A 57,671-nucleotide genomic window follows, 5' to 3' on the forward strand; every position below is an offset into this window, starting at 1 on the left:
CCTTTGATGTGTGCTAGTATTTTTTCTATACTTCAAGTACAATAAAAACAATACATTTATACATGCAAGCGAGGAAAAACATGAATGAAAAATTAATTGAAAAGATGTTGATAAAAAGTTTTCGGCAATATCAATGTAAACCTATTTCAAAAGAGGATCAGGAAACTTTAATTCAAAGTGTCCAAACAACCATTGGTTCGGAACCTGATATCGATGTATATGAAGCAATTGAGGATATTGTTTATGAATATATTACGGGAAAATAAAAAACAGGAGATTTCCAAATGGAAATCTCCTATTTTTTACTTAATGATTTACCTGCTATACGTTCAAAAAAACCTGGAAATAACGCAAAAAATTTTGGTCCAACACTCATCCATTTTGGCAAATTCACTTCACGCTTTTTCGTTTGCATCGCTTTTACAATTTGCTCTGCTACGTATGTTGGCTTTAACATGTAACGTCCCATATTTTTTACATATGTACCTGATTGATCAGCAATATCAAAAAAGTTTGTGTCAATTGGCCCTGGATTAATCGCTGTTACATGAATATTTGTATTTGAGAGCTCCATGCGTAAGCTATTCGTAAATCCTAATACTGCATGTTTGCTTGCTGCATACGCACTAGATTTTGGCGTTGCAATTTTCCCTGCTAACGAAGCAATATTAATGATTTGTCCACTATTTCTCTCTAACATATGAGGTAATACCGCTTTCGTACAAGCTACTAATCCAAATACATTGACCTGAAACATATCTTTCACTTCAGTCATGGACGCTTCTTCAAACGTTTTGAAAATACCAAAACCAGCATTGTTTACCAATATATCAATCTGCCCTGCATCCTTTAATATTCTTGCAAAAACAGTATCAATCTCTACTTCTTCACTTACATCTAATACGTAATAATAGCAAGGCGTATTGTAAGTCGCTTTAATCTTTCCAGCTAATACTCGTAGTTTTTCTTCTGTCCGCGCTATTAATACAGGAATCGCGCCCTCTGCTGCAACTTGCATCGCAACTTGTTCTCCAATTCCACTAGAAGCTCCTGTAATGACGATTACTTTTTCTTGTAAACGTCCCGTCATCGCTGTCACCTACTTTGCATAATAAATCAATTGTGGCGACGATTCATCAATCATCACTTGTTGATTATATGCTAAAAAGTCCAATTGTCCAACTGTTTCCGAAATCGTAAGTGGCAATTGCTCTTTATATAATACAGGGAATAATTTCACACATACTTCGAAGGCTGTCATCGGTTTTTCTTTTAATAATTCTAACACTTTGAAAGCACGTGTTTCTTGTTTTTGCAACCTTCCCTCTATCAGCTCTTTCACATTCACAATGTCTTCTCCATGACCTGATAAAATGCGTGAAATCTTCATGTTACTTAAACGTTTTAATGTTTGATTATATTGTAGTAAAGGTCGCGCTCGCTCTGTCTGTCCTTCATATGGCGGTTCTAGTATCGGATTGGAGGAAATATGACTGATTAAAGCATCCCCACCAATTAATAGTCCATCACGCTCCCTGTATAACGAAATATGAGTCGAAGCATGCCCTGGTGTTTCAATAACTGTAAACTCAGGTAACGCTTCAATACTGTCTCCCTCTCGTACAGTATGTGTTAACGATCTATTACAAGAATATTTAAGTGTTTTCGTCGTAAGTAATGCTTCATCCTTCAAAAATGCTTCTGGAACTCCGAACTGTAATGCGGCTTCTTTAAAAAATTGTTGATAACGTTTCAAAAATTGAGAATCCTGCGTAATCCACGGCTCATTCCAAGGATGGCCTACAATATTTGTCTTCTCAGAAAATGTATTTAAAAGCCCACAATGATCAGCATGATGATGTGTAATCACTACTGTTTCAATGTCTTCTATCCTATATCCTAAAGTCCTTAATTGTTTTTCTAATGCTGCCCTGGCCTCTTTTGTATTTGTCCCTGTATCAATTAATGTTAATGATTCTCCCTTTACTAAAAACACATTAACTGTCTCAACTGCAAATGGAACAGGAATCTCCATTCGATGAATTGTTACCATGTTTATGCCCCCCGTCTCTCTCCGGTTCAAAAATGAATCCCTCTTCAGTTTACAACTTCTTTAAAAATTTGTCATTATTTTCAGATAAAAAGAAGGTGTTTTCTATAATAAAACGAATGTATGTAAATTTATAAGTTTTTCTTACAAAAATTAAGGAGGCTTCATCATGTCTATTCAAAATATTTCCTTTCTAGGTGCCGGATCTATAGCTGAAGCAATCATCGCCGGTTTATTAGATGCGAAGGTTGTAACGGGTAAACAAATTACAGTAAGTAACCGCTCAAATGAAACAAGATTACAGGAATTACATACAAAATACGGTGTCAAAGGAACACATAACAAAGAAGAACTACTTGCTCATGCAGATATTATTTTCCTTGCAATGAAGCCAAAAGACGTCGCAGAAGCACTTCAACCTATAAAAAAATATATAACGAATAATCAACTCGTTATTTCATTATTAGCAGGTGTTTCTACAAGTTCTATTACAAGCCTGCTTCAAAAAAATGTTCCGATTATCCGAGCAATGCCAAATACATCAGCCGCTATTTTAAAATCAGCCACAGCTATTTCTCCATCCTTGCATGCAACAGAGCAGCACATTTACATTGCTAAATCTTTATTTGAAACAATTGGCCTTGTTTCAGTGGTGGAAGAAGAACATATGCATGCTGTTACTGCACTATCTGGGAGTGGCCCTGCGTACGTGTATTACGTAGTTGAAGCAATGGAAGAAGCCGCAAAACAGATCGGCTTAGAAGAGTCTGTGGCTAAATCACTTATTTTGCAAACAATGATTGGTGCCGCTGAAATGCTTAAGGCTAATACTAAGCACCCTTCTATCTTACGAAAAGAAATCACCTCTCCTGGTGGAACGACAGAAGCTGGGATCGAGGTTCTTCAAAGTTTTAATTTTCAACAAGCACTCGTCGCATGTATTACACAAGCTACAAAACGATCACATGAACTTGGAAAAACATTAGAACAATTAACAAACGAAAAATAATAAACGGAGCTCAGAAAATAGATCTGAGCTCCGTTCTTTTATCACGATTGTCTTCTCTTATTTGCTACTCTTTCCAAAAATCTCTTCTTGAAGGCGACGCCCTGTTGGTGTTGCTGCTAGTCCACCTTCAGCTGTCTCACGAAGTGCAACTGGCATTGTTTGCCCAATTCTAAACATCGCTTCAATAACTTCATCGCATGGAATTGTACTTGTTACACCAGCTAGTGATAAATCCGCTGCAATCATAGCATTTGAAGCACCTGCTGCATTACGTTTTACACAAGGTACTTCTACAAGTCCAGCAACTGGATCACATACTAACCCTAGCATATTTTTTAAAGCAATCGCCATCGCTGTAGCTGCTTGCTCTTGTGTTCCTCCAGCCATTTCAACAGCTGCCGCTGCTGCCATTCCACTTGCTGAACCAACCTCAGCTTGACAACCTCCAGCTGCACCTGAAATGCAAGCATTATTGGCAACAACCATCCCAAATGCTCCTGCTGTAAATAAAAATTCAATCATTTCTTCACGTGTTGGCTGTAATTTTTCTTTGAGCGCAAATAGTACGCCTGGTACAGTCCCAGCTGATCCAGCTGTTGGTGTTGCACAAATGATTCCCATTGCTGCATTTACTTCGTTTGTTGCAACCGCTTTGCTCACTGCATCCAACATCGTATGCCCAGATAAACCTTTTCCGCTCTTCATATACTCTTGTACTTTCACCGCATCTCCGCCAGTTAAACCAGTCGGTGATTTCACACCTTTAATACCACGCTCTACCGCTTGTTCCATCACGACTAAGTTTTTCTCCATGCCTGCAAGTACTTCTTCACGAGAGATACTTCTTGTCTTCATTTCACATTGAATCATTATTTCTGCAATTTTTACATTCTGTTCTTTAGCTTGCGCCACTAGTTCCGCTGCGTTCCGAAACATGGTGTGTCCCCCCTGCAATTAATCCATAATAGTTACTTGACAAATATTAGATTGTCCTTTAATTTCTTCGATAACTTCATCTGCCAACAATTCATCTGTTTCAATGACCATAAGCGCTCTTCTTCCTTTTTCCTTACGTGAAACACTCATCGTACTAATATTAATTTCATGTTTGGCAAGTATAGAAGCTACAGATGCAATCGCTCCAAAGCGATCATTATTTACAATAAGAAGTGCCGGACTTGTTCCTGATAGTTGTAAATCAAACCCATTTAATTCCACCACTTCAATCTTTCCACCACCAATTGAACAAGCGACCACTTCAATCTCCTCTTCTCCTTTATACAAACGAATTCTCGCTGTATTCGGATGTGGTGCATTCGCTTCTTCTTCAATAAAGTCCACTTCAATCCCACGCTCTTTTGCAATTTCTAGCGCACTTGGGATACGTGTATCATCTGTTTCAAATCCTAGTATACCACCAATCAATGCTACATCTGTTCCATGACCACGATATGTTTTTGCAAACGAGCCATATAACGAAATCGTAACTCTTTTTGGTTCATGACGGAAAAGTTGACGAGCAACTTGCCCCATTCTTGCTGCACCTGCTGTATGTGAACTGGACGGCCCAATCATAACTGGACCGATAATATCAAATACTGAGCGATATTTCATCATGATTCCCCCTAAATCTTTTATAAAAAATTGCTTACTACTATTCTATTAAGCTGCCGATTCTGTTGCCTTTCCTCCCGTACCACGAATTTGCTCCGCTGTACGAATTGGATAGTTTTTGAATAGAAGTGAGCCAATATATCCTGCAATAATACCAGACACCATAATACATAAGAAACATAGCGTTACTTTCATCGGATCATTAAAACCATACATAACCATAAGTCCGGCAATCGCACCAGCAATAAATCCTGGTAGCAATCCAAATTTTAACACAGAAGCCCCTACAAGCATAGCATAAACAGGTGATACCCCCATTGCTAACGCAACAAGAGTTGCACCAGCTACTCTGCCTAGACTACCTGCTGATTCTCCAACTTCTTTTAAAAACGGTATTCCAATTAAATCCCCACCAACATATAGCTGAAATGCTTCAACTAAGAAACTTGCAACTGCAGCATTTGCTAGAGCTCCCATTGCCTTTATACCATTCGGTGCTTTGAAACTAAAGAGTGAAAAAAGACTGAGTACAAATAATAATAATACGGTTCCCTTAATAATCTCTAGGATGCCCTCTCTCTTTTAGTCAATTTCGTTTCGTTACGAAAAATGGCTAAAATGCACGCTGTAACTCACGACGAATTGTAATTTGCCTTCATTATAGCTTGTTTTTTATGAAACGCTTACTTTTGTTGAATTTTAAAATTTCTGAATTGATTATTTTTTACTTCTCTTGTATTAACAATAAGACAAACTACCTATATAACAGTTTTTCAAAATGACCGATGTTTTGTGTTTTTCTCATATCCATCTGAAAATCTTAAAATCCCTGTATTAGTTCATATAGATATCAAATGATAACAGTTCCAACTATCTTGTAGAGAAAAAAATTTTATAAAAAATAAAACAATGGCAAACTTATGTTGCCATTGTTTGTAAAATGTTATCGTTCTACTGGAAAACATTTCAAATCCATAGCTATTTCTGTATTTGCAAACAACAACTGAGCTTCTTGTAACAATTCCTTATATGTATCTGCTTGATAACGCGAACTAATGTGAGTCAATATTAACCGTTTCACATTCGCTTGCAATGCAATACTTGCTGCCTGTTCTGTTGTTGAGTGAAAATAATCATGTGCCTGGATTTCATCTGCTGCTGCAAATGTTGCCTCATGTACAAGTATATCTGCATCTTGCGCAAGGATTCTACTTGCTTCACAATAACGTGTATCTCCTAAAATCGTAATGATTCTTCCTTTTTGAGGTGGACCAATAAAGTCTTTTCCGTGTAAAACCCTTCCATCCTCTAATTCAACTACTTCACCGTCTTTTAAACGTTTAAAGATTGGCCCTGGTTTTACGCCAGCTTCTAGCAGCTTCTCAACAAGGAGATGCCCTTGTATGTCTTTCTCAACGATTCGGTATCCAAAACATTCAACTCCATGTGACAACCTCTTCGTTTCTACATGAAATTGCTTGTCTTCAAAAACAATACCCTCCTCAGTAATTTCTACAATTTTAAGTGGATATTTAACATGTGTTGTACTCACCGATAATGCGACTTCAATGAATTGCTTAATCCCTTTTGGTCCGTATACTGTTAATGGAGTTGTTCCTCCTTGAAAGGAACGACTTCCTAATAAACCAGGTAACCCAAAAATATGATCTCCATGCAAATGTGTAATAAATATTTTTTCAATGCGACGTGGACGCACTGATGTATGTAAAATTTGATGTTGTGTTGCTTCACCACAGTCAAATAACCACGTTTCACCTCGTTCTTCTAACAACTGCAAAGCGATTGCCGAAACATTTCTTCCTTTTGAAGGGACGCCTGCACCAGTTCCTAAAAATACAAATTCCACTTTCTTTCCTCCAGCTCTTTATAGAATCTATCTTTCATCTTACGGAATGTTATTTCAAATGGCAAATGAATTTCTATGAACTATTCATCTAGACAACTATATTAAACGAACGTTAACGATCAAAAAATAGCAATCGTTCGTGTTTTATAGTAAAATAATTGTATTACAAATAAAGGGAGCGTTTAACTATGAAAGAAGTATTTCGTTTACAAACTGATTTTTCATCTTCATTTGATCGCTGGGTAAGTTCTTTCGTGTCTGATCACCCAGCACCACTAGAATGGACGACTTTAAAAGAGTTAATTCATGAATACACCACATCGCATACAAATCGAACGTTACCGGAATACATTTCTTCATCTATCACATATTATGCACAACGTATTTCAACAACAAACAATTCAGAGATTGTGATTTATGAAAATCCTTCCATCTCATAATCTATAAAGTGAAACTTTAATCAGTGTGGCTTCATCCCCCACTGATTATTAGCCCTCACCAACCGGGCTTTTACGGACAGTTGATCCCAATCTAGCTTTTTTGCTTTCACTGAAATTTGAGATGGGGGTCTTACTGCCTGCAAATAACGGGATAAAAATAAAAAAGCATCGAAAATCGATGCTTTTTTTGTTTTTATAAAATATACAAAATATCATCCCCTTTTTACTATGAATAATAAATGGCCAACTGGTCATTTTAAAAACATAGTATTGTAAAGGAGAGATATCATTGAAAAAATTAAAGATGTTTTCAATCATTTTTTTGGCAATTATTTCATTGCTTGGATGTGCAGGAAAGCAAAAGGAGAAAGCATTGGATAATCGCGAAAACAATGGCGTACGAAATGTTACATACGAAGGAAACAACACTAACCTTCAAAGAGTAAAAAATAATACGAACGGTGTCACGAACAATGAAACACGACTGCACATAGCAAATAAAGCGGCAGATCGAATCATTGAACTAGAAGAAATAGACAAGGCAAATGTAATCGTCACAAATAGAAATGCCTATGTTGCAGTTGTTTTACGTGAAAATGTAAAAGGACAAATCACAAAGCAATTAGAAAAGAAAGTTGCAGATCAAGTTAGAGCTACCGACCCAGATATTCGTCATGTATTTGTATCTTCAAATCCTGATTTTGTAGATCGAATGAGAGACTATGCGGACAAAATTAACCAAGGTAAACCAGTAACAGGGTTATTTGAAGAATTTACCGAAACCGTTCGAAGAGTATTTCCTAATTCTCGGTAACAAATCAAACAGCCTTAATCGAGAAAGTAGTAAGTCGAATGCTTTTGGAATCTGGAGTAACGACTGCAGGTTGGAAAACTTCATTAGATTTAGAAGCGAGTTAAATATAAAAAGTGTCATGAGTACTAAATTGCCATGACACTTTTTTTACATAAATTTATTTTCCAATTTCTGCCGAAAAGATTTCTCCTGCTTTCGAAATAACTGACTCCCTCTTTGTAAAACAGGAGTTCCATATTTATCATTAATCTGGTCAATTACAGCTAATAGTGGCTCTTCTTTCGCATCTTCTTCAAATGAAAATAAATCCAGTTGTTTAATTGATTCTGTTTTCCATTCTAATTCCGTAGCTGTGACACCAAGCAATCGAATCGGATCGCCATCCCAATGTTGCTTCCATAAACGTGAAGCAGCTTGAAAAATATCACGTTCTTCCCAAATTGCATTTTTTAATTGTTTACTCCGCGTTACTGTACGCCGATCATAGTATTTCATCATAATTTGAATGTTATAGCTGACAAGAGTCCGTTTTTGTAGCCTTTTGCTAACTGATTTCGATAAGTGCTCTAACATATCAAGCAATTCCTTCTCTTCATCCATATCCTTCGAAAATGTTGTTGAATTTCCGATACTTTTATGTTGTCCCATTTGATTTGGATCGACTTCTCTATCATCCATACCTTTTGCCCGTTTTTGTAAATCAACGCCGTGCTTTCCTATTTTCGCATGAATCACATGCGCTTCTCCCTTTGCCAACTGTTCAATTGTATGTATATGGATTTCTTTTAGCCTTTCTGCTGTTTTCTCACCAATTCCATGCATTGCTTCAACAGGACGTGGCCAAAGTAATTCCTGAATATCTCGTCTCCGAAACACAGTAATACCAAGCGGCTTTTTCATATCTGACGCAGTCTTCGCTAGAAAAAGATTTGGAGCTATTCCAATGCTGCATGGCAACTGTAATTCTGTTAATAATGTTTGTTGAATCATCTTAGCAATCTCAAGAGGTGAACCTAATCCATAACAATCTGTTATATCTAAGTAACCTTCATCTATAGAAACTGGCTGAATCTTTTCAGTAAAGCGTGAAAGAATTTGAAACATCTCAAACGACGCCTCGCGATATAATTTAAAATTCGGGTGCTTCACAACTAACTCTGGACATAACCGCTTCGCTTCCCAAAGGAGCATTGTTGTACGTACTCCGTATTCCCTTGCTTCATAACTACATGTTACAATAACTCCTTTTCGTTCTTTTTCATTCCCTGCAACCGCTAATGGTTTTCCTTTTAATGATGGATCATGGGCAATTTCAACTGACGCGAAAAAACAATTCATATCAACGTGCAAAATAACACGACCATTTTTCGGATACATTTCTCTCATACTTCTCACCCCTCAAAGAGAACGTTCGTTCCTAGTTTTCATTATATCAAATTCAACGAAAACAGTGGAGCCTTTCAATGACAAAAATCACGTTCTTTCCTATCATATTTTTGATATACTTACATTAAATATGGATATTTTTGTAAAATAGGTGATCGTTATGAACAATCATAATAAGCTCAATTACATATTTCTCGTTATTATTTTAGTCATTGCAATTAGCTACTTGTTACTTCCCATTTTCAATATTAATACCTTCGCGTTTCTCCCTCGTGTAGTGCACATCGCAACAACGTATATACTCCCCTGGATTTTTTTATATTGGCTCATTCGCCTTGTAAAAGCAATTGAATCCAAATAAAAAAACGTGTGAACCTATTATGGTCTACACGTTCTTTTTTGCTAACAATTATTTCGCTACCTCTTCAATAATTGCCACAACTAATTCAGCTGTTTTTGCTAATTCTTCAACAGGAATTTTCTCGTTTGTTGTATGAATCTCTTCATAACCAACTGCTAAGTTTACTGTTGGGATACCATGCCCTGCAATTACGTTTGCGTCACTTCCGCCACCACTTTGGTGAAGAGAAGGTGTACGACCAATCTTTTCAGCAGCACGTTTTGCAACTTCTACAACATGATCGCCATCAGCAAATTTAAATCCTGGGTACATAACTTTTACTTCAACATCTGCTTGACCGCCCATTTCTTTTGCAGTTGTTTCAAATGCTTCTTTCATTTTTGCAACTTGCTCTTGCATTTTTTCATCTACTAAAGAGCGAGCTTCTGCGAAAATTTGCACATGGTCACAAACGATGTTTGTTTGTGTGCCACCTTCGAAACGACCGATATTTGCAGTTGTTTCAGAATCAATACGACCAAGTGGCATTTTTGCAATTGCTTTTGCTGCGATTGTAATTGCAGATACACCTTTTTCAGGTGCTACACCAGCATGAGCTGTTTTCCCGCGAATAATCGCATTTACTTTTGCTTGCGTTGGCGCTGCAACTACGATTTCGCCCACTTTTCCATCGCTATCTAATGCATAGCCATATTTTGCTGTAATACGTTCACGATCTAATGCTTTCGCACCAACAAGACCTGATTCTTCACCAACTGTAATAATAAACTCGATTTTTCCATGAGGAATATTTTCTTCTTTTAAAACGCGGATTGCTTCAAACATGGATGCTAATCCAGCTTTATCGTCTGACCCTAAAATTGTAGTACCATCTGATACAATATAACCATCTTTAATAGAAGGCTTAATTCCTTTACCAGGAACTACTGTATCCATATGAGAAGTGAAGTAAATTGTATCTACTCCTTCTTTCGTCGCTGGCAAAGTACAAATTAAGTTACCTGCACCATGCCCAGTTACACCCATCGTGTCATCTTCAAATACTTCAATACCTAAAGCAGTAAATTTCTCTGTTAACACTTTGCAAATTTCTGCTTCATATTTTGTTTCAGAATCTACTTGCACAAGTTCCATAAATTCATTTACTAAACGTTCTTGATTAATCATGAGAATGCGCCTCCTGCATTGCATTAAGTATGTAACATCGTTAATTATAACAGAATTTCGCAAAAGTTTCGAAAGACAAGCTAAAAAACAGATGGTTCACACATCTAGATAACCACCTGCTTTCTTCTACTCATTTAAAAGGACCCACCGCATATGATCTTCCCAAATCCCATTTACCATTAACATCTTCCGGGACACCCCTTCATATTGAAAGCCAATCTTCGTTACAACTTGAATAGATGCTAAGTTACGGGGCATAATCGGGGCTTCTATACGATGTAATTGGAATTCTTGAAAAGCCACTTCAATTGCTTTTCTAAGCGCTTCTGTCGTATAACCTTTATTTAATTCATCTTTATCTAGTTTATAACTAAGAACACAGGACTGATAAATTCCACGCACAATTAAATTGAAAGAAATACAACCGATAATATTCGTATCATCACCTTTTTTAAAAATCCATAATCGAATAATTTTCCCTTCTACAAATTCTTTCCCATCTTTTTGCAACCGTTTTCTTTGATAATCCAATGTAAAAAAATCATCTGGTCGATATTCTTCCCACGCCTTTAAAAACTCACGATTTTTGTCGTAATATTGAAGAACTTGCTCTGCATACGACTCATCGATTTCTCTTAATTGCAAACGTTCTGTTTCATATACTTTCATTATCGTATCTCCATTCTTCAGCTTGCAAAACTTTTTTAAAAGGCACCGAAAAAACTGTGTCCTATGCTTTTTATATTCTCTGTTTATTTCAAGTTTTCCTGTTATATTTTAGATACACTTCTCGAATTTTGTCTTCTCTATACCCTTGTCCATGTTTCCATTTCTCGATACAATAAAGTGAAACTTTAATTATTGGGGGGATCTCGATTCCCCCAATAATTATTAACCCTCACCAATCGGGCTTTTACGGACAGTTCATCTCCCACCTAACTTCTTTGCTTTTGCTGAATTTTAAAGTGGGAGTGTTACTGTCCGCAAATAGCGGGGGAAAGTTGGAATGATTGTAAGGAGGTTTAACATGAATAAGAAAGCACAAAAAGTTATGATATACGTTATGCTAATTTCAATGCTTGTAACAACATTACTCGCTGGAGCAAGTATGTTTTGGTAAGGAGGACGATATATAATGTCGTCCTTTTTTAGCACAAATAGGCTGTTTATTCTCCTGGATAGAAAATAAACAGCCTGTTCAATCACAATCATTTTAATGAATGATTTATATTTTATTTTATTATTAGTACAAGCGCTACAATACTAAATGAAAAAGCCATCACAAGGGCCATAACAAAGCTCGTATAATGTTTTTGCTGAAACGCTCCTATAACAAAAGTTACATTTAAAAGTGCCATGAATACAATTGACACCAGAAAAGAACATACATTAAAAGTTGCCAATATGAAAGTCACAATGAATAGAAAGCCAATAAAAAACTGCATATAAGAAAGCCTTGGATTCAAATACATACGAGCAACTCCTTTTCCAATAATCTTCGTATATCCTCATTAATACATGGATATGTACACATGTCAAGACAAGTTCGTGGAAAGAAAAAGCCAACTTGTTCGGTTGACCTTTTCGTAAACCAGAGCTCCTTTTTCTTTTGCAAGCTGCTGAAATGTTCTTTTCGATTTTACAATCCATACCTTTGTTCCAATTGGAATGCGATCAAATAAATATTCCACATCATTTTTTTTCATTCTAATGCATCCTTGTGAAATATATTTTCCAATTGAGCTTGGCTGATTTGTACCGTGAATACCATATTTACTCCCGTCAGTATCTCGTGCATTAAACCCCATCCACCTAGAGCCAAGTGGATTTTTTGGTGAACCACCAGGGATATCCTTCGCAATATAATAAGGATTTTTTGCCTTCATTACAATATCAAAACTTCCCTCTGGCGTTAACTCGTTTGTTTTTCCCGTCGCTACAGGAAAGACCTTTTGTATTTTACCATCATCAATATAAGCAAGCTTGTTCGTCTGCTTATTTACAATAATAAATGGATCTCCAGCACGCGGATTATCTCCAAGAGGCCATATCGGTGAAAGAGAAAAACATAATAGTAAGGACAGAAAATACGACATGATTCATTCCTTCCCTATATATATAAATCCATTTTGATTTTTCGACATATTAGCTGCGGCTATGAAAACAAAAACTAATCTCCACTTATTTCCTCTTTTATTTTCACACGGCATGGGTTGAAAAAAGGCACTGACCGCTTCTATGCATGGCCGGATGCTCTTGCCTACCTAAAAAGAATGGTTTGGTGTTGGTTTTTAATTTGGATTTATATAAGTTCTTTCACATTATCCTTCCCTTTAAACCTACTTTTAATAAGTAAATATTGCTCCATTTCATAAACAAGTTGAACAAGCTTCGCACGCATTTCAAATTCTTCGCGTGTCTTAGGAAGTGGCATTTCTCTAAAAATCTCTCGCATTTCTTGTAATTGTCTAAGTGAAATAAGACCCGTACTTTCAGGACGAATAGAATTCCCAACGTTTTCAATTACGTCCGCAATCATATCTGATTGCTCATATGACCACGATAAGGAAGCTGCAAGCGGCATAATCCGCTCTAAAATTTCAAATTGTTGCATGCGCATATCAAAATATCGATAATAATAATCATCTTCTCGCATAAATTGATTTTCAAGTTTTTTAAAAGATAGATCTTTCGCTTGTTTCAATATTTCTTCTGTTTCAATTAATTCTTTTCCAGACCATGTACTATCCCGATTTCGTAAATACACAGCCATCTCAAATAAAATCGTTTTAAAATTCCATTCTATTTTTTCTTGATACCCTTTTAATTTCTTTTCCGCACTTGGCATATACATATTTACCAATAAAGCCACGCTAATTCCAACTGTTAAAACTGCAATTTCATTTCCAATCGCTAACCATGTAATATGTTTCAATGAATATAAATGCATAACAATAACGGAACTTGTAACGATGCCTTCTTGAATTTTAAACATAACAGCTGTTGGGATAAAAGTAAGAAGTAACAAACTAATAGAAAGCGGTGTATAACCAATTGTTTCAAAAATACAAAACGAGAATACCATTGATAATAAACAGGCTAAAAATCGGTGCAAAGAGACTTGAAGTGATTTTCGTTTCGTATTTTGCACACACAAAATAACCAAAATGCCCGCAGAACTATAAAATTCCAAGCCGAATAGCTGCGCAATAAAAACTGCCGCACCTGTTCCAACTGCTGTTTTCACTGTACGATATCCAATTCTAAACATATCATTGCTCCTATATGTATAAACGTAGTTACGATAAGTATAAAAAAAGGATGACAAGCTGTCATCCTTTTCTCCTTATTATTCACGTAACTTTTACATATTACAATATTTTTTGTAAAAATTCTTGTGCGCGTTTACTTTTTGGTTCTGTAAAAAACTGCTCCGGGCTTGTATCTTCAACAAGCTTTCCGCTATCTAAAAAGAGCACACGATCAGCTACTTCTTTTGCAAATCCCATCTCATGTGTCACAATTGCCATCGTCATTCCTGTAGTCACTAAAGATTTCATTACTTCTAATACTTCTTTTACCATTTCAGGATCTAGTGCCGATGTTGGTTCATCAAAAAGCATAACTTCCGGTTCCATTGCCAATGCTCTAGCAATGGCTACACGCTGCTTTTGTCCACCTGAAAGACGGTTTGGATATGCATCCTTTTTATCGAGCAATCCTACCTTTTCAAGAAGTTCCTTCGCCTTTTTCTCTGCTTCTGGTTTTGCCACACCTTTTACATTTACTGGTGCGTACGTAATATTTTCTAATACTGTCATATGAGGGAATAAGTGAAAATGTTGAAACACCATTCCCACATTTTCACGAACACTCATAATATTTGTTTTTGGATTGGTCACTTCTTCATTCCCAATCCAAATGTGACCATTTGTAGGTGTTTCTAGTACGTTCATACAACGTAAAAATGTTGATTTTCCTGACCCAGACGGTCCAACAATCGCAACAATTTCGCCCTTTTCGATTGTTGTCGTAATTCCTTTTAGTACTTCATTTTGTCCAAATGATTTATGAAGGTTTTCAATTTTAATCACTTTTCTTCATTCTCCCTTCAATTGCTTTCCCGACTAATGTAAGAATAATTACTAGAATATAGTAAACAAGTCCGACAAATAGTAACGGTTCAAGATATTTAAACGTTTCACCGCCTACAATATATGCACGGCGCATTAAATCAGTCGCACCAATTACTGTCACTACTGCCGACTCTTTCGTAAGTGTTGCAAATTCGTTCACAAGCGCTGGTAATATATTTTTTAATGCTTGTGGTAAAATAATATTTTTCATCATTTTTCCATATGGAACACCGAGTGCCATCGCTGCTTCTGTCTGTCCTTTATCAACAGCCTGAATTCCTGCACGAATTACCTCTGACATATATGCACCCGAATTTAAACTAAATGCAAGTACTGCTGCTAAAAATGCTGGTATATCATATCCAATCATTTGCGGAACACCGAAATAAATAATCATTAATTGCAAGACAAGTGGTGTACCACGAAATATCGATGTATATAAATCAGCAGCGATATTTAACACTCTTACTCTAGCAATTTTACAAAGTGCTAATAGCGTTCCAAGTATAAAACCAACTAAAGCAGATACTGCTACAATTTTCAGTGTAACTTCTAGTCCCTTTAATATATATGGTATCGACGGAGTAATTGCCGAAAAATCTAAGTTCATCTTTTGTCATTCCTCTCACAGAAAAGAGAAAGGCAGCTTATTTTTTGCTGCCAAACCATTTCTTCACTAATTTGTCCATTTCACCATTTTCTTGCATCTTCTTAATCACTTTATTAAATTCCGCTGTTTTGTCACTATTTTTCGGAAGGGCAATTGCTGCTCCTACTTCTTCTGGAGCTTCCTGAATTTCAATTCCTTGTAAATCTTTCATTTTATCTAAATAATTTTTAGCAACTGTATCTTCTAAAATAGCAGCATCAAAACGTCCAGCCTGAATTTCTTGTACGATTTCTGGTATACGGTCACGCCCCTCCGCCTGGAAGTTTACTTGTTTTTTGAAGTCGTCTGCTTTTTCTTCTTGAATAGAACCTGTTTGTACTCCTACTTTTTTATCTTTTAAATCTTGTAATGATTTAATACCAGAATCCTTTTTCGAAACGATCATGTTTTTAGCAACAAAATAAATATCTGTAAAATCCGCATTTTCCTTACGTTTTGGATTTGGTGTCATTCCCGCCATAACGAAATCAACTTTTCCCGAGCTAAGCGATGCTAACAATCCTCCAAAATCCATATCTTTCACTTTCACTTCATAACCAAGTTCTTTCCCAATATACTTTGCAATATCAACATCAAAACCGATAATTTCATCACTTTTTGAAGCTTCCACATATTCATAAGGTTTATAGTCTGCTGAAGTACCCATAACGAGTACTTTCTTATCTTTCTTCGTATTCGATTCCTTTGTTTCTCCCTTACTACAAGCACTAAACATACTTATTATTAAAATAAGTGCAAATGAAATTGATAATAACTTCTTCATGTTTCTTCCCCCTAATAATGTATATTTAAAAGTTTTATAGAATTTTTATTTGATGTTTGTATTGTAGCAGTGATTTTATTTTTATGCAACAATTAAAATAAAAATAAATTACAAATTCTATTAAAACGGTTTTTCTAGGTTAATCAATGTATAAATTATTGTATAAACTATGCATTTCATGTATATTTCCTCTCATTACAAATGATTATAAACAAATGTTATTAATTATACCTCCTAATAAAGTGAAACTTTAATCAGAGGGGGATTTTCTTCAACTTCTATTGATTATTAGTCTTCACCAATTAGGATTTTACTGCCCACAAATAGCCTAATAAATGGAACAAAATAAAAAAGCGGTACATACACTTATAAGTGTATGTACCGCCTTTTTATTTTCTATTAAACCTCTTTACAATTCTCTTCAAAGTACGATTGTAATTTTGCAATGACTTGCATTGGCTCATGGCCTTCGATTTCATGGCGTTCAACCATCGTTACAATCTTTCCATCTTTTAATAATGCGAAAGACGGAGAAGATGGTGGATATCCTTCAAAATATTCACGTGCACGTGCTGTTGCCTCTTTGTCCTGCCCCGCAAATACTGTTACAAGGTGATCTGGACGTTTATCATAATGTACGGAATGCGCAGCAGCAGGGCGAGCAATACCACCTGCACAACCGCATACTGAGTTTACCATTACAAGTGTCGTACCTTTTTGCTTAAATGCCTCATCAACTGCGGATGGTGTTGTTAATTCTGTATATCCAGCGGAAACAATTTCTTCACGCGCTTGACGGACAACATCATTCATAAAAAAGTTAAAGTTAATCAATGTTTTCCCTCCTCTAGATCTATCTCTCTGTATCTTACCAGTTACCGTTTTAGAAATACAAGTAAACTTACTTGTATTCTTCTTACATGTATAGAAAAAACGTCCTAGAACAAGTGTCCTAAGACGTTTTTTCTTAATGTCCGCGATGCTTTTGTTTTGCTTTTTGCACTTTGATAAGGCGTTTTTTCTGCTTTTCTGCTTCACGCTGTTCCTTAGATTGCACTCGCTTTTCTTGCTTATGCAATTCATAAGATAAACTAATTGCCTCTTGTGCCTTCGTAAAGCTTTTTGTATGCATTTCTTTTGCAGCTTCTCTTATGATACGCTTTATACTTTTCGAACGCTTTTTCTCTTCCACTTTAACACCACATTTGGAAAAGTGATTAAAATACGTTAGCATCGTATTATTTACAAATACAAGTATCTCTTCGTCTGATGGATCAGCACCAAAAATATACCTCGCTGCATACAAAATCCCTTTATGTGTGTCCTCAATCATTCCTACAAAAAACTGACCATCATGATATACTGTCAATTTCATCGACAGCCCCTCCTTAGAAAAAAAATTAGAAATACTGGACATCCCGGAGGGGAAGGTTACTGACATACTAGTATGCGCCTGGACTACCAACCAGAACTGTGTTTTTGTATTTCTATAGCTATTATATATTATTTCTACTTTCTTTTTCTATCTTCTCATATGTTTCAATCATTTTTTTATGTGATCCTACAATATACGCAGGCAATTCTGTAACGGGAAAGAATTTAAGCTGAACCGCTTCCTCTTTATTGACAGCTAGCAAACCTTCATATTCATTTGTATAATAAGCAGTCGTTACGGATTGAAATTCATCACCATTCGCTAATTTTATAAAGTAATTAGCTCCAGAGAACACATTAATGAGTCTTAAATTTTTCACATAAATTTCTGCTTCTTCATATACTTCACGGCAAGCTGTCTCTTCTGGGGATTCTCCAAGCTCCATTAAACCACCAAGCAATCCCCATTTTCCATACGGTTCTGTTCGTTGTTGCAATAAAACATGTCCATCTTCATTCAATACGAGAACAACAGCACCAACTAAAATTAAAGGGCGATGACCAACTACTTTTCGTAACTCCTCTACATATCCCATCGAAACAAACCCTTCTTTTTTTATTTCGTTGTCCACACTATTGTATCATATGTAAGAAATGGTAAAATGCTTATATTTTTCATTTTTTTAATAAAATATTAATTTGTTTATTTTCATCTATAGTTGCTAATTGTACCAATTCAACTGATATTTTTTTTGATAATTCTTCCTGCGCCCATGTTTCCGTTTTTCCTAATAAAGCAAGGACATCCTTCTGTATATTTCCATTCTTCACAAGAATAAATGAAATAGGTGATTTTCTACCTGCTACTTTCATATCAAGCCGTGAAACAGTTTCATGTTCTGGATATTGAAACACCGAGACGGTACCACTTGCTTCCCATAATGCTAATCTTATCGTTTTAATATCACTGACATTTTGTAAGCGTAGTTCAGAGAATAAATACTCTACTGTAATTCTTGCTTTTTTCAAATTACTAAAATCAATTGACCCATTATGTATAAGTATAATAGGCGATGGTTCTAAAAAACGTCTCCATCGATCCCATTTCAACGTTAAAACCGAACTTACAATATGAAGAACAATGAGCACACATGTTGTAATCATTGATCCCAGTAAACCGACTCTTTCATCAGATAGTGCGTTAGAGAGATTTCCTTCCAACAATAGCACTAATACGACATCTAAAAAACGAAGCTGTGCAATGGAGCGTTGTCCCATTGTTTTAGCAACAAAAATTAAAAAAACATACGCTGTTATAGCTCGAATCATCCATTCTATATAAGAAAGATGATGTGCCCCCTCAAAAATATGCATATGCATGAATCTGCACTCCTTAATCATCACAAATTTCCACACTCCCTTTAGTTTGTGATGATTACAATCCTCTATGCAAAAAAGCTGATCCGTGTGTGAACGAATCAGCTTTTTATATAAAAATCAACTAACCGAAAACATATACTTTTTATAAGTTTTCCGTACCGATAGAACGAGCCCCATCATCATCATATTCGAAAACAAGGAACTTCCTCCATATGATAAAAACGGAAGCGCAATTCCTTTTACCGGCATTAATCCAACAATCATACCAACGTTTTGGAAGATTTGTAATGTTAAAACACCAATTACTCCTGCACATAATAATGTACCAAACAGATTATCTGCTGAATAACCAATTATAATTGTACGATAAAGAAGTAACAGAAACATAAATACGACGAAAGCTGCAATTAAAAATCCACCCTCTTCAGCAATTGTAGCAAAAATGAAATCGGTATGCTTTTCAGGAATATATACACTTCCATATCCAAATCCTTTTCCATCCATTCCCCCACTACCAACCGCTAAAATCGATTGTTGTGTTTGATAACCTTGATCCACGTGCTCAAATGGGTCTAACCAGCCCAAAATTCGTGACTGTTGATGCGGCTTTAGTAAAGTAACCAATTTGTTGAAAAAAATGTCTGGGTATTTCAAAAATATAAATATTAACGTGGACAATATGGTCAGTGGAATAACTGTACATATTGCAATTAATTTCTTTTGAATACCTGACATAAACAAAATACATGCAATCCCTGCAGCATATAGGAAAACCATCCCTGTATCAGGCTGACTATATACAAGTAGAGCAGGTGGAATCGATACTAAAATAATTTTACCTATTAATCTTAAATCCGTTTGAAAAGTCCGTACCATATATTTTTCATTATGCTTGACTGCTAAACTAGCAACTAAAAGAAGCAACGCAATTTTGAAAAACTCTGATGGCTGGATCGCCCCAAGAACTGGGACTTTAAACCATCTTTTTGCCCCTAATATTTCAGGTGTTAAAGCTTTAAATGGTGAAATCTTAAGTATAATAATCGAAGCAAACCCAACAATATAAAATGGCCACGCTAATTTTTGCAGTTGATCTAAATCAATACTTGCAACAAGTAGTAATAAAACAATACCGATTACATAGTTAATCCCTTGTTTCATTGCAAAATTTGAATTTCCATATTGTCCTGTTTGTTGACTGCTATATATGGCAGCTATACTCGTGACGCATAATATAAACAAAATTAAAATTAATTTTACATCTAAACTTTTTAGAAATTCGGTACTTCTCTTCATGACATCCTCCTGAAACATTGTTAAGGCAAAATAAAAAACCAGGAGTCAACATTCTTTATATCTTGACGACTGATTGCATATTAATCTATAAAATACTTATATAGAATAACTTTCTTTTTTAAACAATACAATACATTATACTACAGTTTCATCAGTAAGATTTTCCAAAAAAATATTCTTTTCTTATTGTATATCTATATACTGGATATCAGCAATGTATTTTCGTAAATTCATAATACATTATTATTCATTGTCAGATTAATGGAAGGCATTTTTTATTGTGGGATAAAAAGTGAAGAAGTATATCTTTTCTAAAGTAAAAAGCTCGCAGACGCGAGCTTTTTATTAATATACAGACGTATTATTCTCTGATACATTTTCAAGAATTTCTTTTACACGTCCTAAGAATTTACCACAAATTAAGCCATCCAGTACACGATGATCAAGGGATAAACATARGTTAACCATGTCGCGWGCACCGAACATACCATTATCCATAATWACTGGRCGTTTTACAATWGATTCWACTTGTAAAATWGCMGCTTGTGGRTRRTTAATAATACCCATAGATTGAACAGAACCAAATGATCCTGTGTTATTAATTGTAAATGTACCGCCTTGCATTTCGTCTGCTTTCAATGATTTTGTACGAACTTTTCCTGCAAGTTCAGTAATTTCACGAGCAATACCTTTAATTGTTTTCTCATCTGCTTGTTTAATAACTGGTACAAATAATTCATCTTCTGTTGCAACAGCGATAGAAAGGTTAATATCTTTCTTTTGAACAATTTTGTCACCAGCCCACATTGAGTTAATTTGTGGGTATTCTTTCAATGCTTGTGCAACTGCTTTAACGAAGAATGCAAAGAATGTTAAGTTGAAGCCTTCACGCTTTTTAAATTCGCCTTTAATTGAATTACGGTATGATACAAGATTTGTTACATCTACTTCAATCATCATCCAAGCGTGAGGTGCTTCGTGTTTACTACGCAGCATGTTCGCAGCAATTGCTTTACGTACACCTGTTACCGGAATTTCAATATCGCCAGGTACTGTCGGTACAGATACAGGTTTTGCCGCTTCTGTTTTTGGAGCTGATGGTGCAGCCACTTTTGGTGCTTCTTGTGATGCCTGCACAGATACAGGTGCTTCTTCTTTCTTCGCACCAACTACCGGAATGTTTCCAGATTCCACAAGCTTCAGAATATCTTTACGTGTAATACGACCATTTGCGCCCGTACCTTCTACTGCATCTAAATCAATATTATGCTCACCTGCAAGTTTTAATACCGCTGGTGAGAAACGAGGTTTGCCATCAGTTGGTTGCTTCACTTTTGTTGCTTTTTCAGCTGAAACCACTTCTGTTTTTGGTTCCTCTTTTGTTTTCTCTTCTACAGCTGTCGCAGCTACCTCATCTGCGCCCTCTACTTGGATCACACAAACGACTTCACCTACAGCAAGTGTATCACCTTCAGCAGCGACTAACTCCTTCACAATTCCTGTGAAAGAAGATGGTACTTCTGCGTTTACTTTATCTGTCATTACTTCTGCAAGCGGATCATATTTATTTACGTGATCGCCAACATTTACGAGCCATTTACTAATTGTACCTTCCGTTACACTTTCCCCAAGCTGAGGCATTGTGATATTTTCTACAGCCATGTATAGTCCCCCCGATTAAAATTCCGCAAGTTCACGCATTGCTTTTTCAACCTTATCTGGATTTACCATAAAGAATTTTTCCATTGTTGGTGCATATGGCATTGCTGGAACGTCTGGACCTGCAAGACGTGCAATTGGTGCATCAAGGTCAAATAAGCAATTTTCTGCAATAATTGCTGCTACTTCACTCATAATGCTTCCTTCTTTGTTATCTTCCGTTACAAGAAGAACTTTACCTGTTTTAGAAGCTGCTTCAATAATCGCTTCTTTATCTAATGGATATACAGTACGTAAATCAAGAATGTGAGCAGAAATGCCATCTTTCGCTAATTTTTCAGCAGCTTGAAGAGCAAAGTGAACACATAATCCATATGTGATAACAGTAATATCATCACCTTCCCGTTTTACATCTGCTTTTCCAATTGGTAATACATAATCATCTTCTGGTACTTCGCCTTTAATTAAACGATATGCACGTTTATGTTCAAAGAATAGTACTGGATCTTCATCACGAATTGCCGCTTTTAATAATCCTTTTGCATCATATGGTGTAGAAGGAATAACAATTTTTAAACCTGGTTGGTTTGCAAACATTGCTTCTACAGACTGTGAGTGATACAATGCACCGTGAACGCCGCCACCAAACGGTGCACGTACAGTGATCGGACAAGTCCAGTCATTATTAGAACGGTAACGAATTTTTGCTGCCTCAGAAACAATTTGGTTTACTGCTGGCATAATAAAATCAGCGAATTGCATTTCAGCAATTGGACGCATTCCGTACATCGCTGCCCCGATTGCTACCCCTGCAATTGCAGATTCTGCAAGCGGTGTATCAAGCGCACGATCTTCACCAAATTGATCATATAATCCATTTGTCGCTTTAAATACGCCACCTTTTTTACCAACGTCTTCTCCTAATACAAATACTTTCTCATCGCGTTCCATTTCTTCGCGCATTGCTAATGTAATCGCGTCAATATAAGACATTACAGCCATGAAACGTTCCCCCCTATTCTGCGTATACGTGCTTCAATGCATCTTCAGGTGCTGCATACGGAGCATTTTCTGCATATTCTGTTGCTTCGTTTACGATATGCATAATTTCATCTAACATTTGTTTTTCAGATTCCTCCGTTAACACGCCAACCTCTTTTAAGTAAGCAGCAAATGTAAAGATGGAATCTTTTTTCTTCGCTTCTTCTACTTCTTCTTTATCACGATATACAAGATCATCGTCATCACTAGAGTGTGCTGTTAAACGATATGATACTGTTTCAATTAAAGTTGGACCTTCGCCGCGGCGGCCACGATCCGCTGCTTCTTTTACAGCTTTATATACTGCAAGTGGATCATTTCCGTCCACTGTGTATCCTGGCATACCGTAACCAATTGCACGATCTGATACATTTTTACATGCTAATTGCTTTTCAACAGGGATAGAAATTGCATATTTGTTATTCTCACACATGAAAATAACAGGCAATTTGTGTACGCCAGCAAAGTTAGCACCTTCGTGGAAGTCACCTTGGTTAGAAGAACCTTCACCGAAGGTAACAAACGTTACTAAATCTTTCTTTTCCATCTTCCCTGCTAGTGCAATTCCTACTGCATGAGGCACTTGTGTTGTAACTGGTGATGAACCTGTCACAATACGGTTTTTCTTCTGACCGAAGTGACCAGGCATTTGACGGCCACCAGAGTTTGGATCTCCTGCTTTTGCAAAGCCAGACAACATAAGCTCTTTTGCTGTCATACCAAACGCTAGTACTACACCCATATCACGGTAATATGGTAATGCATAATCTTTTTTACGATCAAGTGCAAATGCTGCGCCTACTTGTGCAGCTTCCTGTCCTTGACAAGAAATTACGAATGGAATTTTCCCTGCACGGTTTAACAACCACATACGTTCGTCAATTTTACGTGCAAGCAACATCGTACGATACATTTCTACTACTTGCTCATCACTTAAGCCAAGCTCTTCATGGCGCTTTTCTTTTACTTCTGCCATTTTCATAACCTCCTAAATCCACATTTTTATGCGTGTAACGCTTTTCCATCTACTGCTAATGCAGCTTCACCAATTGCTTCTGATAATGATGGATGCGGATGAATTGTATGTGCAACTTCCCAAGGTGTTGCATCAAGTACTCTTGCAAGACCCGCTTCAGAAATCATATCCGTTACATGTGGGCCAATCATATGAACACCGAGAATATCATTTGTTTCTTCATCAACTACAAGTTTCACAAAGCCATCTGATTCTCCATATACAAGTGCTTTTCCGATTGCACGGAATGAGAACTTGCCTACTTTTAACTTATAGCCTTTTTCTTTTGCTTCCTGTTCTGTTAAACCAACAGAAGCTACTTCTGGACTACTGTATACACATTTCGATACCATAGAGTAATCGATTGGCATAACTTCTTTACCAACAATATGTTCTACAGCAACAATACCTTCATGAGAAGCAACGTGTGCAAGTTGTAAACCACCAATTACATCACCAATTGCATAAATATGTGATTCTTTCGTTTGATAAAACTCATTTGTTTGAATGTATCCTTTTTCCACAATGATATCTGTATTCTCTAAGCCGATATTTTGCGTATTGGCTTGTCTTCCTACAGATACAAGCATTTTTTCTGCCTTGAATTCTTTACTTTCACCATTGTGTTCGGCTTGAATTGCTACTCCATTATCTTTTACCAATGTTTCTGGTAATACTTTTGCACCTGTTACCACTTTAATTCCCTTTTTCTTCAAGAGACGTTGCATTTCTTTCGAAACATCTTGATCTTCAAGCGGTAAGACATGTTTTGCATATTCTAATACGGTAACTTCAACACCGAAATCAGCAAGCATAGATGCCCATTCAATTCCAATTACACCACCACCAACAATGATAATTGATTTGGGAAGCGTTTCTATTTTCAGGGCATGATCCGATGACATTACGTATTCTCCATCTAGTTCTAACCCTGGTAAAGAGTTTGGACGAGAACCTGTTGCAATAAGCACATTTTTAGGAATCAACATTTCATTCTCTTCTCCATTTGCCAATTCAACCGAAATTGTTCCCGGCATTGGAGAGAAGATAGAAGGTCCAAGAATGCGGCCGATACCTTCAAACACATCAATTTTACCTTGCTTCATTAAATGCTGAACGCCTTTATGAAGCTGCGTTACAATCTTTTCTTTACGCTCTTGCACTTTAGCAAAGTTCAATTCTACATTGCTCGTTACAACGCCAAACTCTTCACTCTTTTTTGCCGTTGCATATACTTCAGCACTACGCAGCAATGCTTTACTAGGAATACAACCTTTGTGTAAACAAGTGCCACCAAGATTATCTTTTTCAACAAGCGCTGTTTTTAGCCCTAATTGTGATGCACGAATAGCAGCAACATATCCGCCAGTACCGCCGCCAACGATGACTAAATCATATTCTTTTGCCATTATCTCAACCCCTAGCTACCGTTTCTTTTTCTCGTACAACATACTCTTTTGAAGCTTCTTCCTCACGTAATACACGAAGTGCCCCTTCTGCTAATGCTTGTAATTCATCTTCACCTGGATGCACAATCACATCAGCAATCCAATGAACGCGCTCCTTGATTTCATCAACAAGAATTTTGCTATATGCGAGTCCTCCTGTTAAAACGATTGCATCTATTTTCCCATGAAGAACCGTGCTAGCTCCGCCGATTTCTTTCGCAACTTGATATGCCATTGCTTTGTAAATAAGTGTTGCCTCAGGATCACCTTTCTCAACCATGTTTTCAACTTTAATTGCATCGTTTGTACCAATAAGGCTTACTAATCCGCCTTGTCCAACAATCTTTTTCATCATTTCATCGCGGTAATACTCACCTGAGAAACACATTTCTATTAACTGTCCAACCGGCACTGTTCCAGAACGTTCTGGACTAAATGGACCTTCACCATTCAAACCATTATTTACATCAATAACTTTTCCTTGCTTATGAGCACCAACCGTTATCCCGCCACCCATGTGCGCAATTAATAGGTTTAAATCTTCATATTTACGACCAAGTTCCTCTGCAACTTTACGCGCCACAGCTTTTTGGTTTAACGCATGAAAAATACTTTTTCGCTCCATGCCAGAAATACCACTAATACGAGCAATTGAATCCATTTCATCAACAACAACTGGATCGACAATGAATGCTGGAATATTTAATCCTGAAGCGATTTCATACGCCAAAATACCTCCAAGATTTGAAGCGTGATGACCGCTATATCCATTTTTCAAATCTTCTAACATTGCTTCGTTCACTGTATACGTACCACCTTCAATGGGACGAAGTAATCCCCCGCGACCGCAAACAGCGTTTAATTTCGAAATATTAATGCCGTGAGAATGTAAAACTTCTAAAATTGTTTCTTTTCGAAATTCATATTGATCAATAATTCGTTTATATTTACCGATTTTATCCACATCATGACGAATGGTTTCTTCTAAAACGGGTCTTTCATTATCAAAAACACCTATTTTTGTGGATGTACTACCCGGATTAATAACAAGGATTCGATTTAAGGACAATGTTGCTACCTCCACCTATAAATTCAAAAGGCAGTGGAAACCTCGTAAGAGGTAACCACAGCTTTTGTAGAAGTTGTATATGATAGATTAGCGACGGCTAATAATGTTATGGCCGTTGCGTAAGAACGTGCTACGAGTATTTTTCAAGCTTGCAATACGCTCTTCAGCTAGACGATCTGCTGCAACATAAGTTGGTACACCATCACGTTTTGAAATCTCAATTACTTTTGCAATTGTGTCATAAATAGACTCTACACGTTTTAATGCACGTTCTCTATTGTATCCATATAATTCATCTGCTACGTTAATTACACCGCCTGCATTAATTACATAGTCTGGTGCATATACAATTCCCATTTCATGGATTGCGTCACCGTGACGATCTTCTTTTAATTGGTTATTTGCAGAACCTGCAATTACTTTTGCTTTAAGTTGTGGAATTGTTTCGTCATTTACTGTTGCACCTAATGCGCATGGTGCATAAATGTCACATTCTACACCGTAAATTTCATTTGGTTCAACTGCTGTTGCACCAAATTCTTCTACTGCACGTTGTACCGCTTCTTTATTAATATCTGTAACGATTAGTTGTGCACCTTCAGCGTGTAAATGCTTGCATAAGTGATATGCTACGTTACCAACACCTTGAACAGCAATTACTTTACCTTCTAGGCTGTCTGTACCAAATGCCTCTTTCGCCGCTGCTTTCATACCGCGGTAAACACCATAAGCAGTTACTGGAGATGGGTTACCAGAAGAACCGAATGAAGGTGAAATACCTGTTACAAAATCAGTTTCTTCGTGGATAATATCCATATCATCAACAGTTGTACCAACATCTTCTGCAGTAATATAACGCCCGTTTAAACCTTGGATGTAACGTCCTAATGCACGGAACATTGCTTCACTTTTATCTTTACGTGGATCGCCGATGATAACTGTTTTTGCACCACCTAGGTTTAAACCAGCTGCTGCGTTTTTATATGTCATCCCTTTTGCAAGACGCAATGCATCTTCAATCGCCGCTTCTTCAGAATCATATGTCCACATTCTTGTTCCACCAAGGGCTGGTCCAAGTGTTGTATCATGAATTGCAATGATTGCTTTTAATCCAGATTCTTTATCTTGACAAAATACTACTTGCTCATAATCATATTTTTCTAAGTATTCGAAGATTTCTAATGTCATTGTCATTTCCCCCTAATTGTTTTACCCTTTTGGTTTATTTAGAAGCAGTCGCAACTGCTAAAGCTAATGAATATACTTTTGTTTCTGCTGAATCTGCACGAGATGTTAAAACAATCGGTGCTTTTGCGCCAGCAATCATCGCTCCTACATTTGCATTTGCAAAATAGACAAGCGATTTATATAGCACGTTTCCAGCTTCAATCGTTGGGACGAGTAAAATATCTGCCTTACCTGCCACATCACTTACTATGCCTTTGTGCTCTGCTGCAATTTGTGATACAGCATTATCTAAAGCAAGCGGTCCATCAACGATACAATCTTTAATTTGTCCACGACGATTCATTTGGGTTAACATCGCTGCATCGATTGTCGCCTGCATTGCTTGATTAATAACTTCCACCGCTGCAATCGGAGCCACTTTTGRCAATTCGATTCCTATTGCCCGGGCAACTTCAACAGTATTTTGTATAATAGCAGCTTTTTGCCCTACATCAGGTGCAATGTTCATCGCTGCATCTGTGACAAAGATAAAGCGATCGTAATTTGGAACTTCAAACGCTGCAACATGTGATAACACACTACCTTTGCGAAGTCCCCACTCTTTATTTAATACTGCTTTTAAAATACTTGCTGTTGGGATGTTCCCCTTCATAAGTACGTCTGCTTCACCATTTCTTACAGCTTTAACAGAAAGTTCCGCGGCCTCAGCACTTGATGATGTCGCAATCACTTGAACGTGTTCTGAAACTTGTAAGTCATGCTCTTGTAGCATACCAATAATTTTTTCTTGATTTCCATATAGACGAAATTGAGCTAACTGTAATTGAATTGCCTTAGCTACTGCTTCAATTACTTCATGATCTTCAGCCACTGCTACAGCCACAGTTTTTTTAGGCTGCCCTGCTGCTTGATCAATTAAGTGTTTTAACTTCATATCTTGTAATCAACCCTTTCCGTCGTCCCTCGTCTATTTAATAAGCAAATATCGTGCCAACTTTTCAAATTGGTCATACCAATTATGAAAACGCATACAAAATACAGTGAAATCAGTACTTTATAAAATTACATAATATTCTGTCTTGATTTGTTGTTTTTTACGTATCATGCAATAAATTGCACGGTACGCAATTTATTGCATGCTATTTTTTGCACGGTCATACTTTTCTAACTTGTAATATAAATTTCGAACTGAGATTCCTAACACTTTCGCTGTCTTTGTTTTATTCCCACCAAACTTCTCTAAATATTCATGTATGATGTTCCCTTCAAACTCCGTAACCAAATGTTCAAGGGGCTTTTCTTCTAATTCCGGCAACAAATCATTTCCTTTTAATTCCACTTGGTCCTCCTTATGCAAAGAAGGCAAATGATGTACATCAATATACATCTCATTATAGTTCATAAAAATAATCGCCCGTCCCAAAATATTCTCAAGCTCTCTAACATTCCCTGGCCAATCATACGATCGCAAATATTCAATAGCCGATTCCGTTAATCCTTCTACATTCCGACCATAATCTTGATTAATTTTTTGAATCAATCGTTCTGATATAACCGGAATATCTTCCTTTCGCTGACGAAGAGACGGAATTTGAATTGGAATTTTATTTAGGCGATAATATAAATCTTCTCTGAATTCACCTTCCAAAATTGCTTTTTCTAAATTTACATGCGTCGCCGCAATCACCCGAACATTAATAGGAATTGGTTTCGTTCCTCCAACTTTTACAATTTCTTTTTCCTGCAAAACGCGCAATAATTTCGCTTGCGTATTCGCAGACAGTTCCCCAATCTCATCTAAAAAAACACTCCCATTATTTGCTTCTTCAAAGAAACCTCTTTTACCGCCTCTTTTCGCACCAGAAAAGGCTCCTTCTTCGTAACCAAATAATTCACTTTCCAATAAAGTTTCCGAGATAGCAGCACAGTTTACACGAACAAACTTATTGTATTTCCGATTACTCCCGTTATGAATAGCGTGCGCAAATAACTCTTTACCAGTCCCTGACTCCCCGCGAAGTAATACGGTTGCTGGTGTATTTGCTCCAAGCTTTGCTTGCTCTATTGCAGCCATCGTTTCATCAGACGTTCCTACAATATCCTCAAAAGAATATTTCGCTTCTAGCGTCCGAATAATTTGTCTTGCCCGGTTTAATTCATGCGTTAATTTTTGAATTTCGGATACGTCACGAATAACACCAACGCTACCTTTCAATATTCCATCAACAATAACCGGCGCGACATTTACAATGACATCTCGTTTTTTCTGACCAATTTTCATATGAATCCCTCGTACCGCCCTACGCGTCCGAAGTACTTTCATATGCATACTTTCCCCCTCTACAATATCAGTCGTTGCAGGTTTTCCAATTATGTCATCCTCTGTAAGGCCTGTTAACTTTGTATAAGCAGGGTTGATGACAAGACCTCTTCCTTTCTCATCTACAACAGAAATCGCTTCCTCAGATGAATGAATAATCGCTTCCAATAAGGTTTGAATTTCTTTTAAATCCGTAACTTCTTCTGCTAGATCTACAACTTCTGTAATATCTTTAAAAATTGCAAATGCCCCTTGCACCTCTCCATCTTCTTTTAAAATTGGAATCCGCGTTGTAATAATCTTCTTTTCATTCCCTAATGTCAACTCATGATTCACTTCTATTTGTTTCGTTCGTATAGTACGAAGTAACTTACTAGTCGGAATTACTTCTAAAATATATTTCCCAGTCGCTTCTTTCGCTTTATAACCCGTTATACGTTCTGCACTTTTGTTAAATAATTTCACATAACCTTCTGAATCAATGACAATCATTCCATCATGAGTAGAATTTAAAATCAAATTTCCTTGCTGCGTTTGGCCTTTCAGTTTTTCAATTAAATTCTCTTTCTCATGTGCCAACTTCGTAACGATTTTCGCAACATCCCCTGGTATAAGGAGTGTATTTTCTTGTTTTTTTGCGAATAGAACCTTATGTAAATGGTAATCACCACTCATATCAAAAATTACATCCACATCCACTGTAAGAAAAGAATCTAAATCTTCTCCAACTGCAATACCTTGTTCTTGCGCAATCTGTAATCCTTTTGCATTCGGATTTATATCGATAACGCCAACGACTTTAAATATATTCGAATTTTGCAGCAAACCAAGAATCGTACTTCCACCTTCGCCCGCTCCAATAATTAATACTTTTTGTTTCACACATCCCACTTCCTCTCGAAGTATCTCTGCAAAATTTTTCACACCTTTATCTTACTCGTTCAGCAATCACTTGACAAATCCCCTTTCAATATAACATCATTTGATATATACAAAATTATCTGAAAAGGAGCGTTATCTATGCAGCGTTACCTTGCTCTTCTATTAGCACTCATCCCCATCTCATTAGCAGTGCTAGGTATAAAATTGATGAGAGATACTGTATTTGGTATTCTTTTATCTCCAATCCCTGTATTATGGTTACAATTTTTAATAGGTGTATTCTGCTTTGCAATCGGTTTTTATATCTTTGGAGGCTTTGTTGTACATCGTGATCGTAAACGAAACAAAGTACAAGCTCGTTTCAGAAGATAAAAGAACATAAAAATGAGACCTTTCTAATGTAAGGTCTCATTTTTCCACTTGTAATAACACTCTCGCTGTTTCTGGATAATCAGTAATAATCGCCGATATGTTCATATCAAAATACTTACGCATAACCGTTTCATCATTAATTGTATAAGGCCGCACTTCAACTCCGCTCTCCATTGTTAATTCAGCTATTGCATCCTGAAGATAACGATAGTTCGGATGAATCGCAGTAGCCCCCATTTTTTGCGCATACGCCCACGGGCTATGTAAACCTTCTCGATACAAAATAGCCGTTTGAATATCCGGAGCCATCATATGACATCTTTTCATACTGTAGTGATTAAAAGAAGAAAAAATAACTCGATCTTCTAGGCCAAACTTACGTATAAGTGTTATAACTTCTTCTTCTAAACCACAATATGGAATTTTATTATTTTTAAATTCAATATTGAGCAACAAACAATTCGATTTTAGCCATTCTAGCACTTCTTCTAATAAAGGAATTTTGCAAAAACCTACCTTTTCCGAAAACTGGTGACTCGCATCCAATTTTCGCAAATCTTCATATAAGTAATTACGAACGGCACCTTTTCCATTCGTTGTACGATTGACAGTTTCATCATGAATCACAACAACTTTTTTATCCTTCGTAAATTGAACATCTAATTCTATCCCGTCTGCCTGAAACGATTCCGCAGCTTTAAATGAAATCATTGTATTTTCTGGATACGCCCCCGCCGCACCGCGGTGCGCGAATATAAGAGTCATCCTCACTCCCCCAATCTTATGCTATACTATACGAAAAAGGAGGTACTTCTATGAAACCATTACAAATTTCTCCGGATACTGCAATTCGTTTATCAAAAGCTCTAGGTGTTCCACTTGAGCAAATTATGCATATGCCGCAGCACATTTTAGTTCAAAAGTTAGTTGAGCTAGAAAAACAAAATAAAGATGAAGAATAATCCAGTCCTGTTTTGCAGGACTGTTTATTTTCTCTATTCACCATATTTCCGCCCATATATATCATAATATCATAAGCGGATTCTTACATAAACTCCTAAAATTCCCAGATTGAAATATACTGTCCAACGACATATTTTAATTTAACGACAACACTAAATTTTTTTCTTTTTATCCTATCTGTAAAACTCATTCAAAACAAAAACACCGTTTTTCATTCGTTTGATTTACAAACGAATGAAAGACGGTGTTGATCGAAATATATTAACTTTACTTGTTGATAACTTTACATTACGAAACTCTCAATACAATAACGTTTAYGAAGCCTTATGTTCAAGYCTTAACTTATCYGCAACCATTGCGATGAAYTCGSWATTCGTAGGTTTTGCTTTTGACATCGATACAGTATAACCAAATAAGGACGAGATTGAATCAATATTCCCACGACTCCACGCTACTTCAATCGCATGACGGATTGCGCGTTCCACACGGCTTGCTGTCGTATTATATTTTTTCGCAATATCCGGGTATAAGACTTTCGTAATAGAGCCAAGAAGCTCGATATCGTTATATACCATAGAAATCGCCTCTCGCAAATACATATATCCTTTAATATGAGCTGGTACACCAATTTCGTGAATAATGCTTGTAATACTCGCATCTAGATTCTTCGGTTTGCCATCTACTGTTGTTGCAGATCGGAAAGATGGTAGTGGACGTTTAATTGTAGTATTCGTTTTACCGCTTACTTGACGAATATGACCCGTTAAATTTTCCATATCAAATGGCTTTAAGATGAAATAAGAAGCACCTAAATCAACTGCTTTTTTCGTCACATCTTCTTGTCCAAATGCCGTTAACATAATCACATTCGGCTGTCTTAGTCTTTCAATATGACGCATTTTTTCCAGCACCGCTAAACCATCTAAATGTGGCATAATAATATCTAAAACAAGTACATCAGGTTGTTTCTCCCTCAGTAAATTCAAACACTCTTGACMATTATAAGCAATTCCGATTACTTCCATATCATCTTGAGCAGCAACATAACTTTCTAGCATTGATACTAGTTCCTTATTATCATCCACAAGACACACTTTAATTTTCTCCACAGCTTTTCCTCCCTTACCGAATCGATTCTCCCGACATGTGTAAGCTTCTAGGCTACATGAATTGTTCGACAATTGTGTGAAATTTCCCTTTTAAAGTTTCTTAATTTCCGATAAAATCACAAAAAAATATGTTTATCGTTCATTTATTTTCTTTCTTTACACATTCCATCATAGGTTTACAACGAAACGTTCACTCTTTTCTTTTATTTTACAACAAAAAACAGCTCTTGCGGAACTTTTACAAAATTTCAACGAATTTCTCAAGAAAAAAGCAAGCTGACTAACATCAGCTTGCTTTTTTCTCTTGCTCATAAATATTAATTCCAGCTTCATGTAACATCCATTCAATATGGACACCATACCCTGAAGTTGGGTCATTCACAAATACATGTGTAACAGCACCAATCATTTTTCCATTTTGAACAATCGGACTACCACTCATCCCTTGAACAATACCACCTGTTTTAGCCAACAAACGTTTGTCTGTAACTTTTACAACCATTCCTTTTGTAGCTGGGAACTTTTGTGGTACCGTGCTTACGATTTCAATATCAAATGCCTCTACTTTATCTTGATCGATAACTGTTAATATTTTCGCTGGCCCTTCTTTCACTTGATGAGACAATGCAATCGGCATTGCTTCATCCATTATGCCATTTTTTATACCTGTATTTAATTTACCAAAAATACCAAAAGGACTATTTGTTGTAATATTACCAATCACTTCACGATCCGGTGAAAATCTTGCTAATTTTTCTCCTGGATTTCCATGACTACCGCGTTCAATAGAAGTAACTGTCGAACGAACAATCTGTCCATCTTCTACTTGAATTGGTTTCTTCGTATCATTATCAGAAATAACATGACCAAGCGCTCCATATTTCATCGAATCCGGATGAACAAAAGTCATCGTTCCAATACCAGCAGCTGAATCACGAATATATAAGCCAATCCGATAAGACGATTCACCATTATCTTTTTCTGGTGTTAGTTTCGTACGAATATACTTACCATCTCGTAATAAGACGAGGTTAAGCGGTTCACCTGTTTTTCCGCTATCATGAATAAAAGGTGCCACATCGCTCATTCTTTCAATTGTTTTTCCATTAATTTCGGTAATCATATCCCCAACTTGTACACCAGCCATTTCCCCAGGCGATACTTTCCCTCTCTCTGTTTGAATTAAATGATGTCCAACAACAAGTACACCTTTTGTATTCAATTTCACTCCAATTGATTGCCCACCTGGAATCACTTTAAAATCTTTTAATACTTTCACATTTACCTTTTTTACTGGAAATCCAGCAAGTTGAAAAACCATATCCGCTTCACCATTTTGATGCGAATTTACTACAAGTTCAGATTTCTGTTCTTTATTTGAACTCACTGTAAAAACATGATGATTTGTCGATGAAGCCTGGAAAACTGGAAATGATGCTATTTCGGATTGTTGACCCTCAAAAATAACGAGTTGCTTCGGGGATGAAATAAACGTACGAAGCGGTTTAAAACATCCCATAAAAATTAATGAAACAAGGAGGCAAAGACCTATTATTTTTCGGAATTGCTCTAATTTCAATTCGTTCACTCTCCTCGCTCCTACCCCACATTCAGCCTAACGACTTCATCTTTTAATTTCTCCTTGTAACGCTTTGTTTATAACCGGAAGAATCAAGAAATCGTCATTTGAGCAAAAAAGCTATCCATTATTGGATAGCCTCTGCTGTCTGTTTAAAACGATGTGCTTGCGTAAGTAACTCTTTCGCATGTTCCGTCGTTAAATCGGTAATTTCCACGCCAGAAATCATTCGAGCAATCTCCGTCACCTTATCCTCTGTACTTAATACAGTAACTGATGTAATCGTCCGATCATTTGCAACTTGTTTACGAATAAATAAATGTGAATCCGCCATCGATGCTACTTGAGGTAAGTGCGTAATACAAARTACTTGCGAGTTTACAGATACACGATAAATTTTTTCCGCAATCGCTTGTGCCACTCGTCCACTCACTCCCGTATCTACTTCATCAAAAATGACAGATGCAACACCTTGATGTTTAGAAAAGATACTTTTCAGAGCTAAAATAATACGGGATAATTCTCCACCAGAAGCTACTTTTGAAAGTTGCTTTAATGGTTCACCTGGATTTGTTGAAATATAAAATTCCACATGATTGTATCCATCTGCCGTAAGTTTCACTGGTGCCCCTTCTACAAGTGGATCATCATTGCTTCCTTCTTTTTTCTTAATCCTCACTTCAAATTTCGTTTTTTCCATATACAGTTCTTTTAATTCTTGGTGGATTGCGCTTGTAAGATGGTCTGCAAGTTGATGACGCATATCACTCAGTATCGTTGCTTCCTTCAAAATTACGCTTTCTAATTCTTTTAATTTCTTTTTCGTCGTTTCAATATGTACATCTTTATTTTCAATTGTAAAAATTTCTTGCTCTATTTTATCAGCATACGCTAAAATCTCTTCTACAGTATTTCCATACTTTCTCTTTAGCATACGAATTTCATTCAAACGTGTTTCAATTTCGTCTAAACGATTCGGATCATACTCCATCATATCTAACTTTTCACGGAGCTGATAGGCAACCTCTTCTAATAAGTAGTAGCTATTTGCAATCGAATCATGGTTCTCTTGATACGCCTCATCTAGGTGTGTAATACTCTCCATTTGTCCCATCGCATTTCGTACATGATCAAGTCCACTACCATCTTCGCTTAATGAACGGTATGCATCACCAAGCGCTTTATAAATCTTTTCGAAATTGGAAATTTTTAATCTCTCTTCTGTCAATTCATTTTCTTCATCGACTTTCAAATCCGCTTTACAAATTTCTTCGTGCTGGAATTGAATTAAATCTAAGCGATGTGCCATCTGCTGTTCATTCTCTGTTAAAGATTTGAGTTGCTTTTTTAACTGCTCATATTCACCATATACATCTTGATATATTTCTAATTGGTTCACGATACGATTTCCGTCGAAATGATCGAGCATAAACAAATGGCGTTCCTCATTCATCAAATCTTGCGTTTCATGTTGTCCATGAATATCAACAAGTGTTTTCCCAATTTCTTTTAATATACTCAATGTAACAAGTTTACCATTTACACGACATACACTTTTTCCATTCGCAGCGATGTCACGTTTTAAAATGATCATCCCATCTTCAATTTCAATGTCCAGCTCTTCAGCTTTCGTAATACATGGATGTTTATCATCCTCTATATAAAATAAACCTTCAATTTCAGCTTTTTCTGTTCCATATCTAACAAATTCTGCTGAACCCCGGCCACCAACAAGTAAGCTGATTGCATCAATAATAATTGATTTTCCGGCACCTGTTTCACCACTTAAAACTGTTAAACCTTTTTGAAAAGAAATATTTAATGACTCAATAATAGCAAAGTTTCTAATCGATAATTCCGATAACAATGCCCCATTCACCTCGTTATAAACTAATCCCCTAAAAAGGGCTTTCGCTAAGCGCTTTTCACTCTGCGTTTATCATATATATTGTATGTATAAATTACTCTTCTAGCCCGCTCCATTGTACCAAACATTTGTTTTACGGGTCAATCCATCGATTTCCTAACTTCATTCTAGAAAAACACCATATTTCACTTCACATTCATCTATTTTTCCTATAATAAAAAATATCTTGTTTACTTTCTGCTTTTAGCAAAGGAGTAAACAAGATTCTTTTGTTACAACATATTTAAGAAACGATCTGATACAACACCTGTATCCTCAGGCGTACGGCAAATAATTAAGCAAGTATCATCACCACAAATGGTTCCAATAATCTCATCCCATTCTAAATGATCAATAAGTGCTCCGAGCGCGTGCGCGTTACCAGGTAATGTTTTTAACACAAGCATATGTCCTGCTGTGTCTAACTTTATAAACGAATCGACTAGATTACGTTTTAATTTTTGCAACGGGTTAAATCGTTGATCTGCTGGTAAGCTATATTTATAGCGACCATCATGCAATGGCACTTTTACTAAGTGCAACTCTTTAATGTCACGTGATACAGTTGCTTGCGTTACATTAAAGCCTTCATTACGCAAAATATCAACTAGTTCATCTTGCGTTTCAATTTCTTTATTCGCGATAATTTCTCTGATTTTAATATGGCGCTGACCTTTATTCATACATTTGCACCTCACACTATCTCTTACCATAGTTTAAATATTGGTATACTTCACTTATTTATGTTAACTTATAATCGTTTACTTGTACATAATTGTTTTTACAATCATTATACAATTCCAGCAAAAAGAGGAACAACAACCGTTATTCCTCTTTCCCTTTTTGTTTTAAGACCTCATGAGCTTCTGTTACAACTTGCTCTACAGAAACCAGAGAATGTTTTTCGCCAATCTCACGTTCACCATGCCACTTTAAATGAATTAAAAACTCAATATTTCCGTCCCCACCTGTAATTGGAGAAAATGTTAAGTTTTCAACATCATACCCTTCTTTTATTGCGAAATCAACAATCATTTCTACGACAGCTTCATGAACTTTACGATCACGAACGATGCCCTTCTTCCCGACCTGCTCTCTTCCAGCTTCAAATTGTGGTTTAATTAAAGCCGCAACATCACCATTTGGAGTCAATATCGTTTTTAAGACTGGAAGAATTAATTTTAACGATATAAACGAAACATCAATGCTAGCAAACTGCGGCAAGCCACGCTCTAAATCAGCCGGTGTTACATAACGAAAATTCGTCCGTTCCATAACAACAACGCGCTCATCTTGACGAAGCTTCCAAGCAAGTTGATTGTACCCTACATCTAAAGCGTAAGATAACTTCGCACCATTTTGCAGCGCACAATCTGTAAAGCCACCAGTTGATGAGCCAATATCTAACATAATTTTATCTTGTAAATCAAGATGAAAAGTCTCTAATGCCTTCTCTAACTTATAACCGCCACGGCTCACATATGGCATAACTTGTCCTTTTACCGTAATCGGTGTATCTTGCGGGATTTTTTCCCCTGGTTTATCGAGTCTCATTTCATTTGCATATACAAGACCCGCCATAACAGCGCGTTTTGCCTTTTCACGCGTTTCTATAAGTCCTCGTTCTACTAATAGTACATCTACTCTTTCTTTTTTTACACTCATTTGTTACGCCCTTTTTTGTTTTGATGGAATCATTGTATGAATACGGTCTACAACAGCATCTGTCGTTAAACCAATTTCTTCTAACAACTTTGTAACACTACCGTGTTCAATGAAATGATCTGGAATTCCCATTCGTTCGATTAAAGCACTATGATACCCATGCTCAGTAGCAAATTCTACTACACCTGTACCAAATCCACCGATTAAACAAGCTTCTTCAATTGTTAAAATCGGCATATTCTTGCCTAGGAGTTCATGTAAATATGATTCATCCATCGGCTTAATAAAACGAGCATTCACGACTTTCACTGAAACTCCAGCTTTTTCGAGACGCTCCGCCGCTTCCAGCGCCATCGAAATCGTTGTACCAAATGTCAAGATTGCTGCTTGCGTACCTTCTTTTAAGGTTTCCCATGTACCAATTGGAATAGCTTTGAGTTCTTCATCCATTTTAACTCCAAGTCCATTTCCGCGCGCATAACGCAGGGCAATTGGACCATCTTCATATTGCATTGCCGTATATACTAAATGCTGCCCTTCATTTTCATCTTTTGGCATCATGAGCACCATATTTGGCAAGTGGCGTAAAAACGCGATATCAAATACACCTTGATGCGTTTCACCATCTGCTCCGACCAATCCAGCACGGTCAATTCCAATGAAGACATTTAAATTTTGACGGCATATATCATGAACAACTTGGTCATATGCACGTTGTAAGAATGTTGAATAAATCGCTAAAAACGGCTTCATTCCTTGCGTTGCCATCCCAGCGGCCATCGTTGTGGCATGTTGCTCAGCAATTCCCACATCAATCATACGATCTGGAAATTCTTGATGAAACTTTTCAAGCTTAGAACCAACTGGCATTGCTGGTGTAATCGCAACGATACGCTCATCAGTTCTTGCAAGCTTCCGAACTGTCTCACTTACAACCGCACTCCACGCCGGTGCAACTTCTTTTGGCTTTACAAAATCACCAGATTCGATTTTATATGGTCCTGTTCCATGCCAAGTTCCAATCACATCGCTCTCTGCTGGTTTATAGCCTTTTCCTTTTTTCGTAATCACATGAACAAGTACCGGGCCTTTTGTTTTCTTTGCATATTGAAGCGTTTCAAATAAGTTTTCATAACTATGCCCATCAACAGGACCTAAATATGTAAACCCTAACTCTTCAAAGAAGACACCTGATACAAGTAAATATTTTAAGCTATCTTTTACTTTTTCTGCGGTTGCTGCAACTTTCCCGCCAACTGCTGGAATTTTCTTGAGTAAATACTCTAGTTCATCCTTCACCCATTGATATTTTCCAGCTGTACGCAGGCGACCAAGAACGTTATGAAGAGCTCCAACATTCGGAGCAATTGACATTTCATTATCATTTAAGATAACAATCATATCTGTTTTTTCATGCCCGATATGGTTTAATGCTTCTAAAGCCATTCCACCAGTCAAAGCACCATCCCCAATAATTGGTATAATACACTCTTTCGTTTTCTTTAAATCCCGTGCTAAAGCCATTCCCATTGCAGCAGATAATGAAGTCGAACTATGACCTGTTTCCCATACATCATGCTCACTCTCGCAACGTTTTGGGAAACCACATAGACCTTTATATTGTCTTAATGTGCCAAACTCTTTTGCACGCCCTGTTAAAATCTTATGCACATAGGATTGATGTCCTACATCCCATAAAAATTTATCTTTTGGACTATCAAATAATTTATGCAGAGCAATTGTGAGTTCTACTACACCTAAGTTAGGAGCAATATGTCCACCTGTTTGAGAGAGCTCTTCAATTAAAAACTTCCGAATATCCTCACTCAATGCCTCTAGTTCGCTGATAGACATATCTTTCAAAAAACTAGGGTTTTGAATTTGCGTTAGATCCACATGGATCACTCACTTTCGTTTCATAATCTGTCAATATGTCAAATATCACAAAAAATATTTGCACAACACAAGAAATTCTTCAATATCATTCCTATTTTCTATCCTGCTTGAACAGACAATTCGTCATCTTTCTCTACGTTCTTAGAAAACGAAGTATCCCTTTCAAGTAAGAAGCCTACATGAATCATAGCTCCTCTATCCGATGAAAAAAGAGCCGCTAACACAAAGTGATAACGGCAACGTAATCTAGATATATTTTTGCCAATAACAAGAAAAGAAAAACCTTTTTCTACATTTATACCACAAAATAATAAATGACTCAACAAATGAAAACGTTCTTACATTAGTTATTACGCTTTGCGATCAAATCACAAATAGATAATAAATACTCATCTTGTAATTGTAAAGATGCTATCGCATCTTTCGCTTTAACAATTGTTTCTTCTAAGATACATTTTGCCTCATCTATAGTAAATAACGTCGTATATGTACTTTTTTCATTGGAAGCATCACTACCAATTGGTTTTCCAATTTCTTCTTCCGTACCTTCTACATCTAAAATATCATCTCGAATCTGGAAAGCCAGACCAATATATTTTGCAAATGCAAGTAGTTTCTTCTCTTGTTCTGGTGTTGCTCCTGCAAGTACCGCTCCTGCAAGCACGGCATATTCTAATAACCGCCCTGTTTTATGCTTATGAATATATTCTAATTCACTAAGCTCAAGACGCTTGCCTTCCGCTTCCATATCCGCTACCTGTCCAGCAACCATTCCTTCTGGTCCAGCTGCTTTTGCAAGTTCAAGCGCAAGTCTTAGCTTTGTTTCTGTAGAAATGTCTTGATGATGATACGCTGTCACTACTTGGAAAGCATGTGTTAACAAGCCATCTCCCGCTAAAACGGCCATCGCTTCACCAAACACTTTATGGTTTGTTGGTTTTCCCCGTCTTAAATCATCGTCATCCATACATGGTAAATCATCATGAATTAACGAATAGGTATGAATCATTTCAAGAGCACAAGCTGCTCCTATGCCCAGTTCTCTTTCCTTTTCAAACGCTTGCAACGTTGCAAATAAAAGTAACGGACGAAGACGCTTTCCGCCTGCTTCCAATGAATATGTCATCGCTTCGCGAAGTACATTTGGACATTGTAATTGATTTGCATAGCGTGCAAGTTGCTCCTCGACGAAAGTTTTACTTTCTTTCACAAAAGCATCAAAAGCTACATATGCCACTATGCTTCATCTCCTACAGCAGTAAATGGTTTAAGTTCTCCATCTTCTCCAAGGATAACTGCCATTTGTTCTTGTACATCTTTCAATTTCTCATCACATAGCTTAGACAACTCCATACCTTCTTTAAAATATGAAATCGCCTCTTCTAAAGGAACATCGCCTTGTTCGAGCTTAGAAACAAGATGTTCAAGCTGAGAAATTGCTTCTTYAAAGCTTAATTTATTTTCCATTGTTCAATTCACGCTCCTCTATGCCCGATACGTTACAATCTAACACTCCATCTTGTAATTGTACTGAAACAACATCACCAAGGTCGACATCTTTCACACTTTTTAACACTTGCTTTTTTTCACTATATACGAGCCCATATCCTCTCATCATTACTTTAAGTGGACTTAGTGCCTCTAATTTTTGAGCCGCCCTCATAAACGCAAACTCTTTCGTTTGCAGTAATGTTTGCATTTCACGTTGCAATTGCTTTTGCAACGTTTCTACCCTTGTTTTTGTTTGTACAATCTTTTGAGAGGGATGATGCTTCTCCAAATAAAATGAGAGCTGTTTTAACTGATTTACCTTTTTCTCTACATAGCGTTCTTTCACTAAAATAAGCTGTTCAAGAGTACGATCTAACTGTTCTTCTTTTTGCTCATACACTTGCTTTGGATAACGAAACGCATACGATTTTTGAAGTGTTTGCAGTTGTTCTTGCTTTTTATGTAACATCTCTCGCATTGCCCTTTGCAGGCGAAGGGTTCGTTGTAACACTTTCTCTTGTAATTCAATTATATTTGGTGCTGCAAGTTCTGCTGCTGCCGTTGGGGTTGGTGCACGTAAATCTGCTACAAAATCAGCAATTGTAAAGTCTGTTTCATGTCCAACTGCCGAGATGATTGGAATTTCACTTGCAAAAATCGCCCGTGCAACTATTTCTTCATTAAAGGCCCATAGCTCTTCAATGGAACCGCCCCCACGACCGACAATTAAAGCATCTATATCCTTCATCTCATTCGCTGTTTGAATCGCTTGTACAATTGAGGGAGCCGCAGACTCCCCTTGTACAAGTACCGGAAATACAATCACATTCCCAATTGGATAACGGCGTTTAATCGTCGTTATAATATCACGAATCGCCGCTCCCGTTGGTGATGTAATGACACCAATTGTTGTTGCATATGCAGGAATTGGCTGTTTATACACTTGAGAAAACAACCCTTCCTCCTCTAGCCTAACCTTTAATTGCTCATAAGCTAAGTGAAGATTACCAATTCCATCAGGCTGCATATCATGAACATAAATTTGGTATGAACCACTTGCTTCATAGACAGAGATTTTCCCTTTTACAAGTACTTTCATCCCATCTTCTGGTCTGAATTTTATATTGCGATTATGACCCGCAAACATAACCGCTGCTATTCTTGCATTTTCATCCTTTAATGTGAAATACATATGGCCACGGCTATGACATTTAAAGTTTGAAATTTCTCCTTTTAACCAAACAGACTGCAAATGCGGGTCATACTCTATTTTTGTTTTTATATAGCGTGTTAATGCTGTAACGGTTAAATATTGCTTTTCCATCTTTCTCTCCTCATAGCCGATTCAAATTATTTACAAACAACTCCTGCGCGTTTTGCAGATTCTACTGTATTATGAAGGAGCATTGTAATTGTCATTGGACCGACTCCTTTTGGTACCGGTGTAATATAGCCAGCAATATCTAATACATTCTCAAAATCAACATCACCGCATAATTTCCCTGTCTCTAGACGATTGACACCAACATCAATTACAACTGCGCCTTCTTTTATATAGTCAGCTGTTACCATCTTCGCTCTTCCAACAGCGACAATTAGAATATCAGCTAGCTTTGATAATTCTTTTATATTTTTCGTTTTGGAGTGACAGTATGTTACAGTCGCATTTTCATTTAAAAATAACTGTCCTACTGGTTTTCCAACAATGTTACTTCTTCCAATTACAACAACGTGTTTTCCTGAAATATCAAGATTTGTTTCTTTTACTAACTCCACAATGCCATGTGGTGTACATGGAAGAAATGTATCTTGCCCCGTCATCATACGGCCAACGCTGATTGGATGGAATCCATCTACATCCTTTTTAGGTGAAATTCTTTCAATGATAGCTTTCTCTTCAATATGTTTCGGTAAAGGTAATTGTACTAATATTCCATCAATACGGTCATCCTCATTTAAGCGATCGATTTCAGCTAACAAACGCTCTTCTGTAATTGTATCTGGAAACTCAATTAACTCTGAATAGATCCCAACTTGTTCACAGCCTTTTTCTTTTCCTTTTACATAAGAACGAGATGCTGGATCTTCTCCAACTAAAATAACCGCTAATCCTGGTACAATCCCTTGCTCTTTCAACTTCACAACTTCTTCTTTTAATTGTGCTCGTTTTTTCTCCGCAACTTCATTTCCTTTGATGATTACTGCTACCATTTAAGATTCCCCCTTAAAGAAATTACAGTGTATCTTTTATATTAGATAAAACGCCGTTGATAAAACGACGAGATTCCTCATCCCCAAATGTTTTGGCAATTTCAATTGCCTCGTTAATTGTTACGTTATGTGGAACTTCTTCCATGTACTTCATTTCATACACAGCTAAACGTAAAATACTACGATCCACAATACTAATACGTTCTAATTTCCACTTTTTTAAATTTTGACGAATTGCTTCATCAATTGCTTCTTTATGTTCTACAAAACCAACAACAAGTGATTCTAAAAACTCATTTGTTTCTTCGCCTTCTTCTAGCGTATTTTCCACCGCTACTTTCGGCTCTAATTCTCCAGTAATATCCATTTGATATAATGCTTGCATGGCTCTTTCTCTAGCCGTCCTACGTTTCATTGTAACTCTCCTTTATACTTCAAGTCTTTCCTTATGTTTTGTTATATTGTTATAATTTATAAGCCGTCAATTTACTTACTCTTACAGTTTTCATTGATTTTTCAACCTTATAATACAATGATAATAACACAATTTATCATTTCATACACGAGTTACAAGGCTGAAAAATAATAAAAAGATTAACTTCAAGTTCCATATCCTATCACAATGTACGTTTTTTGAAAAAACGCATCATTCCCTTTTTATATTTCTCATTTTTTAAAATAGTATAATAATTCGAAGGTTTTGTGTAAGAAGAGATAAAACGAGAAAAAAGGTGCCCATTTGACAAGGCACCTTCTCATTCTTATACTGGCTCGATTTCTGTTTTTTGCGTTTCGAATGTTACGCCAACGATGTGAATATTTACTTCTTTCGGCTCAAGACCCGTCATTGTAAAGAGTGCTTGGCGAATATTATCTTGAATTTTTTGTGCAACAACTGGTATTGCTACACCAAAATACATGACAACATAAACGTCAACGATAATATCGTCGTTTACTAATTCAACCTTCACGCCTTTACCGTGATTTTTCTTTCCTAACTTCTCAACAACATCTGTAGCAAAGTTGCCGCGCATTGCCGCTACGCCATCTACTTCAGCAGTTGCGATACCTGCAATTACCTCAATTACTTCTGGTGCAATTTCTACTTTTCCAAGGGTTGTATCTTGACCCATATCTAACATATGTTCAGCCATGAAAAAAACCTCCTTTAAATGTATCACTGCGTCACAAGTTCATGCTCTTCCAAAAATTTAGTATTAAATTCCCCTTTTATAAAATCAGGATGATCTAGCAATTGTAAATGGAACGGGATTGTCGTATGTACGCCTTCAATGACAAATTCACTAAGTGCTCGCTTCATTTTTGCAATTGCTTCTTCACGTGTTTTTCCGTGAACAATTAATTTCGCAATCATCGAATCATAAAAAGGTGGAATTGAATAACCAGGATAAACAGCTGAATCGACGCGAATACCAAATCCTCCTGGTGGTAAGTACATTTCCACTTTCCCTGGAGATGGCATAAAGTTTTTGGCAGGGTTTTCCGCATTAATTCGACATTCGATTGCCCAACCTTTAAATTGTACTTCTTCTTGCTGTAGCGATAACTTTTCTCCTGAAGCAACACGAATTTGCTCTTTAATTAAGTCCATCCCTGTTACCATCTCTGTAACTGGATGTTCTACTTGAATTCGCGTGTTCATTTCCATAAAGTAAAAGCTTTTCGTTTTATATTCATAAATAAACTCAACCGTGCCAGCACCTGTATAATCAACCGCTACCGCTGCTTTTACTGCCGCTTCACCCATTTTCTCACGAATATTTGCATCAAGAACAGGAGAAGGACTTTCTTCTAATAGTTTTTGCAAACGGCGCTGAATTGTACAATCACGCTCTCCTAAATGAATCGCATTGCCATGTGCATCTGCCATTATCTGAATCTCAACATGGCGGAAATCTTCAACGTACTTTTCTAAGTATACACCAGGGTTTCCAAAAGCGGTACTAGCTTCTTGCTGTGTAATTTGAATTCCCTTTATAAGCTCCTCTTCATGACGTGCAACACGAATACCTTTTCCGCCGCCGCCTGCAGTTGCTTTAATAATAACGGGATATCCAATTTGATTTGCAAGTTCCATCGCTTCTTCTGTGTTTTTTATAATCCCTTGTGAACCTGGTACAATTGGAACCCCTGCTTCTTTCATTGTATCACGCGCAACGTCTTTTGTACCCATTTTTGAAATTGCTTCTGGGCTAGGTCCGATAAAAATCAAGTTACATTCACGACATAGTTCTGCAAAATCAGCATTTTCGGCTAAAAATCCATAACCAGGGTGAATTGCATCACAACCCGTTAATTTTGCAACGCTTATAATATTCGTCAAATTTAAATAGCTTTCTTTCGACATTGTTGGCCCAACGCAATACGCTTCATCTGCGATTTTCACATGAAGTGATTCTTTATCCGCTTCTGAATAAATAGCTACTGTTTCAATATTCATCTCTTTGCAAGCACGAATAATTCGCACAGCAATTTCCCCACGATTGGCTATCAATACTTTTTTTATCATCACAAAGACTCCCTTATTACGCTTTTACAAGAAATAGCGGTTGTCCATACTCAACAAGTTGTCCGTTGTTCACAAGAATTTCAACAATTTCTCCATTTACTTCTGCTTCAATTTCATTAAAAAGCTTCATCGCTTCAACGATGCAAACGACTGTACCTTCTGAAACGCGATCCCCAACACTTACATATGCAGGCGTATCTGGTGAAGAAGAGGCATAGAATGTTCCAACCATCGGTGATGTGATTGTATGTAAATTCTCATCTTGAACAGCTTTCTTCTCTTCCTGCTTCGGTGCTTCTACCTGCGCCGCTGCTACGGCTGTTTCCATTTCTACCGCTTGCGTTTGTAATGCTTGTTTCACTACTGGTGTTGTCTGTACAGACACAACTTCATTCCCACGCTTTTTCATTTTAATTGTCGTACCATCTTTTTTGTATTCAAATTCATCAATGTTAGAGCTATCAATTAACTTAATTAATTCACGAACTTCTTGAATTTTAAACATATAAAATCCACTCCCATACACTTGTTTGTCCCGTTCTTACAGATACTGAACATATAAAAGCAAACTATGTTGTCTGTAAAGATACGATTCATTCTACTAGAGAAATCATTCCTATAACATTTACTAATAGAAACTTTTGCTACTCTCATCTTACGATAAATATTTTCAACATTCCAATTTATATTTCTTTACGATAAATCGAAACTCCTGTAAAAAATATTATTCCACTAAATAATTTATTACCTAGTAATAATACCAAGTTTCACTCAAAATTGGCAAGACCACTTCATAAAAAACATGTTTTTTCTCTTTTTCCATTTAAAATATAGAGCTCCTGACTTATTATTCTCATCTCATTTTAACTATGTACAACAACATATTTTACAAAATATTATTTTTTTATTTACAAGCCGTTCATCCTTCCTTCACATACGAATAGTATGTTCAAAGTAAAGTAAAATATCTTAATAGTGAGGTGCAGAAACATGATATGGCTCATCTTGTTCTTACCAGCTGTATTAATCTGGCTCATCGTTGTCTTCACTCATATAAAATACGGAAAAAGCAACCACCATTACCACGAACCTTTAATTTTTTACTCTCAGCGCATTTCTCCTTTCCGAGGAGAAAACATTGAAATAGCACAAAAAGATGAAATAGAAAAAAGCTATCGAAAACGATAGCTTTTTCTATCCGGCTGTTCGCGAGTAGTAATCCTCCAGCTTATCATAGCTCGTAATACATATTTAAATTTTATTTTACTGGATCAAACTTGACGCCTACATCCTTGGATCCTGCCTCAGCACGAACAAGTTGGATAATTTTATTTGCTTCTTTTTGAGAATGCTTCGTAGCTTTTACTGTTACTTTAATATCAGTTCCATCAGCCCTTACAAGCGCATCTTTATAGCCACCTTGTGATTTAATAACTGTTTCAAGCAACCCTTCCTTTGTTTCCATCTGATCGATTGCGTTTAATTCATCTTTCGCTTTACTTATTTCTTCAGCGGAAGATTTCGTTGATTTCATAACATCTTGTAATTTTTCTTTCTCTGCACTGCGTTGATCTTCCATTTTCAAACGAAGTGCTGTAAAGTTTTCATCACTTGATTGAACTGTTACATTGCCTTCTTTTTTGCTTGTCTCTTTTTTACTATCATCTTTTTTCTCTGTTTCTTTGCCCGATGTTTCTTTCGTTGTTTCTTTTGGAGTAGCTTCTTTATTAGATGTTTCTTTTGTCGTTTCTTTTGTCACTTCTTTTTCAACACCTTGCTTTTCTTGTCCAACCTTTTCACCCGCTGTTGGTGTTGCAGTATTCATTTTGTCAGGCGTTGTTACATAATAAACAGATAACACAACAACTAAACTTAGCATTGTTAGTAACCAAACTGTTTGTTTTTTCAACACTTCATTTCCTCCCTAACCCTTTTTTGGTAGTACTGCTACGCGGTGTGATGGTACATCAAGCATACGTGTCACCGCTTCCTTTACCATTGCTTTTACTTGTATATTATCCACCCCTTTTGCTACGACAAGGACACCTCTCACTTTTGGTTTCTCTGTTCGCAATACAATCGGGGTTTCTTTATCACCTTCGCGTATAATCACCGTTTTTTCATCAGTTGATTCATCTTCAACTTGTCTTTTCCCTCCAGTTTTATCTGTTTCACCTGTTGTTTGCGATCGTTTCACAATATTTTTTTCAAGTATTTTTTCTTCTGATGAGTCCAAATTCACTTCAATAGACACATCTTTAACCCCTGTTATATCTTCTAATGCCGCTTTCAATTCTTGTTCATATGCTTTTTCGTATTTTTCTACAGCTGACATGTTCTCGCTCTTTTTTTGTCCAAAAGTCGGCACTTCTTTTTCTGAATCTTGACTTGTCTTTTCTTTAAACACAGGCACTTCTTCTTTTTTCGGTTGAAAGAAATTACTAAAAAACATAAGCAACATTCCAAGTATGAGTAGGACAAGCAAAAACTTAGGTGTTACTTTTTTCCCTTTCTCCTTATCATCTTTTTCGTCCCCTTTCAATAAGTTGCGAAAAAATGAGAATTTCGAGTTTTTATCTTTATTGTCCATTTACTCTACCTGTCCCCCCTCCATTTGAACTTGGATTTGTTTATCCTCTAGCTGCCACCTGCTTGAAAAGAACTGTTTCATTTCCACATTTGTTTCTTTCGAAGTTTTCCGAGGCGCTCTCGTATTAATTTCAACTGGCTTTACTGTTTCAATTGCATCGTTTTTCTTCACTTCAGCTTCTTTTAGCGTCACAATAACAGATTGAATATCTTTTGCCGCTTTTACTTCTCCCTTAGTTTCTGCTGCAATTATTTTTATTTCAGACACTGTCACGCCATACTTTTTCTCAAATTCTTTTCCAACTTCTTTTTTCATTTTGACAGCCATCTCTTCTAAACTATATGCACGTGTTAGGGCTTGTATTTCTTTTTTCTTTGTATCAATTGAATTTTTTATCGATCCGTCCGCTACGTATTTTTCTTGATTAAAATTCGCAATCACTTCATTTACATCCGTTTGTAATAACTTAAATAGCGGTGTCAAGATTAAAACGACTAACAATAAGCTCACAACAAATTTGACATACTTTTGTAAATTTGAATTAGGAAGGATAAGATGCAGCATCGTCGCTAAGAGCAAAAAGACGATAATATTTCTAATCCACTCTGTAACAAATTGCATACTCGTCACCTCCTATCGCATCATGAGGGTAATGTTCCCCGCGGCAATAATAATAGTAATGCTTAAAAAGAACATAAAGGATACGATAGCTAAGCAGGCAAATACATAAATGATACTTCTTCCTATAATATCTAAACATTTAATAATAGCTCCTCCGCCAACTGGCTGTAGTACTGCCGCTGCGAATTTATAAATAAACGCGATACAAAAGATTTGAATCGCTGGAAAAGCAACGATTAAACATAAGATAACAAGCCCGATAATTCCGACCGTATTCTTTAATAACCCAGAGGCGCTAATAACAGTATCCGCCGCTTCTGTAAACATCCGCCCTACCACAGGAATAAAATTCCCCGTTACAAACTTCGCTGTTTTAACAGCTATACCATCAGCAACTGCTGTCGCTGTCCCTTGCACAGATAATACGCCTAGAAATACTGTTAGAAAGATACCAATAATCCCAACACTTACATTTTGCAGGAGCTTGGACAATTTCGTAACTTTATATTGATCACTCATTGTACTTACAATGCTTAAGATGGTCGCAAGTAATAAGAGCGGAAGAACAATATAGTTCATAAGCAGCCCACTTGTATTCATTAAAAAAATGATAATCGGATGGAAGAAGGATACTGATACAACCCCGCCTCCGGTCGCTATGAGTGCTAGGAGAATAGGAAGTAAAGCTAATATGAAATCTACCATCGTTTGAATCGTTTCTCTTGCATACGTCATTACTACATAAAAACTATTTAAAGCAAAAATAATTAGCACCATGTATACAACGGCATCTGCAATTTTACTTATGCTACTCTTCGAAAAGGCAGATTGTAATGATTGTAATAATGCACTGAAAATTGTGAGCATAATGAGCGTTCCAAGTAGCTTTCCATTTGCAACAAGCTCATGAAATAAATATTTTAATAGCCCTATCATCCATTCTTTTATAGAAAATTCCTTTTCGCCCTTTACAAATTCCATAAAACTTCCCTTTTGACTCTCTGGTAAATAACCTCCATATTTTGTGACAAGCCCGTCCCAAAACTGCTTCACATCTTCGATTCCGAGTTTATCCAATTGTTGATCTACGACGGTTTTTTCTACAGGAGAAGCTTGTACGACAATTGGTAAAGAAAAGAAAAGGAAGCAAGCAAACAGCAGCTTAGCTCCAAACCTTTGCAACATTCACTCCCCCTTATCCCGTAGGTAAAAAACCAAGAATTGTTTCAATTACAACCGTTAAAATAGGAATAGCCATAACAAGAATTAAAATTTTCCCTGCTAATTCAATTTTTGAAGCAATTGCACCTTGACCAGCATCTTTTGTAATTTGTGCCCCAAACTCAGCAATGTAAGCAATTCCAATAATTTTCAGCAGTGTCTCTACATAGACATTGCTTACTTTCGCCTCACTTGCAACTCGCTCAATCATTCTTAAAATAGAATGAATTTGATCGATTAGCAGCAGAAACATGACACTCGCGATGAACACAATAAACAAAGAAGTGATACTAGATTTATGTTGATTTAGCACAGCTGCTAAAAATGTCGCGACGAGGCCCAATCCGACAATTTGTAAAATCTCGATTCGAACCGCCTCCTTTACTGGAAGAGAAAGACACTTTTAATCTTGTCAAACAAAGTATTAATCAAAAATGCAACATGAAATAAAATAACGACAAAACCGACAAGRATMACCCAATTTGCAATATCCTCCCGCTTTAACTCTTTTAGTACTGTATGAATGAAAGCTAAAACAATGCCGATTCCGGCGATTTGAAATATTAATCCAACATCGATGGACATCGTCTTTCTCCCCCCTATAGCAGTAAAATTACGATAAGTAGTCCTGCTAGTACACCCAAACTCTTTATCATCTTTTCATATTGAAGTTGAAGTGCTTTCGCTTCACCCTCTTCTCTTTCTAGGTGCGTAATACATAAGCGAATATGCTTTTGCTGCGATTCACGGTCATGCTGCCCTAACGTTTCACCAAATTGCTGCAAAATCTCATATTCAGTTTGTTTAAATGCAGTGAGTTTCCAATTTTCTTGTAAACTTTCAAGCCAAGCCTCTCTAACTGTTTGTTCGCCGCTTTCTAGTCGCTTTGAAAAACTTTGAAATATCCAGTTTAAAGGCTTTGGCATTTGTTTTACTAAGCGCTCTGCTGCTTCTGATAAGGGCGTATGCCCATACATGATTTCAGCTTCTAACGATTGCAGCGCTGCTTTTAAAAGCCTAAGTTGACGCGGGCGTTCACTATATCTTTTGGCATACGAAAAACCAAAGAAAGTGCTCACCGCTACAATTAACACCGCACCAAATATTTTCACCATACGCTTTGAACCTTTCCTCGCCTTTGAACAGGCTTTCCATCTCCATCCTTGACTTGAACAATAGTTCCAGGTCCCTTCGCTTTTGATAGTTCAATAAAGYGATCAAACACGCCAAGCTCCATCACAGCCTTTAAAGATGGTCGTTTCATTACATCATCAAAAGAAAATCCGTGAGCGCTTATAAAAAGCTGAACACCTGCATGGACTGCCTCCATAATTGCTTCGCTATCTTCCATACGCCCAATTTCATCCACTATTAATATATCCGGACTCATAGAACGAATCATCATCATCATTCCTTCTGCTTTTGGACACGCATCCAGCACATCAACACGTGGACCAAACTCATATTGCGGAATCCCTTTTACACACCCGGCAATTTCTGAGCGCTCATCAACAATCCCCACTTTGCAAGAAGGAATTTTATAAGAACGAACTCCTTGACTCATACAACGTGCCACATCCCTGAGAAGTGTTGTTTTTCCTGTTTGCGGCGGACCAATTACCATTGTGTTTAACCAACGTGWGTCGTACAAATAAGATAAGAGTGGCTCAGCTATCCCAATTTTTTGACGGGCAACTCGAATATTAAATGATGACACATCTCGAATCATCTTCACTGCACTTTTCTCTGTAATTACTTTTCCAGCTAAGCCAATCCTGTGACCACCGCGCAAAGTAACATACCCACGCTTTAACTCTTCTTCCATCGTATAAATAGAATATTGACTAAGCTTATTTAATAAGTAGATTGCATCCTCTGCTGTAACGACATAGTCATAAAAGAACACTTCTCCACGAGCAATACATTCAAGTGGCCTTCCTATCCGAACCCTAATTTCTTCTAACGCGCTATATTGTTCACAGCCTTCAATAAACTGTTTCATCGCTTTTGGTAAAACCTCTAATACTTCTTTCATCTGCTTCTCCCCACCATACTTGACTTACTATTTCAACACTGCAATAAAAATACAGCCAATTCCGAGAGTTAGAAAAAAGAGCTTCAAAAAAGAAATTTCATTTGCAACGCTCGCAATGCCAATCGACATCGTTAAAATTAATACAGTCGGTCCAACAAATGCCAACATACCATTTATGAACAATGCTTTTTTCGCATCATTCACATAGAGCATAAGCAAAGCGGCGAATATCTCCGCACTACCTGAAAACAACCGAAGCAATCCCATGACAAGCACGGATGTTTCCATTGCCGCCAGCCATTGTTTCATTCTCCCACCTTCTCTCCTACCAATTACTTTTCAGTTCACTAACAAAACCCTTATTCCAAAAAGAATATATTTGTACAACCATATGCAGAGGTTGTCTATTTCAGAAGTAAAAACATAATTTTTCTCTATCGATTTTATTTAAATCTGAATATTCGTATTATTTTATGGTATATTTAATAGAAAAGGAGCATAGACGATGAAGCAAGTTACTTTATTACCACTCGATTTACGATATGCAAATGTGATTTTTGAACTATCAAGCAATCCACATGTAAAAAATGCATTAGGGCTAAAAGTAGAATCAGTGGAAGATACAAAAACATTCATTCTTTTTGCAATTGGAGAGGAACGAAAAAAACACTCCGTATCAAGAGTGGTTGTAAATGAAGAAAATGAAATAATTGGCCTCACTACACTTAAACACATTAATTACGAACAAAAGTACTCACATATTGGAAGTTGGCTCGGCTATCAATATTGGGGAAGAGGATATAACGAAGCTGCTAAAAAAGAGATCTTTAAAATCGCTTTTTTAGACTTGCAACTTACATACGTATTTGCCGGTGCTAAAACGACTAACATTCGTTCGTTAAAAGCACAAGAAAAACTACCTTACATTTCATTACATGTGGAAAAACAATTTCCAGACGAACATGCTGCATTGGAGAAAGAAGTAAAGTCACCTTGCGTACTGCATGTTGTATCACGTGAGAAATTTTCAAATTGGTTGGAAGCACAAAATGAGGGGGGAAAATATGAAGGTATTGAAAATTAGTTTAACAATTGTAGTAGAATTAGCTATTATTTATCTTTTTTCAAAAATGGTCGGTTGGTCATTTATGGAGAGCTTTTTCCTTGGCAGTTTAGCTATATTTGCAATTACATGGTTAATTATTATGAGTAACTTTAGAAATAACAATATGGATCATGCAACGAATAAAACTTTTACCGGTGTTGAAACTGGTGAAATACGCCCGTTTCAAATCGTGTTCACTCCATATATTGCAGGTACCCTTTCACTCGTCACAGTTAGTTTTGTTATAACCGCAATTTACTATCTTCCCTACTTCCTATAAAAAAGCACTCGTGTAATCACGAGTGCTTTTCTACTATGCACGAGAAACGTATTTACCTTCACCAGTGTTGATGATAAGCATTTCGCCTTCGTTAATGAAGATCGGTACTTGTACAACAAGACCAGTTTCTAATGTAGCTGGTTTTGTTACGTTAGAAGCTGTGTCACCTTTAATACCAGGCTCTGTTTCTACAACTTTTAACTCAACTGTGTTTGGAAGTTCAACACCAAGTACTTCGCCTTGGTATGTCATAATTGCTACTTCCATGTTTTCTTTTAGGAATTTAAGTTCGCGCTCGATTTGGTTTTCGCCAAGTTCGATTTGCTCATAAGTTCCGTTATCCATAAATACGTGAGACTCACCGCTCGCGTATAAGTATTGCATACGACGGTTTTCGATATGTGCTTTTTCTACTTTTTCACCTGCACGGAATGTTTTCTCTTGAACAGATCCTGTGCGAAGGTTACGTAGTTTAGAGCGAACGAACGCAGCACCTTTACCTGGCTTTACGTGTTGGAAATCAAGTACTTGCCAAAGGGCATTGTCCACTGAAATTGTTAAACCTGTACGAAAATCGTTTACTGAAATCATGTAAAAAAATCCTCCTGTGTATTACAAAATAATAAGTTCTTTTGGTGATTTCGTAATTACTTCATTACCTTCACTCGTTACAATGATATCATCTTCAATACGTACCCCGCCAACACCTGGAATATAARTACCTGGTTCTACTGTTACAGCCATACCTGGTTCAAGTACTGTATCAGAACGGAACGCTAAACCTGGTGCTTCATGGATTTCAAGACCGATTCCATGACCAGTAGAGTGTCCGAAGTATTCACCATATCCTTTTTCCGTTATGTAATCACGCGTTAATGCATCAGCCTCGCGACCTGTTAAACCAGCTTTAATACCGTTCACACCACGTAGTTGTGCTTCTAAAACGATAGTATAAATTTCTTTTAATTTATCAGATGGTTCACCGACTGCAATCGTACGAGTAATATCAGAGCAATATCCTTTGTAATAAGCGCCGAAGTCTAATGTAACGAAATCTCCTTTTTCTATCACTTTTTCAGATGCCACGCCGTGTGGTAATGCCGAACGAAGACCTGAAGCAACGATAATATCAAACGAAGAAGATGTTGCTCCTTGTTTTCTCATGAAAAATTCAAGTTCATTTGACACTTCAATTTCAGATACGCCTGGGCGAATGAATGATAGAATATGCTCAAAGGCAGCATCTGCAATCTGTGCAGCTTCCTTTAATATCTTAATCTCTGAATCAGTCTTTATCAAGCGTAACTTTTCTACAAGCCCAGAAGTTGGGATGAATTCAGCTTCGATCGCTTCATTATGCGTTACGTAAGAGCTATATGTAAGAGTATCTTGCTCAAAGCCTAGCTTTTGAATTCCAAGTTCTTTAACTTGTTTCGCAACCTCATCAAGAATTAATCCTGAATGCTGTACTATTTCATATCCAACCGCTTGCTTACTAGCTTGCTCTACATAACGGAAATCTGTAATAAATAGAGCACGCTCTTTTGAAATTAATACAACACCAGCTGTTCCTGTGAAATTCGCCATATATCTACGGCTATGTTCATTCGTTAATACGATACCGTCAATACCAGCCTCATCAAACGCACTTCTTAATCTCTCGATCTTTTCCATTACTTTATACCTCCCTCAATTTCTCCATTAATGCAAATAGCGCTAGCTTATAGCCATAAAAACCAAATCCAACAATTTGTCCCGCACAAACAGCCGCTGTCACAGATTCATGACGAAACGACTCACGTTGATGGATGTTAGAAATATGTACTTCAATAACTGGAATCGAAACACTTGCGATAGCATCTCGAATCGCGTAGCTATAATGCGTAAATGCACCCGGATTTAGAATGATTCCTTCATATATGTCATCCGCCTCATGAATAATATCAATAATTGCTCCTTCATGATTCGATTGAAAACATTCTAACTCCACTCCCATTTTCTCTGCTTCTTGTTTCATATCTGTTTCAAGCGTCGCTAACGTTCCTTTTCCGTATACATTTACCTCTCGAACACCGAGACGATTTAAGTTAGGACCGTTAACGAGGAGTACTTTTTTCATATACTTTAAACTCCTTAATATAAAAAATGTCTATACAACATTCTAACACAGGAGTCACTTATTTGAATAGTTTGTCTACTCCAGCCCTTCCCCTTGATTCGCATTGTTCGCTTCAAATGAAACAGAATATGTGATAAACACACCGTATAAAATAAAAATACATATTGTTGTGACAATTGTTTCTTTCGGTAAATGAAGTGCATTTTTGATAACAGGTGCAATAGAACCCAGTCCGAAAAATAAAATGCCCCACCAAAACAGTCCATAGAGTATTCCCGGTAGTACCCCTTCAAATCTTTTGAAAAGAGCCCTATAGAGAAATGCCACTAAAATAGAAAGAAGCCCTATACAAACAATACCCAATACATTTCCCCAAACTCCTTCTTTCCACGATCCAAACGCAAATGGTAAAAGCAAATAGTTTGGTCCGGCTTCTGTAAATGAAAAAATATGAAGAAAATACCATATGCATCCCCAAAAAACACCACCAAATAAACCAATCTGTACAATGTTTTTTGTTATTGATTGTTCTTGCTTCACATCGACACCTCCGCTTACTAGTATGTCCGAAACTATTTTGAAGCATGTTTAAATCATGCGAAATTTGTCTATAAAAAGAATAAGAAATGTCTGGCTTCCGTAACATTTTTCCTTGTCAGCAGCTTGTGTTTGTCGATAAAATAAAGGAAACTCGGTGATTGTCAAATCTCACAATGACAGAACCAAGTGTGACAATTGCCTCTTTTCTACATAAGAGAGAAACAAATACAGGTTGGTGTTAACATGGCAGAGGAGACAAAACAAATATACGGTGGGCAAGCGGTCATAGAAGGAGTTATGTTTGGTGGTAGAGAATATACTGTTACAGCGGTTCGTCGTAAAGATAAATCAATCGAATTTTATCGATTACCACGCGTGCGGAATAAAGTATTATCTATGCTAAAGAAAGTTCCATTTCTACGTGGTATCGCCGCTATCGTTGACGCAAGTGCCAATGGAGCAAAACATTTAAACTTTGCTTCGGAACGA

66 protein-coding genes and 3 pseudogenes (1 of these 69 running past the window's edge) are annotated in these 57,671 nt (G+C 36.9%); 13 read left to right on the forward strand and 56 right to left on the reverse strand.

The features are described 5' to 3' along the window. The first annotated feature begins 80 nt into the window (after positions 1–80). Positions 81–266, forward strand: a complete 186-nt coding sequence (locus AC1DIT_RS07535; RefSeq protein WP_016116219.1) for a YqzH family protein — start codon at positions 81–83, stop codon at positions 264–266. A gap of 29 nt (positions 267–295) precedes the next feature. On the opposite strand, the gene AC1DIT_RS07540 is transcribed toward AC1DIT_RS07535, so the two are convergent. Continuing rightward, complete coding sequence (locus AC1DIT_RS07540) at positions 296–1,090, reverse strand: SDR family NAD(P)-dependent oxidoreductase (RefSeq protein ID WP_016116220.1); 795 nt, start codon at positions 1,088–1,090, stop codon at positions 296–298. A 9-nt stretch (positions 1,091–1,099) separates the two neighbouring features. Beyond that, positions 1,100–2,053, reverse strand: coding sequence for an MBL fold metallo-hydrolase (locus tag AC1DIT_RS07545; RefSeq protein WP_016116221.1), 954 nt, complete (start codon positions 2,051–2,053; stop codon positions 1,100–1,102). Positions 2,054–2,219: 166 nt separating this feature from the next. Between AC1DIT_RS07545 and proI the strand changes: the two genes are divergently transcribed. After that, a complete protein-coding gene (proI, locus tag AC1DIT_RS07550; protein ID WP_016116222.1) occupies positions 2,220–3,059 on the forward strand; it encodes a pyrroline-5-carboxylate reductase ProI in 840 nt (279 codons plus the stop codon). A gap of 57 nt (positions 3,060–3,116) precedes the next feature. Here proI and sdaAA read toward each other — a convergent pair whose 3' ends face one another. From sdaAA to rnz, 4 genes and pseudogenes are all read right to left on the reverse strand, one after another. After that, on the reverse strand, positions 3,117–3,995 hold the full coding sequence (sdaAA, locus tag AC1DIT_RS07555) for an L-serine ammonia-lyase, iron-sulfur-dependent, subunit alpha (RefSeq protein ID WP_016116223.1): 879 nt from the start codon (positions 3,993–3,995) through the stop codon (positions 3,117–3,119). A gap of 18 nt (positions 3,996–4,013) precedes the next feature. Next, entirely contained in the window at positions 4,014–4,673 is a 660-nt protein-coding gene (gene sdaAB, locus AC1DIT_RS07560; protein WP_016116224.1) for an L-serine ammonia-lyase, iron-sulfur-dependent subunit beta, read from the reverse strand. 156 nt (positions 4,674–4,829) lie between these two features. Then, a pseudogene (locus AC1DIT_RS07565) lies at positions 4,830–5,243 on the reverse strand (PTS sugar transporter subunit IIC); the annotation flags it as partial. 373 nt (positions 5,244–5,616) lie between these two features. Beyond that, the gene (gene rnz / locus AC1DIT_RS07570; protein WP_016116226.1) at positions 5,617–6,540 is read right to left on the reverse strand and encodes a ribonuclease Z; all 924 of its coding nucleotides are present in this window, start codon (positions 6,538–6,540) and stop codon (positions 5,617–5,619) included. A gap of 188 nt (positions 6,541–6,728) precedes the next feature. Between rnz and AC1DIT_RS07575 the strand changes: the two genes are divergently transcribed. The 3 genes and pseudogenes from AC1DIT_RS07575 to AC1DIT_RS07585 form a co-directional block, all read left to right on the forward strand. Next, positions 6,729–6,980 (forward strand): DUF3932 family protein, encoded by a 252-nt coding sequence (locus AC1DIT_RS07575; RefSeq protein WP_003200148.1) that lies wholly within the window; start codon positions 6,729–6,731, stop codon positions 6,978–6,980. A 289-nt stretch (positions 6,981–7,269) separates the two neighbouring features. Beyond that, positions 7,270–7,794, forward strand: coding sequence for a YhcN/YlaJ family sporulation lipoprotein (locus AC1DIT_RS07580; RefSeq protein WP_016116227.1), 525 nt, complete (start codon positions 7,270–7,272; stop codon positions 7,792–7,794). Continuing rightward, positions 7,794–7,898, forward strand: a pseudogene (locus tag AC1DIT_RS07585) (MgtC/SapB family protein); the annotation flags it as partial. The gene AC1DIT_RS07580 and the pseudogene AC1DIT_RS07585, both read left to right, overlap by 1 nt. 43 nt (positions 7,899–7,941) lie before the next feature. On the opposite strand, the gene AC1DIT_RS07590 reads toward AC1DIT_RS07585, so the two are convergent. Continuing rightward, complete coding sequence (locus AC1DIT_RS07590) at positions 7,942–9,180, reverse strand: DNA polymerase IV (protein WP_016133246.1); 1,239 nt, start codon at positions 9,178–9,180, stop codon at positions 7,942–7,944. 160 nt (positions 9,181–9,340) lie between these two features. On the opposite strand from AC1DIT_RS07590, the gene AC1DIT_RS07595 reads away from it, so the two are divergent. Beyond that, a complete protein-coding gene (locus tag AC1DIT_RS07595) occupies positions 9,341–9,541 on the forward strand; it encodes a hypothetical protein (RefSeq protein WP_077293880.1) in 201 nt (66 codons plus the stop codon). Positions 9,542–9,589: 48 nt separating this feature from the next. Here AC1DIT_RS07595 and AC1DIT_RS07600 read toward each other — a convergent pair whose 3' ends face one another. Together AC1DIT_RS07600 and AC1DIT_RS07605 are read right to left on the reverse strand one after the other, a co-directional pair. Next, positions 9,590–10,708, reverse strand: a complete 1,119-nt coding sequence (locus tag AC1DIT_RS07600) for a tripeptidase T (protein ID WP_016116229.1) — start codon at positions 10,706–10,708, stop codon at positions 9,590–9,592. 126 nt (positions 10,709–10,834) lie between these two features. Beyond that, complete coding sequence (locus tag AC1DIT_RS07605; protein ID WP_016116230.1) at positions 10,835–11,377, reverse strand: GNAT family N-acetyltransferase; 543 nt, start codon at positions 11,375–11,377, stop codon at positions 10,835–10,837. 358 nt (positions 11,378–11,735) lie between these two features. On the opposite strand from AC1DIT_RS07605, the gene prli42 reads away from it, so the two are divergent. After that, entirely contained in the window at positions 11,736–11,828 is a 93-nt protein-coding gene (prli42, locus tag AC1DIT_RS07610) for a stressosome-associated protein Prli42 (RefSeq protein ID WP_016116231.1), read from the forward strand. 112 nt (positions 11,829–11,940) lie between these two features. On the opposite strand, the gene AC1DIT_RS07615 is transcribed toward prli42, so the two are convergent. From AC1DIT_RS07615 to AC1DIT_RS07705, 19 genes are all read right to left on the reverse strand, one after another. After that, positions 11,941–12,180: a DUF3894 domain-containing protein gene (locus AC1DIT_RS07615; protein ID WP_016116232.1), complete on the reverse strand. Its 240-nt coding sequence runs from the start codon at positions 12,178–12,180 to the stop codon at positions 11,941–11,943. Positions 12,181–12,243: 63 nt separating this feature from the next. Further along, positions 12,244–12,804: a L,D-transpeptidase gene (locus tag AC1DIT_RS07620; protein WP_006095921.1), complete on the reverse strand. Its 561-nt coding sequence runs from the start codon at positions 12,802–12,804 to the stop codon at positions 12,244–12,246. 206 nt (positions 12,805–13,010) lie between these two features. Continuing rightward, a complete protein-coding gene (locus AC1DIT_RS07625) occupies positions 13,011–13,979 on the reverse strand; it encodes an aromatic acid exporter family protein (protein ID WP_016116233.1) in 969 nt (322 codons plus the stop codon). A 100-nt stretch (positions 13,980–14,079) separates the two neighbouring features. Next, positions 14,080–14,802 (reverse strand): amino acid ABC transporter ATP-binding protein, encoded by a 723-nt coding sequence (locus AC1DIT_RS07630; protein WP_016116235.1) that lies wholly within the window; start codon positions 14,800–14,802, stop codon positions 14,080–14,082. Next, positions 14,795–15,454 (reverse strand): amino acid ABC transporter permease, encoded by a 660-nt coding sequence (locus AC1DIT_RS07635; protein ID WP_016116236.1) that lies wholly within the window; start codon positions 15,452–15,454, stop codon positions 14,795–14,797. Before AC1DIT_RS07635 ends, AC1DIT_RS07630 begins: the two co-directional genes overlap by 8 nt. A 37-nt stretch (positions 15,455–15,491) precedes the next feature. Next, positions 15,492–16,277 (reverse strand): transporter substrate-binding domain-containing protein, encoded by a 786-nt coding sequence (locus AC1DIT_RS07640; RefSeq protein WP_016116237.1) that lies wholly within the window; start codon positions 16,275–16,277, stop codon positions 15,492–15,494. Between the two features lie 399 nt (positions 16,278–16,676). Further along, the gene (locus AC1DIT_RS07645; RefSeq protein WP_141520410.1) at positions 16,677–17,090 is read right to left on the reverse strand and encodes a BrxA/BrxB family bacilliredoxin; all 414 of its coding nucleotides are present in this window, start codon (positions 17,088–17,090) and stop codon (positions 16,677–16,679) included. 154 nt (positions 17,091–17,244) lie between these two features. Further along, entirely contained in the window at positions 17,245–17,652 is a 408-nt protein-coding gene (locus tag AC1DIT_RS07650) for a YjdF family protein (protein ID WP_016116239.1), read from the reverse strand. Between the two features lie 121 nt (positions 17,653–17,773). Further along, complete coding sequence (locus tag AC1DIT_RS07655) at positions 17,774–18,247, reverse strand: NUDIX hydrolase (protein WP_016116240.1); 474 nt, start codon at positions 18,245–18,247, stop codon at positions 17,774–17,776. Between the two features lie 79 nt (positions 18,248–18,326). Continuing rightward, a complete protein-coding gene (locus AC1DIT_RS07660) occupies positions 18,327–19,031 on the reverse strand; it encodes a DUF421 domain-containing protein (protein WP_016116241.1) in 705 nt (234 codons plus the stop codon). A gap of 117 nt (positions 19,032–19,148) precedes the next feature. Then, the gene (locus tag AC1DIT_RS07665; protein WP_016116242.1) at positions 19,149–20,327 is read right to left on the reverse strand and encodes an FtsW/RodA/SpoVE family cell cycle protein; all 1,179 of its coding nucleotides are present in this window, start codon (positions 20,325–20,327) and stop codon (positions 19,149–19,151) included. Between the two features lie 345 nt (positions 20,328–20,672). Then, entirely contained in the window at positions 20,673–21,989 is a 1,317-nt protein-coding gene (locus AC1DIT_RS07670; protein WP_476998121.1) for a dihydrolipoamide acetyltransferase family protein, read from the reverse strand. 15 nt (positions 21,990–22,004) lie between these two features. Further along, positions 22,005–22,988 carry a 3-methyl-2-oxobutanoate dehydrogenase subunit beta gene (gene bfmBAB, locus AC1DIT_RS07675; protein WP_016133247.1) on the reverse strand — a complete coding sequence of 328 codons (984 nt, stop codon included), beginning with the start codon at positions 22,986–22,988 and terminating at the stop codon, positions 22,005–22,007. A 13-nt stretch (positions 22,989–23,001) separates the two neighbouring features. Further along, positions 23,002–24,003: a 3-methyl-2-oxobutanoate dehydrogenase subunit alpha gene (gene bfmBAA, locus AC1DIT_RS07680; RefSeq protein WP_016116245.1), complete on the reverse strand. Its 1,002-nt coding sequence runs from the start codon at positions 24,001–24,003 to the stop codon at positions 23,002–23,004. Positions 24,004–24,029: 26 nt separating this feature from the next. Then, positions 24,030–25,451: a dihydrolipoyl dehydrogenase gene (gene lpdA / locus AC1DIT_RS07685; protein ID WP_016133248.1), complete on the reverse strand. Its 1,422-nt coding sequence runs from the start codon at positions 25,449–25,451 to the stop codon at positions 24,030–24,032. A gap of 4 nt (positions 25,452–25,455) precedes the next feature. Next, positions 25,456–26,559 (reverse strand): butyrate kinase, encoded by a 1,104-nt coding sequence (gene buk, locus AC1DIT_RS07690; RefSeq protein WP_016116247.1) that lies wholly within the window; start codon positions 26,557–26,559, stop codon positions 25,456–25,458. A gap of 87 nt (positions 26,560–26,646) precedes the next feature. Beyond that, positions 26,647–27,747, reverse strand: a complete 1,101-nt coding sequence (locus AC1DIT_RS07695; RefSeq protein WP_016116248.1) for a leucine dehydrogenase — start codon at positions 27,745–27,747, stop codon at positions 26,647–26,649. A 34-nt stretch (positions 27,748–27,781) separates the two neighbouring features. Further along, positions 27,782–28,681 carry a phosphate butyryltransferase gene (gene yqiS, locus AC1DIT_RS07700; protein WP_476998122.1) on the reverse strand — a complete coding sequence of 300 codons (900 nt, stop codon included), beginning with the start codon at positions 28,679–28,681 and terminating at the stop codon, positions 27,782–27,784. A 195-nt stretch (positions 28,682–28,876) separates the two neighbouring features. Next, positions 28,877–30,949 carry a sigma-54 interaction domain-containing protein gene (locus tag AC1DIT_RS07705; protein WP_033671453.1) on the reverse strand — a complete coding sequence of 691 codons (2,073 nt, stop codon included), beginning with the start codon at positions 30,947–30,949 and terminating at the stop codon, positions 28,877–28,879. Positions 30,950–31,087: 138 nt separating this feature from the next. Here AC1DIT_RS07705 and AC1DIT_RS07710 point away from each other — a divergent pair, with 138 nt between their 5' ends. After that, on the forward strand, positions 31,088–31,321 hold the full coding sequence (locus AC1DIT_RS07710) for a DUF2627 domain-containing protein (RefSeq protein WP_003200204.1): 234 nt from the start codon (positions 31,088–31,090) through the stop codon (positions 31,319–31,321). 36 nt (positions 31,322–31,357) lie between these two features. On the opposite strand, the gene AC1DIT_RS07715 is transcribed toward AC1DIT_RS07710, so the two are convergent. After that, a complete protein-coding gene (locus AC1DIT_RS07715) occupies positions 31,358–32,086 on the reverse strand; it encodes a glycerophosphodiester phosphodiesterase (protein WP_016116251.1) in 729 nt (242 codons plus the stop codon). Between the two features lie 50 nt (positions 32,087–32,136). On the opposite strand from AC1DIT_RS07715, the gene AC1DIT_RS07720 reads away from it, so the two are divergent. Next, a complete protein-coding gene (locus AC1DIT_RS07720) occupies positions 32,137–32,283 on the forward strand; it encodes a YycC family protein (protein ID WP_003200201.1) in 147 nt (48 codons plus the stop codon). Positions 32,284–32,598: 315 nt separating this feature from the next. Here the strand turns inward: AC1DIT_RS07720 and spo0A are convergent, their stop codons facing one another. The 14 genes from spo0A to accB all read right to left on the reverse strand — a co-directional run bounded on the left by spo0A (position 32,599) and on the right by accB (position 47,176). Then, positions 32,599–33,393 carry a sporulation transcription factor Spo0A gene (gene spo0A, locus AC1DIT_RS07725; RefSeq protein ID WP_476998123.1) on the reverse strand — a complete coding sequence of 265 codons (795 nt, stop codon included), beginning with the start codon at positions 33,391–33,393 and terminating at the stop codon, positions 32,599–32,601. Positions 33,394–33,679: 286 nt separating this feature from the next. Then, positions 33,680–34,981: a SpoIVB peptidase gene (gene spoIVB / locus AC1DIT_RS07730; protein ID WP_016116253.1), complete on the reverse strand. Its 1,302-nt coding sequence runs from the start codon at positions 34,979–34,981 to the stop codon at positions 33,680–33,682. Positions 34,982–35,099: 118 nt separating this feature from the next. Further along, on the reverse strand, positions 35,100–36,839 hold the full coding sequence (recN, locus tag AC1DIT_RS07735; protein ID WP_476998124.1) for a DNA repair protein RecN: 1,740 nt from the start codon (positions 36,837–36,839) through the stop codon (positions 35,100–35,102). Between the two features lie 272 nt (positions 36,840–37,111). Next, positions 37,112–37,561: an arginine repressor ArgR gene (argR, locus tag AC1DIT_RS07740; RefSeq protein WP_016116255.1), complete on the reverse strand. Its 450-nt coding sequence runs from the start codon at positions 37,559–37,561 to the stop codon at positions 37,112–37,114. Positions 37,562–37,703: 142 nt separating this feature from the next. Next, positions 37,704–38,543: a TlyA family RNA methyltransferase gene (locus tag AC1DIT_RS07745; RefSeq protein WP_016116256.1), complete on the reverse strand. Its 840-nt coding sequence runs from the start codon at positions 38,541–38,543 to the stop codon at positions 37,704–37,706. 3 nt (positions 38,544–38,546) lie between these two features. Next, the gene (dxs, locus tag AC1DIT_RS07750; protein ID WP_016133250.1) at positions 38,547–40,439 is read right to left on the reverse strand and encodes a 1-deoxy-D-xylulose-5-phosphate synthase; all 1,893 of its coding nucleotides are present in this window, start codon (positions 40,437–40,439) and stop codon (positions 38,547–38,549) included. Between the two features lie 343 nt (positions 40,440–40,782). Next, entirely contained in the window at positions 40,783–41,676 is an 894-nt protein-coding gene (locus tag AC1DIT_RS07755) for a polyprenyl synthetase family protein (protein ID WP_003200224.1), read from the reverse strand. Then, positions 41,676–41,906, reverse strand: a complete 231-nt coding sequence (gene xseB / locus AC1DIT_RS07760; RefSeq protein ID WP_476998125.1) for an exodeoxyribonuclease VII small subunit — start codon at positions 41,904–41,906, stop codon at positions 41,676–41,678. Before xseB ends, AC1DIT_RS07755 begins: the two co-directional genes overlap by 1 nt. Beyond that, positions 41,896–43,254 (reverse strand): exodeoxyribonuclease VII large subunit, encoded by a 1,359-nt coding sequence (gene xseA, locus AC1DIT_RS07765; RefSeq protein ID WP_016116258.1) that lies wholly within the window; start codon positions 43,252–43,254, stop codon positions 41,896–41,898. Before xseA ends, xseB begins: the two co-directional genes overlap by 11 nt. Positions 43,255–43,280: 26 nt before the next feature. Further along, positions 43,281–44,141, reverse strand: a complete 861-nt coding sequence (gene folD / locus AC1DIT_RS07770; protein WP_016116259.1) for a bifunctional methylenetetrahydrofolate dehydrogenase/methenyltetrahydrofolate cyclohydrolase FolD — start codon at positions 44,139–44,141, stop codon at positions 43,281–43,283. A gap of 22 nt (positions 44,142–44,163) precedes the next feature. Then, positions 44,164–44,556, reverse strand: a complete 393-nt coding sequence (gene nusB / locus AC1DIT_RS07775; protein ID WP_016116260.1) for a N utilization substance protein NusB — start codon at positions 44,554–44,556, stop codon at positions 44,164–44,166. 346 nt (positions 44,557–44,902) lie between these two features. Then, complete coding sequence (locus AC1DIT_RS07780; RefSeq protein ID WP_003208459.1) at positions 44,903–45,295, reverse strand: Asp23/Gls24 family envelope stress response protein; 393 nt, start codon at positions 45,293–45,295, stop codon at positions 44,903–44,905. A gap of 23 nt (positions 45,296–45,318) precedes the next feature. After that, a complete protein-coding gene (accC, locus tag AC1DIT_RS07785; protein WP_016116261.1) occupies positions 45,319–46,671 on the reverse strand; it encodes an acetyl-CoA carboxylase biotin carboxylase subunit in 1,353 nt (450 codons plus the stop codon). Positions 46,672–46,687: 16 nt separating this feature from the next. After that, positions 46,688–47,176: an acetyl-CoA carboxylase biotin carboxyl carrier protein gene (gene accB, locus AC1DIT_RS07790; RefSeq protein ID WP_016116262.1), complete on the reverse strand. Its 489-nt coding sequence runs from the start codon at positions 47,174–47,176 to the stop codon at positions 46,688–46,690. Between the two features lie 485 nt (positions 47,177–47,661). Here accB and AC1DIT_RS07795 point away from each other — a divergent pair, with 485 nt between their 5' ends. Continuing rightward, positions 47,662–47,859: a hypothetical protein gene (locus AC1DIT_RS07795; protein WP_016116263.1), complete on the forward strand. Its 198-nt coding sequence runs from the start codon at positions 47,662–47,664 to the stop codon at positions 47,857–47,859. Positions 47,860–47,929: 70 nt separating this feature from the next. On the opposite strand, the gene AC1DIT_RS07800 is transcribed toward AC1DIT_RS07795, so the two are convergent. The 9 genes and pseudogenes from AC1DIT_RS07800 to AC1DIT_RS07840 all read right to left on the reverse strand — a co-directional run bounded on the left by AC1DIT_RS07800 (position 47,930) and on the right by AC1DIT_RS07840 (position 53,447). Continuing rightward, positions 47,930–48,583: a SpoIIIAH-like family protein gene (locus AC1DIT_RS07800; protein WP_016116264.1), complete on the reverse strand. Its 654-nt coding sequence runs from the start codon at positions 48,581–48,583 to the stop codon at positions 47,930–47,932. Positions 48,584–48,595: 12 nt separating this feature from the next. Continuing rightward, positions 48,596–49,261: a stage III sporulation protein AG gene (gene spoIIIAG / locus AC1DIT_RS07805; RefSeq protein ID WP_016116265.1), complete on the reverse strand. Its 666-nt coding sequence runs from the start codon at positions 49,259–49,261 to the stop codon at positions 48,596–48,598. Further along, positions 49,251–49,882, reverse strand: a pseudogene (gene spoIIIAF, locus AC1DIT_RS07810) (stage III sporulation protein AF). The gene spoIIIAG and the pseudogene spoIIIAF overlap by 11 nt, the downstream one beginning before the upstream one ends. Before the next feature lie 12 nt (positions 49,883–49,894). After that, entirely contained in the window at positions 49,895–51,067 is a 1,173-nt protein-coding gene (spoIIIAE, locus tag AC1DIT_RS07815) for a stage III sporulation protein AE (RefSeq protein ID WP_016131996.1), read from the reverse strand. 10 nt (positions 51,068–51,077) lie between these two features. Then, the gene (gene spoIIIAD, locus AC1DIT_RS07820; protein WP_077293892.1) at positions 51,078–51,464 is read right to left on the reverse strand and encodes a stage III sporulation protein AD; all 387 of its coding nucleotides are present in this window, start codon (positions 51,462–51,464) and stop codon (positions 51,078–51,080) included. 20 nt (positions 51,465–51,484) lie between these two features. After that, the gene (gene spoIIIAC / locus AC1DIT_RS07825) at positions 51,485–51,688 is read right to left on the reverse strand and encodes a stage III sporulation protein AC (protein ID WP_000020914.1); all 204 of its coding nucleotides are present in this window, start codon (positions 51,686–51,688) and stop codon (positions 51,485–51,487) included. 14 nt (positions 51,689–51,702) lie between these two features. Beyond that, positions 51,703–52,218, reverse strand: a complete 516-nt coding sequence (gene spoIIIAB, locus AC1DIT_RS07830) for a stage III sporulation protein SpoIIIAB (protein WP_016131997.1) — start codon at positions 52,216–52,218, stop codon at positions 51,703–51,705. Next, positions 52,212–53,138, reverse strand: a complete 927-nt coding sequence (gene spoIIIAA, locus AC1DIT_RS07835; RefSeq protein ID WP_476998126.1) for a stage III sporulation protein AA — start codon at positions 53,136–53,138, stop codon at positions 52,212–52,214. The genes spoIIIAB and spoIIIAA overlap by 7 nt, the downstream gene beginning before the upstream one ends. A 27-nt stretch (positions 53,139–53,165) precedes the next feature. Further along, positions 53,166–53,447 (reverse strand): YqhV family protein, encoded by a 282-nt coding sequence (locus AC1DIT_RS07840; RefSeq protein WP_003200251.1) that lies wholly within the window; start codon positions 53,445–53,447, stop codon positions 53,166–53,168. 196 nt (positions 53,448–53,643) lie between these two features. Between AC1DIT_RS07840 and AC1DIT_RS07845 the strand changes: the two genes are divergently transcribed. Together AC1DIT_RS07845 and AC1DIT_RS07850 are read left to right on the forward strand one after the other, a co-directional pair. Further along, on the forward strand, positions 53,644–54,222 hold the full coding sequence (locus AC1DIT_RS07845) for a GNAT family N-acetyltransferase (protein WP_016116271.1): 579 nt from the start codon (positions 53,644–53,646) through the stop codon (positions 54,220–54,222). Further along, a complete protein-coding gene (locus AC1DIT_RS07850) occupies positions 54,203–54,523 on the forward strand; it encodes a hypothetical protein (RefSeq protein WP_016116272.1) in 321 nt (106 codons plus the stop codon). The genes AC1DIT_RS07845 and AC1DIT_RS07850 overlap by 20 nt, the downstream gene beginning before the upstream one ends. Positions 54,524–54,556: 33 nt before the next feature. Here the strand turns inward: AC1DIT_RS07850 and efp are convergent, their stop codons facing one another. The 4 genes from efp to AC1DIT_RS07870 form a co-directional block, all read right to left on the reverse strand. Beyond that, a complete protein-coding gene (efp, locus tag AC1DIT_RS07855; protein ID WP_016116273.1) occupies positions 54,557–55,114 on the reverse strand; it encodes an elongation factor P in 558 nt (185 codons plus the stop codon). A 21-nt stretch (positions 55,115–55,135) separates the two neighbouring features. Next, positions 55,136–56,197 (reverse strand): Xaa-Pro dipeptidase, encoded by a 1,062-nt coding sequence (pepQ, locus tag AC1DIT_RS07860; RefSeq protein ID WP_476998127.1) that lies wholly within the window; start codon positions 56,195–56,197, stop codon positions 55,136–55,138. A 4-nt stretch (positions 56,198–56,201) separates the two neighbouring features. Further along, positions 56,202–56,642 carry a type II 3-dehydroquinate dehydratase gene (aroQ, locus tag AC1DIT_RS07865; protein WP_016116275.1) on the reverse strand — a complete coding sequence of 147 codons (441 nt, stop codon included), beginning with the start codon at positions 56,640–56,642 and terminating at the stop codon, positions 56,202–56,204. Between the two features lie 75 nt (positions 56,643–56,717). After that, positions 56,718–57,182, reverse strand: a complete 465-nt coding sequence (locus AC1DIT_RS07870; RefSeq protein ID WP_016116276.1) for a YqhR family membrane protein — start codon at positions 57,180–57,182, stop codon at positions 56,718–56,720. A 243-nt stretch (positions 57,183–57,425) separates the two neighbouring features. Here AC1DIT_RS07870 and AC1DIT_RS07875 point away from each other — a divergent pair. Then, positions 57,426–57,671 carry part of the coding region annotated (locus AC1DIT_RS07875) for a DUF1385 domain-containing protein (protein WP_476998128.1) on the forward strand (this coding region is incomplete at its 3' end). 303 nt of the annotated region lie beyond the right edge of the window, so 246 of the 549 annotated nt are shown.

It is taken from the genome of Bacillus sp. 05T22 (assembly GCF_056396765.1).

Coding starts and splice junctions, on each gene's coding strand:
- AC1DIT_RS07535 (WP_016116219.1), top strand. CDS start 81: ATGAATGAAAAATTAATTGAAAAGATGTTGATAAAAAGTTTTCGGCAA.
- AC1DIT_RS07540 (WP_016116220.1), bottom strand. CDS start 1,090: ATGACGGGACGTTTACAAGAAAAAGTAATCGTCATTACAGGAGCTTCT.
- AC1DIT_RS07545 (WP_016116221.1), bottom strand. CDS start 2,053: ATGGTAACAATTCATCGAATGGAGATTCCTGTTCCATTTGCAGTTGAG.
- proI (WP_016116222.1), top strand. CDS start 2,220: ATGTCTATTCAAAATATTTCCTTTCTAGGTGCCGGATCTATAGCTGAA.
- sdaAA (WP_016116223.1), bottom strand. CDS start 3,995: ATGTTTCGGAACGCAGCGGAACTAGTGGCGCAAGCTAAAGAACAGAAT.
- sdaAB (WP_016116224.1), bottom strand. CDS start 4,673: ATGAAATATCGCTCAGTATTTGATATTATCGGTCCAGTTATGATTGGG.
- AC1DIT_RS07575 (WP_003200148.1), top strand. CDS start 6,729: ATGAAAGAAGTATTTCGTTTACAAACTGATTTTTCATCTTCATTTGAT.
- AC1DIT_RS07590 (WP_016133246.1), bottom strand. CDS start 9,180: ATGAGAGAAATGTATCCGAAAAATGGTCGTGTTATTTTGCACGTTGAT.
- AC1DIT_RS07595 (WP_077293880.1), top strand. CDS start 9,341: ATGAACAATCATAATAAGCTCAATTACATATTTCTCGTTATTATTTTA.
- AC1DIT_RS07600 (WP_016116229.1), bottom strand. CDS start 10,708: ATGATTAATCAAGAACGTTTAGTAAATGAATTTATGGAACTTGTGCAA.
- AC1DIT_RS07605 (WP_016116230.1), bottom strand. CDS start 11,377: ATGAAAGTATATGAAACAGAACGTTTGCAATTAAGAGAAATCGATGAG.
- prli42 (WP_016116231.1), top strand. CDS start 11,736: ATGAATAAGAAAGCACAAAAAGTTATGATATACGTTATGCTAATTTCA.
- AC1DIT_RS07615 (WP_016116232.1), bottom strand. CDS start 12,180: ATGTATTTGAATCCAAGGCTTTCTTATATGCAGTTTTTTATTGGCTTT.
- AC1DIT_RS07620 (WP_006095921.1), bottom strand. CDS start 12,804: ATGTCGTATTTTCTGTCCTTACTATTATGTTTTTCTCTTTCACCGATA.
- AC1DIT_RS07625 (WP_016116233.1), bottom strand. CDS start 13,979: ATGTTTAGAATTGGATATCGTACAGTGAAAACAGCAGTTGGAACAGGT.
- AC1DIT_RS07635 (WP_016116236.1), bottom strand. CDS start 15,454: ATGAACTTAGATTTTTCGGCAATTACTCCGTCGATACCATATATATTA.
- AC1DIT_RS07640 (WP_016116237.1), bottom strand. CDS start 16,277: ATGAAGAAGTTATTATCAATTTCATTTGCACTTATTTTAATAATAAGT.
- AC1DIT_RS07645 (WP_141520410.1), bottom strand. CDS start 17,090: ATGAATGATGTTGTCCGTCAAGCGCGTGAAGAAATTGTTTCCGCTGGA.
- AC1DIT_RS07650 (WP_016116239.1), bottom strand. CDS start 17,652: ATGAAATTGACAGTATATCATGATGGTCAGTTTTTTGTAGGAATGATT.
- AC1DIT_RS07655 (WP_016116240.1), bottom strand. CDS start 18,247: ATGGGATATGTAGAGGAGTTACGAAAAGTAGTTGGTCATCGCCCTTTA.
- AC1DIT_RS07660 (WP_016116241.1), bottom strand. CDS start 19,031: ATGCATATGCATATTTTTGAGGGGGCACATCATCTTTCTTATATAGAA.
- AC1DIT_RS07665 (WP_016116242.1), bottom strand. CDS start 20,327: ATGAAGAGAAGTACCGAATTTCTAAAAAGTTTAGATGTAAAATTAATT.
- bfmBAB (WP_016133247.1), bottom strand. CDS start 22,988: ATGGCTGTAATGTCTTATATTGACGCGATTACATTAGCAATGCGCGAA.
- bfmBAA (WP_016116245.1), bottom strand. CDS start 24,003: ATGGCAGAAGTAAAAGAAAAGCGCCATGAAGAGCTTGGCTTAAGTGAT.
- lpdA (WP_016133248.1), bottom strand. CDS start 25,451: ATGGCAAAAGAATATGATTTAGTCATCGTTGGCGGCGGTACTGGCGGA.
- AC1DIT_RS07695 (WP_016116248.1), bottom strand. CDS start 27,747: ATGACATTAGAAATCTTCGAATACTTAGAAAAATATGATTATGAGCAA.
- AC1DIT_RS07710 (WP_003200204.1), top strand. CDS start 31,088: ATGCAGCGTTACCTTGCTCTTCTATTAGCACTCATCCCCATCTCATTA.
- AC1DIT_RS07715 (WP_016116251.1), bottom strand. CDS start 32,086: ATGACTCTTATATTCGCGCACCGCGGTGCGGCGGGGGCGTATCCAGAA.
- AC1DIT_RS07720 (WP_003200201.1), top strand. CDS start 32,137: ATGAAACCATTACAAATTTCTCCGGATACTGCAATTCGTTTATCAAAA.
- argR (WP_016116255.1), bottom strand. CDS start 37,561: ATGAATAAAGGTCAGCGCCATATTAAAATCAGAGAAATTATCGCGAAT.
- AC1DIT_RS07745 (WP_016116256.1), bottom strand. CDS start 38,543: ATGAGTGTAAAAAAAGAAAGAGTAGATGTACTATTAGTAGAACGAGGA.
- xseA (WP_016116258.1), bottom strand. CDS start 43,254: ATGGAAAAGCAATATTTAACCGTTACAGCATTAACACGCTATATAAAA.
- folD (WP_016116259.1), bottom strand. CDS start 44,141: ATGGTAGCAGTAATCATCAAAGGAAATGAAGTTGCGGAGAAAAAACGA.
- nusB (WP_016116260.1), bottom strand. CDS start 44,556: ATGAAACGTAGGACGGCTAGAGAAAGAGCCATGCAAGCATTATATCAA.
- AC1DIT_RS07780 (WP_003208459.1), bottom strand. CDS start 45,295: ATGGCTGAACATATGTTAGATATGGGTCAAGATACAACCCTTGGAAAA.
- accC (WP_016116261.1), bottom strand. CDS start 46,671: ATGATAAAAAAAGTATTGATAGCCAATCGTGGGGAAATTGCTGTGCGA.
- accB (WP_016116262.1), bottom strand. CDS start 47,176: ATGTTTAAAATTCAAGAAGTTCGTGAATTAATTAAGTTAATTGATAGC.
- AC1DIT_RS07795 (WP_016116263.1), top strand. CDS start 47,662: ATGATATGGCTCATCTTGTTCTTACCAGCTGTATTAATCTGGCTCATC.
- spoIIIAG (WP_016116265.1), bottom strand. CDS start 49,261: ATGGACAATAAAGATAAAAACTCGAAATTCTCATTTTTTCGCAACTTA.
- spoIIIAE (WP_016131996.1), bottom strand. CDS start 51,067: ATGTTGCAAAGGTTTGGAGCTAAGCTGCTGTTTGCTTGCTTCCTTTTC.
- spoIIIAB (WP_016131997.1), bottom strand. CDS start 52,218: ATGGTGAAAATATTTGGTGCGGTGTTAATTGTAGCGGTGAGCACTTTC.
- AC1DIT_RS07840 (WP_003200251.1), bottom strand. CDS start 53,447: ATGAAACAATGGCTGGCGGCAATGGAAACATCCGTGCTTGTCATGGGA.
- AC1DIT_RS07845 (WP_016116271.1), top strand. CDS start 53,644: ATGAAGCAAGTTACTTTATTACCACTCGATTTACGATATGCAAATGTG.
- AC1DIT_RS07850 (WP_016116272.1), top strand. CDS start 54,203: ATGAAGGTATTGAAAATTAGTTTAACAATTGTAGTAGAATTAGCTATT.
- efp (WP_016116273.1), bottom strand. CDS start 55,114: ATGATTTCAGTAAACGATTTTCGTACAGGTTTAACAATTTCAGTGGAC.
- aroQ (WP_016116275.1), bottom strand. CDS start 56,642: ATGAAAAAAGTACTCCTCGTTAACGGTCCTAACTTAAATCGTCTCGGT.